The following is a 57,211-nucleotide window of genomic DNA, read 5'->3' on the forward strand; positions in this document are numbered from 1 at the left end:
TGTGCAACGGCCATTTGATCTGTCCGTGGCACAAAGCGGAATTTGCCATTTCCGACGGGCATCTCTGCGAACCGCCTGCGCTGGACGCCCTGACCCGCTACCCGCTGCAAGTGATCGAAGATCAGATTCACGTCGACGATCAGGCGCTGTCTGTCGAGCACGACAGCCGCCCTGATGACGGCCGCTGCTTTGTCATCATCGGCGCCGGTGCCGCCGGAACGGCCGCCGCGTGTGCGCTGCGGGAAAAAGGCTTCAATGGCCGCTTGTTGCTGGTGGACCGGGAGGTCGCGCCGGGTTACGACCGGACGGCGCTGAGCAAATTTGTACTCGCGGCCGACATGCGCCCCGACGAAACCCCGCCCCTTCGCGACGACGCGTTTTACGATGAAAACCACATCGAGCGCATCGAAGGCGAGGTCATGAAGCTGGACGTTGTCAACAAGCGCCTGACCCTGTCAGATGGCCGCCGCTTCGCCTACGACGCCGTACTGATCACCACCGGGGGCGAACCTCGCGCCCTGCCGCTGATTGGCGCGGACCTGCCGCAAGTCCTGACCCTGCGTTCCCGTGACGATGCGAAGAAAATCCTCGCCGCTGCCAAACCGGGCAAACAGGCACTGATCGTCGGCGACAGCTTCATCGGCCTGGAAGCCGCGTCTGCGCTGCGCAAACACGGGGTTAACGTCACCGTGCTCGCCCACCATGAAGTGCCGTTCGCCGATCAATTGGGCGAGCGAATCGGCAAGGCGTTGCGCGCCCTTCATGAACAAAATGGCGTGCTGTTCCGCACCCATGTGGACGTTAGCCGCTTCGAAGGCGATGGACATGGGGGGAAGAAACGTCTGGAAACCGCCTTGCTGAATAACGGTGAGCGGCTGCCGGTGGACCTCGCGCTGATTGGCATTGGCGTCTCCCCGTCCACACAATTTGTCGACGGCCTGCAACTGGAAAAAGACGGTTCGCTGAGCGTCGATTCAGGGATGAAAGCAGGCAAGGACGTGTGGGCGGCGGGCGACATCGCCACCTTCCCGATCAATGGCCAGCCCCTGCGGATCGAACACTGGCGGTTGGCGCAACAGCAGGCGCGGATCGCCGCAAGCAACATGCTGGGCGCTGAAAAACATTACAGCGACGTCCCGTATTTCTGGACCTTCCATTTCGGTAAGCGGCTGGATTATCTCGGCCACGCCAAGGAATGGGACGACATCGTTTACCTCGGCGAACCGGAGACCTTCGAGTTTCTGGCGCTGATCTGCAAGCAAGGGACCGTTGCTGCCGTGGTCGGTTGCAAGCGGGAACGGGAAGTGGCCCTGCTGGCCGAACGCATGAAACAGCCCTTGTTCAAGGACGAAGCGCTGATGCTGATCAAGCAAATGAGCGAAGGTGCGTGACAACGCACGACGATCGATTCGAAGGAGATATGACAATGACGAAAGCCTCAGACCGGGAAGACCTTAAACACGCCCCGGAAAATGCTGGCAAGGTCGGCGAGCAGCACAAACAGGCGAACCAGCAAGGCGAACAGCCGCGCCATCCGGAGCATCCGAAAGACAACGCTCAGGACACGGATCGCAATCGGAACAAACCCTAAGGCCAGTGCCACAGAAGCTGGGCACACCGCGCCGTGCGGAACTTGACGCGCCTGGAACTCTGGAAGCGAATTTATTCGCGATACGATCGTACAGCCGTTACACCTCTGTCGCCTGACCCATCTTTCGCGAATGAATTCGCCCCTACAGGAGGCCGGATTCGCCGCAAGATTAGGAGCCTGACGCGGAGCTAACTGTGGGAGTGAATTTATTCACGAAGCGATGTGAAAGGCGATGCTTCTCTGTCGCCTGACCCATCCTTCGCGAATGAATTCGCCCCTACAGATGTCCGCCGCGCTATCTGGCTGGCTTACCCGCGGCTCGCGGCCTGCTGCCGGTTGCAACGTCGACTATGGCGACGCTTTGACGGGGTCTCCGAAGCTTTTTCGACTTTCATCCACCACGCCTCGCCTCGGCTTGGGTAGTCGATGTAGAACGGCTGGCCCATTTCCGGTGTGGTGATCGAGATACTCCGATCCCAGGCCAGTGCCAGAATCCGGTCGAACGGTTCGTGCCAGGCATGCATCGCTAGGTCGAACGTCCCGTTGTGAATCGGCAACAGCCACTTGCCGCGAACGTCGATGTGCGCTTGCAGGGTTTCTTCCGGCTGCATGTGCACGTCCGGCCAGTCGACGTTGTAGGCGCCGGTTTCCATGAGCGTCAGGTCGAACGGGCCGTACTCCTCGCCGATCAACTTGAAGCCCGCGTGGTAGCCGGTGTCACCGCTGAAGAAAATCCGTTGCTCGCCATCAAGCATCACCCACGAACACCACAGCGTCTGGTTGCCGTCGCGCAAGCTGCGCCCGGAGAAATGCTGGGCGGGCGTGGCGACGAAGCGGATGCCGTGAATCTCCGTCGATTGCCACCAGTTCAGCTGCTGAACCTTCTCGGCCGGGACGCCCCATTCGATCAGCGTGTCGCCCACGCCCAGCGGCGCGATGAAGTGCTCAGCCTTGTCCTTGAGCGCTTGGATGCTCATGTGGTCGAGGTGATCGTAGTGGTTGTGCGACAGAATTACCGCCTTCAGTGGCGGCAGGTCTTCGAGGCTGATCGGTGGCTGGTGGAAGCGCTGAGGGCCCGCCCACTGAATCGGCGACGCACGCTCGGCGAACACCGGGTCAGTCAGGAAGTATTGGTTGCGAAGCTTGAGCAGCACCGTCGAATGGCCCAGGCGGTACACCGTGTTGTTCGGCGCGGCCAGCAATTGCTGACGGGACAGCGGCTGAACCGGAATCTCACCAACCGGGCGGGTGTGGCGAGGCTTGTTGACCATGGCGTTCCAGAAAATGCGCAGCGTCTTCAGGAATCCGGAGCGCTGCATCGGCTTCTGGTTGCGGTAGCGGCCCTCCTCGCGAGAAAGAACGGGCAACGGGGAAGCGTTATCGAGGTTTTTTTCGATCGAGGCCATGAGGTGCTGACTCCATGAAACGGGTGGAGGTTTCTGCAACGGCGGACGCGTTGCAGAATGTTGCATACGACGGAAAGAAGTAAGCGAGAAGTTGTAACAGGCTTTTACACTACACAGTGTAGTTTCAAGCTTGCACGAACCGCAAAGAGAAGTAAACTGCTCGGTGTAATTTTCTCGCTGGCGATCATTCCCAGCCTCACCTTCCAGAAGCGATGCCATGACTGCGCCCCAACGACTGACCGACCGAAAACGTGAATCCATCGTGCAGGCAGCCATTGCCGAATTTCGCGACAACGGTTTCGAGGTCACCAGCATGGACCGCATCGCGGCGCGGGCGGAAGTCTCCAAGCGCACCGTCTACAACCATTTCCCGAGCAAGGAAGAGCTGTTCTCGGAAATGCTCCACCGTTTGTGGGCACGGGCCACGGCACAGCCCGAGGCCATCTATCGGCCCGGCGTGGCGTTGCGCGATCAACTGCGCGACTTGCTCGACGCGAAAATGAAAACCCTCGCCGACAGCAACTTCCTCGACCTCGCGCGCGTCGCCATCAGTGCCACCATCCACTCCCCCGAACGCGCACAGGCGTGGGTCAACCGCCTCAACGAGCGCGAAGAGACGTTTACCGTCTGGGTGCGAGGCGCCCAGCAGGACGGCCGTTTGAAAGCCGTCGAGCCGGGGTTCGCTGCGTCGCAGATTCACGCGTTGCTCAAGGCGTTCGCGTTCTGGCCGCAGGTCACCCTTAACGAACCGATCCTGACGCCCGAAAAACAGGCGTCCGTGGTGGAGTCGGCGCTGGACCTCTTCCTCTGTTGGTACGAAATACCGTTGCAGGCCCCAACCGCTTAGCGGTTGGCCGCCACGCGCTCGACGATCTGGCGACGCGCTTCCAGCCCGGCGGCCGCACGCTGCTTGGCGAGGGCAAGGATGTGAGCGGGCGCGGTGTCCGGACGGCCTGAGTCGAACGGCTGCGCGGGCGCGTATTCGATTTGCAGCTGAACGGCCTGCGCGGTGTCTGCATCGAAGAGTTCGCTGATCAGGGTCAGGGCGAAATCGATCCCCGCCGTCACGCCGCCACCGGTCATCAGGTTGCCATCCCGAACGACACGTTCATGAACCGGAATCGCCCCGAATTTCTCCAGCAAACCGTGAGACGCCCAGTGCGTAGTCGCACGCTTGCCTTCCAGCAACCCTGCCGCGCCCAGCACCAATGCACCGGTGCAGACCGACGTCACGTATTGCGCGTTTTTTGCCTGGTGCTGGATGAACGCGAGGGACTCGGCATCTTCCAGCAACGCGTCGATGCCGACGCCGCCGGGCACGCAGATGACGTCAAGGTCCGGGCAGCTTTCATAGGTTTGGGTCGGAATCAGGCTGAGACCGGTGCTCGACAGCAAGGGATCGAGGTTTTTCCAGACCAGGTGCACCGTGACGCCCGGCAGGCTGGCGAACACGTCATAAGGACCGGTGAGGTCGAGTTGTTGAACCTTGGGAAAGACCAGCAGGCCGATGTGCAGCGTCATGAGGGTGGCTCCTGATTGAGTGAAGTGGACGAATTCACTGTAGCGAGATAGGCTCTGGCGGATACGCCATTAAGCCCACATTTTCCGCCAACCCTGCAGTCGAGTCCGGCCATGACCCATGCCCTCAGAGCCATCCATATCCTGGCCTTCCCCAACGTGCAGTTGCTTGATGTGACCGGTCCGTTGCAGGTCTTCGCGTCGGCCAACGAACACGCAGTGCAACAAGGCTTTGAAACCCCGTACGCCCCTGCCGTCATCGCCAGACAAGAAGGCAGCGTCGTGTCCTGGGCGGGCCTGGGTCTGCACACGCAACCCCTGCCCGAAACGCCCTCGGACACCTTGATCATTGCGGGTGGTCGCGGGGTTCACACCGCGTTGAAGGATCAGACGCTGGTGCAATGGGTCCGTGATCAGGCATCGAGCGCGCGGCGGGTGGCGTCGGTCTGCACCGGCGCGTTCCTTTTGGCGGAAGCAGGATTGCTCGACGGACATCGCGTGGTGACCCATTGGGACAGTTGCGACGAACTGGCCGTCGGTTACCCGGCCTTGCAGGTCGACCCCGAGCCGATCTTCATCAACGAAGACGCGCTGTGGACCTCGGCTGGCGTGACGGCGGGCATCGACCTGGCACTGGCGATGGTCGAAGCCGACCTCGGACGCCCGGTGGCACTGGCCGTGGCGCGTGACCTGGTGGTGTTCCTCAAACGGCCGGGTGGGCAATCGCAGTTCAGCACCGCGCTGTCGATGCAGCACGCCACCCGCAGTCAGGACAGCCGCTTTGGCGATTTGCACGCGTGGATGCTCGACAACCTCGCGAGCGACCTTTCCGTCGCTACCCTCGCCGCCCAGGTGGGCATGAGCGAACGCAGCTTCGTCCGCCATTACCGCGCCCACACCGGCAACACCCCGGCCCGCGCCATCGAACAACTGCGGGTCGAAGCGGCACGCCGGTTGTTGGGAGACAGTGCCTTGCCGATCAAGCGGATCGCCGACCGCTGCGGCTTCGGCACCGAAGAAACCCTGCGCCGCAGCTTCATGCGGGCCGTGTCGGTGACGCCGCAGGCGTATCGGGAGCGGTTCAGTGCGGGTTAAGGGCTGGCGATGACAACGGGGTTGCGCTTTTGATTCTGCCGAAGGCGTAGGAGCAAGCTTGCTCGCGATCGGCTGCGAAGCAGTCGTAAAGTCTGCCCCCGCGATCCTTCTGACACACCGCGATTACACGTTTTGCTGCCGCTTCGGTCGGACGCGACCCCGGGCCGATCGTAGGCAAGCCAACTCCCACGGCCTTAAGCCGATCGCGAATGAATTCGCTCCCACTGAACATCGACCATGTGCCCCAGTGATAAGAAATTAACTTTCATAAATTGATATTTATATCCGTTTTCGTGTAATTTAATTTTCATCACGAACTCAGAGATAAAAATAATGCCTGCCTGTGATCGTCGTTTTTCGACCCCTCCTGCACCCCGCTCCCCTTTCGCAACACCCACTGCCGAGACCGATTTCATCGCTAAGCCCCGTTCGGACTGACCTCCGCCGAGCTTCCGCCTGACTGACCCTTTTCTCTGCAAGGAACCGTTGCATGCCTCCCTCTACCGGCCTGTCCCTGTTGATCTACGCCGCCATCGCGATCATCGCCCTGATCGTGCTGATCGCCCGTTTTCGTCTCAATCCGTTCGTCGTCATCACCCTGGTGTCGGTGGGCCTGGCGCTGGTCGCCGGGATGCCCGCGACATCGGTGGTCGCCTCCTATGAGGGCGGGGTCGGCAAGACCTTGGGCCACATCGCATTAGTGGTGGCGCTGGGCACCATGCTTGGCAAGATGATGGCCGAGTCCGGCGGCGCCGAGCGGGTGGCGCGGACGCTGATCGACCGCTTTGGCGAGCGCAATGCCCATTGGGCCATGGTCTGCATCGCCTTTCTGGTGGGCCTGCCGCTGTTCTTCGAAGTCGGTTTCGTGCTGCTGGTGCCGATTGCCTTCACGGTGGCGCGCCGGGTCGGGGTATCGATTTTGATGGTCGGCCTGCCGATGGTCGCGGGCCTCTCGGTGGTTCATGCGCTGGTGCCGCCCCACCCCGCCGCGATGCTGGCCGTTCAGGCCTATCAGGCGTCGGTGGGCCAGACCCTGTTCTACGCGATTTTGATCGGCATCCCGACGGCGATCATTGCCGGGCCGGTGTACGCAAAATTCATCGCATCGCGCATTCATCTGCCGGACGTAAACCCGCTGGCCAAACAGTTCCTCGACCGCGAACCGCGCAAACAACTGCCCGGTTTCGCCGTCACCATGGCGACCATTCTGCTGCCGGTCCTGCTGATGCTACTGGGCGGCTGGGCCAACCTGCTGTCGACGCCGGGCAGCGCCTTCAACAGCTTTCTCTTGTTCGTCGGCAACTCGGTGATCGCCCTGCTGCTGGCGACCTTGCTCAGTTTCTGGACCTTGGGGATTGCTCAGGGCTTCAGCCGCGATTCGATCCTCAAGTTCACTCAGGAATGTCTGGCGCCGACGGCGAGCATTACACTGTTGGTCGGCGCCGGTGGCGGCCTGAACCGGATTCTGGTGGACAGCGGCGTGACCAACGAAATCGTCGGGCTGGCCCAGGATTTTCACCTCTCCCCACTGCTCATGGGCTGGCTGTTCGCCGCATTGATGCGCATCGCGACCGGCTCGGCCACCGTGGCCATGACCACCGCGTCGGGCATCGTCGCACCCGTGGCCATGGGCCTGGGCTATCCGCACCCGGAGTTGCTGGTGCTGGCGACGGGCGCGGGCTCGGTGATCTTTTCTCACGTCAACGACGGCGGGTTCTGGCTGATCAAGGAGTATTTCAACATGACCGTGGCACAGACCTTCAAGACCTGGACGGTCCTGGAAACGCTGATTTCGGTGATCGCGTTCCTCCTCACCCTCGGCTTGGCACAGGTGCTCTGAGTGGACATTCTTTACCAAATTCGCGCCCGGCAGGATTCGTTCAGCGCCGGTGAAGGCCGCATTGCCAGGCTGATTCTGAGCGATGTCGCCTTCTCCGCCAGCGCCAGCCTCGACGAACTGGCCACCCGCGCCGAAGTCAGCAGCGCCACGCTTTCACGCTTCGCCCGCTCGGTAGGCTGCAAGGATCTGCGCGATCTGCGCTTGCAACTGGCCCAGGCCAGCGGCGTCGGCAGCCGTTTTCTCAAGCCGGAACAGGCGCCCGAGCAGTCGGCGTTTTTCAGCCAGATCGTTGGCGACATCGAATCGACCCTGCGCCAGCACCTCGCCGGGTTCGACGATGCGCGGTTCAAGGCTGCCGTCGCCCTGCTCACCCCCGCGCGCATGATTCACAGCTTCGGCATGGGCGGTTGTTCGAGCCTGTGCAGCGAGGAATTGCAGACCCGGCTGGTCCGTCTCGGCTACCCCATCGCCGCCTGCCGCGACCCGGTGATGATGCGCCTGATCGCTGCCACCCTGGGTCCCGACCACAGCCTCATCGTCTGCTCCTTGAGTGGGCTGACCCCGGAGCTGCTGGACGCCGTGACCCTGGCCCGCAGCTACGGCGCGAAGATTCTGGCAATCACCCTCCCCGGCTCGCCACTGGCGGCGTTGGCAGACGTGCTGCTGCCGCTGCAAATCGCCGAAACCAATTTCATCTACAAACCCACGGCCGCGCGCTACGGCATGCTGCTGACCCTCGACGTGCTCGCTACGGAGCTGGCGCTGATCGCCCCTGACGACAATCAGGAACGCCTGCGCCGCATCAAGCTGGCCCTCGATGATTACCGCGGCGGCGACGACGGCCTGCCGCTTGGAGACTGACCCATGCTTTACGACCTGATCATTCGCGACGCGCTGGTGATCGACGGCAGCGACACGCCGGGCTACCGCGCCGATGTGGCGGTGCATGACGGGCGCATTCAGCGCATCGGAGATTTGAGCGGCGTCTCGGCCCGAGAAAACATCGACGCGGCCGGTAGGGTGCTGGCGCCAGGCTTCATCGATGTGCACACCCACGACGACACCGTGGTGATTCGCCAACCCGACATGCTGCCAAAAATCACCCAGGGCGTGACCACGGTGATCGTCGGCAACTGCGGGATCAGCGCCTCGCCGGTGACGCTGGCAGGAGATCCGCCTGACCCGATGAACCTGCTGGGACCGGCCAACGCGTTTGCCTACCCGCGCTTTCGCGATTACCGCGACGCCGTGGACAAGGCCCGTCCGGCGGTCAATGTCGCTGCGCTGATCGGTCATACCGCGCTGCGCAGCAATCATCTGGACGACCTGTTCCGCACCGCCCGCCCGGCCGAAATCCGTGCCATGCGCGAGCAATTGCATCAGAGCCTGGAAGACGGCGCGCTGGGGATGTCCACCGGCTTGGCCTACGCTTCTGCGTACTCGGCAGAAACCGATGAGGTCAAACAACTGGCCGAAGAACTGACGGCGTTTGGTGCGGTGTACACCACCCATCTGCGCAGCGAATTCGAGCCGGTGCTGGACGCCATGGACGAGGCGTTCGACATTGGCCGTCACGCCAAATCGCCGGTGGTGATTTCGCACCTGAAATGCGCGGGCGCGGGGAATTGGGGACGCAGTCCTCAGTTGTTGGCGTCGCTGGAAAACGCCGCGCTGACCCACCCGGTCGGCTGCGATTGCTACCCCTATGCAGCGAGTTCATCGACGCTGGACTTGAAGCAAGTGACCGACGCGTTTCCCATCACCATCACTTGGTCAACGCCACACCCGGATCAGAGCGGACGCGATTTGAAAGACATTGCCGCCGATTGGGGCTTGTCGCTGCTCGATGCCGCGCGTCAGCTGCAACCGGCGGGCGCGGTGTATTACGGGATGGACGAGAACGATGTGCAGAACATCCTGAAACATCCGCTATCGATGATCGGCTCCGATGGCCTGCCGGAAGACCCGTTCCCGCACCCGCGTCTCTGGGGCGCGTTTCCACGGGTGTTAGGGCATTTCAGTCGCGACCTTGGGCTGTTCCCGCTGCACCGGGCCATCCACAAGATGACCGGACTGACCGCCACCCGCTTCGGGTTGCATGAACGGGGTTTCGTGCGCGAAGGCCATTGGGCAGACCTGGTGCTGTTCAACCCCGACACCGTTCGCGACGTCGCGGATTTCAAAGCACCGAAACGCGCGGCAGAGGGCATCGACGGGGTTTGGGTGAACGGGCATTTGAGCTATGCCGATGGCAAACCGCTAGGCGAGCGACAAGGCCGGTTTTTGCCCCGGAGCGGGTCGCTGGTGGCAGGCTTTACCCAAACCTGAGACTCGCTGCGCCGGTCACGGCCTTTCGCGAATAAATTCGCTCCCACAGAAGAATGCGGTCAACCTGTGGGAGCGAATTCATTCGCGAAGGCGTTGGGTCATCCGGCGACTATTTTCGACCTATCCAAGAATGACACCTCGGCACTCACCAAACCCGATACTCACCTCGCCATCCCTGCGGCAGCGGGCCTTGAGGATCACTTCATCCCCTGCTTCCAGAAACTTCCGGGTCTCGCCGCTCGGCAATTCCACAGCGTGTTTGCCGCCTTCGGTCATCTCAAGCAGGCTGCCGAACTGCCCCGTCTTTGGCCCCGACAGCGTGCCCGTGCCGAACAGGTCACCCGGCTGCAACTGACAACCGTTGACGCTGTGGTGGGTGACCATCTGGGCGAAGGTCCAGTACATATTCAAGGTGTTGCTCACCGCAAGACGATGAGGCGGCAAACCCTGTGCCTTCATCTGCACGGTGAGCAGCAACACTTCCAGTTCCAGGTCCAACGCGCCCTGCTGCTGGTCCTGATCGTTGAACAGATAATCCAGTGGCTTCGGATCACCTTCGGGTCGCTTGGGCTGCGCGGTGCGGAACGGAGCCAGTGCCTCCGCCGTCACCACCCATGGGGAGATCGTGGTGCTGAAGCTCTTGGAGAGAAACGGCCCAAGTGGCTGGTATTCCCAGGCTTGCAAGTCCCGAGCGGACCAGTCGTTGAGCAAGCAGAAACCGGCAATGTGATCACCGGCGTCGGCAATGCCAATCGGCTCACCGGCCTCATTGCCTGGCCCCATCCACACGCCCAGCTCCAGTTCGTAGTCCAGACGTTTGCTCGGCCCGAAGGTCGGCACTTCTGCGCCCGGCGCAAGGGTCTGGCCGTTGGGGCGTTTGACCGGCGTGCCCGACACACGCAGCGTCGAAGCGCGACCATGGTAGGCAATCGGCACGTATTTGTAGTTCGGCAGCAGCGGGTTGTCCGGACGGAACAGCTTGCCGACGTTCATCGCGTGATGAATGCCGACATAGAAATCGGTGTAATCCCCGACCTGTGCAGGCACGTGCAACTGGCAGTCGCTCATCGGCACCAGCAACGCCTCACCCAGCGCCTGCAAGCGCTCACGGTGCGGGCTGTTTTCATCCAGCAGTTCCAGCAGTTCGCGACGTAGCACCTGACGCGGCGCAGCCCCCAGCGCAAAAAAGGCATTCAATTGACCGCGACTGGCGGCTTCGACGGCTTCCCGAGCCCCCTCACTGAACACGCCCGCATCAAGGGCGGTGCGCAAGTCCAGGATACGGTCGCCGATGGCCACGCCACCCCGCCGTTTGCCGTCCGCACGACTGAACACGCCAAACGGGAGGTTCTGCAATGGGAAATCAGGGTGATCGTTGGCAGAGGTCACCCAACTGCGCGAAGGATGGGAAGTGCTCATCGTTGGCCGTCCGTATCGAAAGGTTTGAAGGTTCTGGCGATGCCGCTCCAGCAGGCATCGTAGTCGCTTTGCAATTGCGGGCACTCCAGCGCGTGGCGGCTGGGGCGCAAAGGTTTTCCGGTCTCGAACATGAAGGCCATGGTCTGCTCGATCTTGTGCGGTTTGAGGTCCGCGGCCATGGCTTTTTCAGCGGTGGCGTTGTCCGGGCCGTGAGCGCTCATGCAGTTGTGCAGCGACACGCCGCCGGGCATGAAGCCTTCGGCTTTGGCGTCGTAGGCGCCGTCGATCAGGCCCATGAATTCGTTCATCAGGTTGCGATGGAACCACGGTGGCCGGAAGGTGTTCTCCGCCACCATCCAGCGTGGCGGGAAGATCACGAAATCGACGTTGGCCTGCCCGTGGGTCGGACTGGGCGAGGTCAGTACCGTGAAAATCGACGGGTCCGGGTGGTCGTAGCTGACAGTGCCAATGGTGTTGAACAGCCGCAGATCGTACTTGTACGGCACGTTGTTGCCATGCCACGCCACCACGTCGAACGGCGTGTGTTCGAGGGTGGCTTCCCACAGTTCGCCAAGGAACTTCTGCACCAGCACAGTGGGTTGCGCGCTGTTTTCGAAATGCGCGACAGGCGCCAGGAAATCCCGAGGGTTGGCCAGGCCATTGCTGCCAATCGGCCCCAGGTCCGGCAAGCGCAGCGGGCTGCCGTGGTTCTCGCAGAGGTAGCCCCTTGCCTGCCCGTCGAGCAAGTGCACGCTGAACTTAAGCCCGCGCGGGATGACGGCGATTTCCTGCGGCGTGATGTCCAGCAAGCCTAGCTCGGTGATCAGGCGCAAACGGCCCTGTTGCGGAACGATCAGCCACTCGCCGTCAGCATTGAAGAACGCCCGCTCCATGGACTGATTGGCGGTGTAGATGTAAACGCTGACGCCTTCGGCCTGGTCCGCCGCCGAGGTGCTGGCCAACACAACCAGGCCGTCGATGAAATCGGTCGGTGCGGTGGGCATGTCGAAGGCGTTCCAGCGCAGGCGGTTCGGGGTGATCGGGCCTTGCTGCCCGCCACCGGTGATCTGCCGTTCAAGACGCTCAAACCGGGGGTGCGCGGCGGACGGCGCAATGCGGTACAGCCAGGTTCGGCGAGCTTCGGCGCGGGAAACGGTGAAGGCCGTGCCCGAGAATTGCTCGGCGTAGAGCCCGAGGGGATGGCGCTGCGGGGAGTTCTGGCCCACCGGCAACCCGCCAGGCACCGCCTCGCTGCTGAATTGATTGCCGAATCCGGACTGGTAGCTCAACGCCTCGAATGCAGGTGGGGTGAACATCTCGACCTCATATTTTTGTTTTACGTAACCAGATTACGCATAACGTAATTTGAGTTTGCGGAACGGTCAAGCTATAAGACAGCACTTTCAGACCGGCGCCTTGACCCATGACAGACGATTCCGCATCCCCTGCAATCCCGCGCCAACAGAAGGTGCAGTCCGCCGAAGTGGGCGTCGGCATTCTCAAGGCACTCGCCGAACTGGCTCCCGCCACGTCGCTGTCGAAGCTCGCCGAACACGTCGCCATGCCCGCCAGCAAGGTCCATCGCTATTTACAGGCCCTGGTGGACAGTGGGTTCGCCGAGCAGGACCCGGTCACTAACCATTACCGCCTCGGACGCTCGGCGTTGCAGGTGGGGCTGGCGGCGCTAAGCCAGCTGGACGTGCTGAAAACCAGCGCCCCGGCGTTGATCGAATTGCGCGACGAGCTCAACGAGACCTGCTTTCTGGCGGTGTGGGGCAACAAGGGGCCGACCGTGGTGTACGTCGAGCAATCCTTGGGCGCGGTGACGCTGGTGACCCAGATTGGCTCGGTGCTGCCCCTGCTCAGTTCGTCCACGGGGTTGGTGTTCGATGCGTTTCTGTCGACTGCCGAAACCGCTGCCCTGCGTGAAGCCGAATCGGCCAGCCTTAACGCTAAGCAGCTCAAGGAAATCGACCGCCACCTCAAGGAAATCCGCAGCACCGGCGTGCACCAGATTCACGGGCTGTTGATGGAAGGGGTCAATGCGGTGTCGTCCCCCGTGTTCAGCATGGGCAACAAACTGGCGGGCGTGATCACGGTGGTGGGCTCGGCGTCGGTGTTCACGGATCAACGCCAGACGGCGGCTGCGGGGAAATTGCGGCAGACGGCGCAGATCATCAGCGAGCGGATGGGCGGGGAAATGCCGAAAGGCTAGGCCCCGGAATCCACGCCGGACACAGATCCTGTGGGAGGGAATTCATTCGCGAAACGGTGTTCCTGACGACACATTTTCCGGGTCCGCACGGGCCATTCGCGAATGAATTCGCTCCCACAGTTAAAACCTCGCCAGGCCGGAACCTTGCGGCGTTCCCGAACACCTGTGGGAGCGAATTTATTCGCGAAACGGTGTTCCTGACGACACATTTTCCGGGTCCGCACGGGCCATTCGCGAATGAATTCGCTCCCACAGTTAAACCCCGTCAGGCCTGGATTTTTCGGCGTTCCCTAAAATCTGTGGGAGCGAATTTATTCGCGAAACGGTATTCCTGACGACACATTTTCAGCGTCTGCATGGGCTATTCGCGAATGAATTCGCTCCCACAGGTTAAAACCGCGCCAGACCTTAATTTCGCGGCGCCCTCCCACAGTTGAACCCGCATCGACGGTTAATTTCAACCGCTGACTCTCAATCTGCGGTCAGCACTCCGCGCCGCAGCTGATCGCGCTCGATGGATTCGAACAGCGCCTTGAAGTTGCCCTCGCCGAAGCCGTCGTCACCCTTGCGCTGGATGAATTCGAAGAACACCGGCCCCATCAGGGTTTCCGAGAATATCTGCAACAGAAGACGCTGATTGCCACCTTCCGACGTGCCGTCGAGCAAGATCCCACGTGCCTTCAACTCATGTTCCGGCTCGCCATGACCCGGCAGGCGCCCTTCGAGCATTTCGTAATACGTCTCCGGTGGCGCGGTCATGAAGCGCATGCCCAAGGCTTTCAAGCGGTCCCAGGTGTCGATCAGGTCTTCGGTGAAGAAAGCGACGTGCTGAATCCCTTCGCCGTTGAACTGCATCAGGAACTCTTCGATCTGCCCCGCGCCCTTCGACGACTCCTCGTTAAGGGGAATGCGGATCATGCCGTCCGGCGCCGTCATGGCTTTCGAGGTCAGGCCGGTGTACTCGCCCTTGATATCGAAGTAACGAATTTCACGGAAGTTGAACAGCTTTTCGTAGAAGTTCGCCCAGTACGCCATTCGGCCGCGATAGACGTTGTGAGTCAGGTGATCGATAAATTGCAGCCCTGCCCCTTCAGGGTGACGCTCGACGCCTTCGATAAACACGAAGTCGATATCGTAGATGGACGTGCCCTCGCCAAAACGGTCGATCAGGTACAGCGGCGCACCGCCAATGCCTTTGATCGCCGGCAGGCGCAACTCCATCGGGCCGGTGCCGATTTCAATCGGTTGAGCGCCCAGTTCCAGCGCACGTTTGTAGGCCAGTTGCGAATCCTTCACCCGGAACGCCATGCCGCACACGGAAGGACCGTGCTCGGCAGCGAAGTAGGACGCTTCGCTATGAGGCTCGTTGTTGAGGATGATGTTGATCGCGCCCTGACGGTAAAGCGCCACGTTCTTGGAACGGTGGTTGGCGACTTTGGTGAAGCCCATCATCTGGAACACGGGTTCGAGGGTGTTGGGGGTTGGCGAGGCGAATTCAATGAATTCGAAGCCCATCAGGCCCATCGGGTTTTCGTAGAGATCAGTCACGGTCTTGCTCCTGCTAAAAAGTGAAATGCACAGCGGCGAGGATCACTGTTCAGCGGGTGGCGCGCAGGGAATGCCCCGAACGCTGCGGGCGAGGAAGTCGCCGAAGATCAATTGCAGACCGAAGATTTTCATGTAGGAAAGGTTACTCCGGCTTATCGGATTGCGCATCAGGATGCGCTTTTTGGAAGGCGGGGTGAGGCAGCGCCAGCGCTTCGACCCGGCAAATACGCGGGAACGCCGCCAGATCGACGTTGAACCGGCGCGCGGCATACAGCTGCGGCAGCAAATAGACATCAGCCAGACCGACGGCCCCGAAGCAAAACCCCTCGTCGCCGATGAGCGCCTCGACGGCCTTGAAACCTTCAGTGATCCAGTGGCCGATCCAGGCGTTCACATCGCCTTCGTCACGGCCCAGGCCACGCAGGCGATTGAGGACAGCGACATTGTGCAACGGGTGAATGTCGCAACCGATCAGCGCCGCGACCTCACGATGCCGGGCACGCTGGAACAAATCGTCAGGCAACAGTGACGGTTGCGGGTAGCGCTCTTGAAGGTATTCGATGATGGCGGGCGACTGAATGATCACCTCGCCCTCTTCCAGACGCAGCGCCGGCACGCGGCCCTGAGGATTGACCCCCAGATAATCAGCCTTGCGATGCTCGCCGCCGTCGCGGATCAGATTGACGGGAATGGCGTTGACCTCAAGCCCTTTCAACGCCAGCGCAATGCGCACGCGGTAGCTGGAGGTCGAGCGGTAGTAAGTGTAGAGATCCACGGGCAGGCCCTGCTTTTTTGTTATTTTCGTAAACGGTTTACGCTGTGCGTAAGTTGACGCACCCAGAGCGTGGTGTCAAGAAAGCCCACCCGTCAGATACGTCCTACGCGTTCTGCTGCATTCAGACTGCCGGGGCTAGAGTAAAACGTACACCTAGCAAGGATTGCTGCCGTGCCATCTGCCCTTCATTCCTACACCCCAACCCTGACCGCGCTGGAGCCACGCGGGCTCACAGTGCGCTCGGTTCGCTGGTATCGGGCCGAGAGCGAAGTCGAGGCCGAAGCACGGGTTTCGCAATCACGGCTCGATGCGTGGGGTCGGGTGGTCGAACAGCGGGATGCGCGGTTGTTTGCTTCTGCCGCTGCTCGGCCCAGAGTGTGTAAAAACGTCACGAGCGATGATGAGGCAAGGCAAAAACAGGCGAAAAAGCGGCCGGGGTCGCGATCGACTCTAGGTGTTCTAAATGAGCATTTTTCGCCTGTTTTTAACGCAGCATCATCGAGCGCAGTAGTTTTTACACAGTCTGGGCCGAACCTGGCGACGGTTCACAGCCTGTCTGGCAACACGTTGAAGTCCGATAGCGCGGATGCTGGCTGGCATGTCGCGTTGAACAACGAAGATGGCTCGACCGCTGAGCGTCGCGACAGCCGAGCCACTTACACGCGCTACGAGTACGACGTCCTGCGCAGAGTCATGGCAGTGTTTGAAGCGTCTGTGGGTGCAGGCGAACGGTGCGTTGAGCGCTTCATCTACGGCGACGACCAAGCCGATTCCTCCTACAACCTGCGTCGGCAGATGCTGCGCCATGACGATCCGGCAGGCACTCGTCATATGCATGCCTACGACCTGAACGGCTTGCCCCAGCAGGAACGGCAACACTTCCTCGGCAGTCTGGAGTCGCCAGACTGGCCAGACGACAACGATGCTCGCGACGCGCTGCTGGAATCCGGCGACGGCATGCTCAGCCAGTGGGAATATTCGCCTTGGGGTGAACAGCTGGGGATGACCGATGCGGCGGGGAATCAGCATGAGCAACGGTTTGACGTTGCGGGCCGCTTGATGGTCAGCACGTTGCAGCCCGCAGAGCAGGAAGCGGCCACCACGCTGGTCGAACAGGTCCGCTACAACGCCTTCGATCAAGTGCAGTCGCAAGTCGCCGGCAACGGCCTGACTACCGAAACCGCGTACGATCCCGCCGATGGTCGACTGTCCCGCTTGCTGTGCAAATCTGCGAATGACGCCCAAGCCCTGCAGGATATTTCCTATTTTTACGACCCCGTGGGCAACGTCGTTCGTCATGAAGATCACAGCATCGAAAGTCGATACCACGGCAATCGCCGGATCGATCCCGTGTCGACATTCCGCTACGACAGCCTCTACCAACTGATCGAAGCCAGCGGTCGCGAACGCCTCGGCGCAGGTCGAGGCCCCGAGCTGCCGGGCGTGATCGACTTTTCCGGCAACGATGAATCGCTGATCGGCACCTACACCCGCCGCTACCAATACGACGCCGGTGGCAACCTGCTGCTGATGCAGCATCAGGGACAAAACGGCCAGGAACACACCCTGCGGATGGCGGTTTCAAGCGCGTCCAACAAATCGATCCCCTGGCGAGAGGGCCTGAGCGACGAGCAGATCGAGAACACCTTCGACGCCAATGGCAACCTCGGCCAATTGCAGCCCGGCCAAACCATCCACTGGGACCTGCGCAATCAACTGGCCCAGGTCACCCTGATCGAACGCGAAAACGGCGAGTCAGACACCGAACGCTACATTTACGGCGGTGGCGGAAGGCGCCTGCGCAAATACGCTAACCGACAGGCCAGCGGCATCATGCATCACACTGAGACCCGCTATTTGCCAGGGTTGGAACTGCACGCAGACAGCGCCACCGGCCAGCGTCGCCACGTGGTGAACATCAATGCCGGGCGAGGAAAGATCAGGTGGATGCGCTGGCTCAGCACGCCGCCCGCAGGCTTGCGAGAAAACTCGTTGTATTACGGTTTCGATAATCAGCTGGGCTCAGTCACGCTGGAGACCGACGAGCACGGCCAAGTGACCAGCCGCGAGGCATATTACCCTTTTGGCGGTTCGGCTTTGATCGCCAGTCGCAATGAAGTGGAAGTGTCGTTCAAGACCCTTCGCTACAGCGGTAAAGAGCGCGATGCGACAGGGCTTTATGACTACGGCTATCGGTATCTTGCGCCGTGGCTGTGTCGCTGGCTGAATCCCGATCCGGCGGGGGCGGTCGATGGGCTGAATCTGTTCAGGTTTGTCGGGAATAATCCAGTGACCAAGGTGGATGGGGATGGGAGGATGTGGCAAGACCCAGAGGAACCAGAGCTCGACGCCCTGTTGAACTGGTCCGTAGATACACTTCAGGGGCCTGCTCCGGAGTCACTGAACGAGGTTCCCCCCTCCAGGCCTGCAAGTGCAATGTCAGTGGCAACCGTGGACACCGCCCTGTTCAACTCACCTCCGGGGTCACCCTTGTCTCCGGCAAACTCACTTTATTTCGAAAGCCTACCCCCTACGCCGGCTCCCCAAACAGCTGAGCCTCAACTGGAAGGTGTGGTGGCGTATTACCCTCTAGGTGGGGGTCATGTTTCCTTCATTGGCTGGGAGGTTTCGCCTTCCTCTACTGAGCTTAGCGAGGGTTTCCGGATTCCCGCCCCACCTCAGGCAATGCCTGGACCGTCCACCAGATCAATTAGCACGAACAACCGGCGTTTCGTATGCGAGACCTGCAACAGATCCTATGCCGCCATGAGAAGTCTGGAGGTCCATAAACGGTCGCATAGCACGAAACCTTACGCCTGCGATTTGTGCACCAAATCCTTCATCACCCGAAAGCTGCTGACAGTTCATCGTCGGGTCCATACTGGCGAACAGCCCTACATTTGCGATTCTTGCGCTAAGCCCTTTGCTGACCCTAGCGCCTTGGCAAGGCACAAGCGTATTCACTCCGGCGAAAAACCTTACACGTGCAACGAATGCCACAGGGCGTTTACCACTTCGGACCAGCTTCGACAGCATCAGTGGGTCCATACGGGTGAAAGACCCTATAGTTGCCCATTCTGCGATTCAGCTTTCACACAGAGAGCCTCGTTGACCACGCATAAAAGAAATCTGCACCCGGGTTCACGCGCCTGACGCCCTTCAAACCCACCCCTCCAACCGCAACGTCGCCCTCACCAAGCGCTGCTCCTCGTTCTCAATCTCCCGCAAGTTTTCGCAAATGCTCTGAATGTGCGCGACGGCGGCCTTGCGCGCCTGCTCGGGCAGCCTTCCCGTCACAGCGTTGTACAGCCGCGCATGGTGCCGGTCGATCTGGCGCTTCTGTTCATGTCGGTGATACAGATTGTTGACCGAGGCAAACACGGTGTTGAGCAGCAGATCCGTCAGCGAACGGAGGGTCTGCACCAGCACCGGGTTGTGCGACGCTTCGCAGATGGCCAGGTGAAACGCGTGATCGAGCCGTGCGTGTTCGGGCGCGGGCAGTTCGTGATCGTGAGCGGCAACAAGCGCGTCGTAGGCGCGGGTGATGAGGACAAAATCGGCGTCGGTCCCTCGCAGCGCCGCCAGCCGTGCAGACTCTCCTTCCAGCAGGCTGCGCACTTCGAAGAGGTCGTACAGGGTGCGAGGTTGCGAGGCGAACAGGTGCATCATCGGGGAAGCCGCGGTGACGCCCAGGCCGCCCATTTGCGCAACGAACGAGCCTTGGCCGTGGCGGGTGTCGATGATGCCCCGGGCACGCAAGAGTTTGAGCCCTTCGCGCAACGCGGTGCGGGACACCCCGAGTTTTTCAGTCAGGCGCCGTTCGGAGGGCAGCAATTGCCCAACCTTGAGCACGCCGTCGACGATCAGCCGCTCGATGCGTTCGCTGACCACGTCGGCGACTTGTTGCGGGCGTTCGGGTTTGAGGATGTCCATGAGTGGTGACGCCTTGCAAGAGGGTGAAAATCGCGCATCCCTTGTAGGAGCCGGCTTGCTGGCGAAAGCGGCCTGGCTGCACCGATGAAGGTGACTGATATAGCTCATTCGCCAGCAAGCCGGCTCCTACAGGTCTTTTTCGCTCACCAACGGTGGTATGACCAGTGCCGATTTAGAGCGGCCTTAAACCTAAGGCTATGAACATGTGATTGATTTATCTGGGTTTTATCAAATCGCATTGTGCAAACGCCAAAAAAAACTGGTTCGACCAGTGCGTTCAGACATGGACAGTAAATCCCGCGCAGCCAATGATGCAAGTCAGCCGTAGAACGTTCCTGCCGTGAACGGGCCTTAATCAATAAGAACAAAACAGGGTTGCGAACCCCATCATGAATATTCTGTACGACGAACGCGTCGATGGCGCGCTGCCTGCCATCGACAAGGCCCAACTGCTACAGGCCTTGCAGACCCGCCTCCCGGATCTGGACATCCTCCACCGCGAGGAAGAGCTGCGCCCCTACGAATGCGACGGCCTCTCCGCCTACCGCACCACGCCGATGCTGGTGGTGTTGCCGGAGCGGGTTGAGCAAGTGCAGACGCTGCTCAAGGTCTGCCACGAACGCGGCGTGCCGGTGGTGGCACGCGGGGCGGGCACCGGACTGTCCGGCGGCGCACTGCCGCTGGAAAAAGGCGTTCTGCTGGTGATGGCGCGTTTCAACAAGATCCTGCACATCGATCCCGCCGGACGTTTCGCCCGCGTACAACCCGGCGTGCGCAACCTGGCGATTTCCCAAGCCGCAGCGCCCTACGACCTTTATTACGCCCCCGACCCGTCCTCGCAAATTGCCTGCTCCATTGGCGGCAACGTCGCGGAAAACGCAGGCGGCGTGCATTGCCTCAAATACGGCCTGACCGTGCACAACCTCCTGAAAGTGGACATCCTCACTGTCGAGGGCGAGCGCATGGTGCTGGGCTCCGACGCGCTGGACACCCCCGGTTTCGACCTGTTGGCGCTGTTCACAGGTTCGGAAGGCATGCTCGGCATCATCACCGAGGTCACGGTCAAACTCCTGCCCAAGCCGCAAGTGGCGCGGGTGCTGCTGGCAGCCTTCGATTCGGTGGAAAAAGCCGGCCGTGCCGTGGGCGACATCATTGCCGAAGGCATCATTCCCGGCGGGCTGGAAATGATGGACAACCTGGCGATTCGCGCCGCTGAAGACTTCATTCACGCCGGTTACCCGGTGGACGCCGAAGCGATTCTGCTGTGCGAACTCGACGGCGTTGAGGCCGATGTGCACGCCGATTGCGATCGTGTGCGGGCCGTACTGGAAAAGGCCGGCGCCACGGAGGTGCGTCAGGCCAAAGATGAGGCCGAGCGCGTGCGCTTCTGGGCCGGTCGCAAGAACGCCTTCCCTGCCGTGGGTCGGTTGTCGCCGGATTACTACTGCATGGACGGCACCATCCCGCGTCGGGAACTGCCGGGCGTGTTGAAGGGCATTTCCGCGCTGTCCGAGGAATACGGCCTGCGCGTTGCCAACGTTTTCCACGCGGGTGACGGCAACATGCACCCGTTGATTCTGTTCGATGCCAACCAACCCGGCGAACTGGACCGCGCCGAAGCGCTGGGCGGCAAGATTCTGGAGCTGTGCGTGAAGGTCGGCGGCAGCATCACCGGCGAACACGGCGTGGGTCGCGAGAAGATCAATCAGATGTGCGCGCAGTTCAACAGCGACGAACTGACCCTGTTTCATTCGGTAAAAGCTGCGTTCGACCCCAGCGGCATGCTCAACCCCGGCAAGAACATTCCGACCCTGCATCGCTGTGCCGAATTCGGCTCGATGCACGTGCACATGGGCAAACTGCCCTTCCCTGAACTGGAGCGTTTCTGATGGGTGCCGAACGTCAATTGAACCTCAGCGCGTCGGACCGCGACGCCAGCGACGTGCTGCTGGAACAGGTCAATCAGGCCATTCAAGTGGGCCTGCCACTGCGCATTCAGGGCGCCAACAGCAAGGCGTTTCTCGGTCGCGAAGTGGCGGGTGAAGTGCTCGACACCCGCATTCATCGCGGCATTGTGGCGTACGACCCGACAGAGCTTGTGATCACCGCCCGCGCCGGCACGCCGCTCAGCGAGCTGAATGCCGTGCTTGAAGCGGCAGGCCAGATGCTGCCGTGTGAGCCACCGACTTACAGCGACGGCGGCGTGACTGACGCGTCGGTGGGCGGGATGATTGCGGCCGGGCTGTCGGGGCCGCGTCGGCCCTGGTCCGGTTCTGTGCGGGATTTCGTTCTCGGCACTCGCGTGATCACTGGCCTGGGCAAGCATCTGAAATTCGGCGGCGAAGTGATGAAAAACGTCGCGGGCTACGACCTGTCGCGCCTGATGGCGGGCAGTTTCGGCTGCCTAGGCGTGATCACCGAGGTCTCGCTGAAGGTCCTGCCCAAGCCTCGGCTGTGCACCAGCCTCGCGCTGGAAATGGACAGCGTTCACGCCCTCGCCCGCCTGGCAGAATGGGGTCAGCAACCGCTGCCGATCAGCGCGGCGTGCCATGACGGGCGCGTGCTGCGATTGCGTCTGGAAGGTGGTGAAGGCTCGGTGGCGGCCGCTCATGATCGCCTCGGTGGCGAGTCCATCGACCCTGCGTATTGGGGCGCGCTGAACGAACATCGGCTGGATTTCTTCACCGACGGCCGCCCGCTGTGGCGCCTGTCGTTGCCGACGAACACCGGGGTGCTGGACCTGCCGGGGGATCAACTGATCGACTGGGGCGGCGCGCAACGCTGGCTGAAAACCGACGCGCCGGGCAGCGATATTCGCGCCCTCGTCAATACCGTCGGCGGCCACGCCATTTGTTACAGCCACGGCCTGGATGACAGCCCGTTTCAGCCGTTGGCGGAGCCACTTTTGCGCTATCACCGCCAGCTCAAGGCGCAACTCGATCCGCACGGAATCTTCAATCCGGGCCGAATGTACGCGGAGATCTGACCATGCAGACCACCCTGAGCGAACACGCGAAAAGCCTGCCCCGCGCCGAAGAAGCGGAAAGCATTCTGCGCAGTTGCGTGCATTGCGGTTTCTGCAACGCCACGTGCCCGACCTATCAATTGCTGGGCGACGAGCTGGACGGCCCCCGTGGCCGGATCTACCTGATCAAACAGGTGCTGGAAGGCAAGGAAGTCACCGAAAAAACCCAGCTGCACCTCGACCGCTGCCTGTCCTGCCGCAACTGCGAAACCACCTGCCCGTCCGGGGTGAATTACCACAACCTTCTGGACATCGGCCGGGCCGTGGTCGATGCCGCCGTGCCGCGGCCGATGGGTCAGCGCGTGGTGCGCGAGAGCCTGCGTGCCGTGGTGCCCAACGCCGGGCTGTTCAAGTCCCTGACCCAGATGGGCAACGCGTTTCGGCCACTGCTGCCCGGCGCGTTGAAGGACAAGCTTCCGGGCCAGATTCGTCCGGCCAAGGCGCGCCCTACCGAGCAGCACGCCCGTCAGGTATTGATCCTCGAAGGCTGCGTGCAGCCAGGCCTGTCGCCCAACACCAATGCGGCGACGGCGCGGGTGCTGGATCGACTGGGCATCAGCGTCAAATCCATCGCTCAGGCCGGGTGCTGCGGCGCGGTGGATTATCACTTGAACGCGCAGGCGCAAGGCCTGGAACGCGCCCGTCGCAACATCGACGCGTGGTGGCCGAGCGTGCAGGCTGGGGCCGAAGCCATCGTACAGACGGCCAGCGGTTGCGGGGCGTTCGTCAAGGATTACGGGCACATGTTGCGGGACGACCCCGCCTATGCCGACAAGGCGGCGAAGATCAGCGCGCTGACCAAGGACCTGGTGGAAGTGATGCGCGCCGAGCCGCTGGAAAAACTCGGTGCCTGCACCAGTGTCAAGCTGGCGTTCCACTGCCCTTGCACCCTGCAACACGCGCAGAAACTGGGTGGCGCGGTGGAGTCGGTCCTGACGCGATTGGGCTTCAACCTGACCGCCGTGCCGGACAGTCACCTATGCTGTGGCTCGGCGGGCACCTATTCGATCACCCAGCCGGTGCTGTCGAAGCAACTGCGCGACAACAAAATGAACGCCCTGGAAAGCGGCAACCCGGAGGTCATCGCGACCGCCAACATCGGTTGCCAGACCCATTTAGCCAGTGCCGGGCGCACCCCGGTCAAACACTGGATCGAACTTATCGAAGACGCCTTGCATCCCAGTTGATCACGGGCCGTCTTGCACACTGACCACACCCCTAAGGAGCGCTGCATGAAAACCAAAGCCGTATTGACCCAGACCGAAGTCACCCAGATCCTCGCTGCTGCCCGTGCCGAGGCGCAGGCCAATGGATGGGCGGTGTCGATTGCCGTGACCGATGACGGCGGCCACCTGCTGGGCTTCGAACGCCTGGACGGCTGCGCGCCGATCGGCGGCTACATCGCCATCGAAAAAGCCCGCACCTCGGCGCTGGGCCGCCGCGAATCCAAGGGCTATGAAGAAATGGTCAACGGCGGGCGCACCGCGTTCGTGACGGCGCCTTTGCTGACGTCGCTGGAAGGTGGCGTGCCGGTGATTGTGAATGGCGAGACCATTGGTGCGGTGGGCGTGTCAGGGGTGAAAGCCGATCAGGACGCGCAAGTGGCCAAGGCTGGCGTGGCGGCCGTGAACGCAGGTTAAACCTCTCGAATTGACCCTTTCCAAATCCCTCGGGATTGATGGCTGAACGCAACCCCTGTGGGAGCGAATTCATTCGCGATTGGCCGGTACATCCGACACATCTCTATCGGGTGTACGTACGTCTCGCGAATGAATTCGCTCCCACAGAGACCGCATCAACCGTAAGCAGAATTTTTATGGAGACCCCGAGATGACCGAATTCGTCAACAGCCACAACCTCAAGGTGGCCGCCAATCTGAAACGCTTTGTCGACGAGGACGTGCTTCCCGGAACAGGGTTGAGCCCGGAGGTGTTCTGGGCCGATTTCGATTCGCTGGTCCACGACCTGGCGCCGATCAACCGCGAGCTGCTGGCCGAGCGTGATCGCTTGCAGACCCAGCTCGACAAGTGGCACAAATCCAACCCGGGCCCGGTCACTGACATGCCCGCGTACATCGCCTTTCTCGATTCCATTGGCTACCTGCAACCGGTGCCCGACACCGTCCAGGCGACCACCAGCAAGGTCGACATCGAGGTCAGCGAACAGGCCGGTCCACAACTGGTGGTGCCTGCGGCCAACGCCCGTTACGCCCTCAACGCCGCCAACGCCCGCTGGGGGTCGCTGTACGACGCGCTGTACGGCACCGATGCAATTTCCAGTGCCAATGGCGCCGAGATCAAGGCCGGTTACAACCCGTTGCGCGGCGCCAAAGTGATCGCGTTCGCCCGCGCGCTGCTCGACGAGGCCGCCCCGCTCGCCTCCGGTTCCCACGTCGACGCCAAAGCCTACGCCGTGGACAGCGGCGCGCTCATTGTGACCCTCACCGATGGCAGCCAGTCGCCGCTCGCACAGCCGGAGAAATACGTCGGTTATCAGGGCGATCTTGCACAGCCCACGGCGATTCTGCTGAAGAACCACGGCCTGCACATCGAAATCCAGCTCGACCCTACCAGCCCCATCGGCAGCTCCGACCCGGCAGGCATCAAAGACTTGCTGCTGGAAGCCGCGCTGTCGACCATCATCGATTGCGAAGACTCGGTGGCCGCCGTCGATGCCGACGACAAGCTGGTGATCTACCGCAACTGGCTGGGCCTCATGAAAGGCGACCTGACCGAAGAACTGGTCAAGGGTGGCAAGACCATCATCCGCCGCCTGAACCCTGACCGCGAATACGTGGGGGCGGACGGCGGTCGGCTGACCTTGCACGGTCGCTCGCTGCTGTTCATTCGCAACGTCGGCCACCTGATGACCAACCCGGCGATTCTGTACGACGGCAACAAGGAAATCCCCGAAGGCATTCTCGACGGCGTGATCACCAGCCTGATCGCCCTGCACGACCTCCACGACCGCACCAACTCGCGGACCGGCAGCGTATACATCGTCAAACCGAAGATGCACGGCCCGGCGGAAGTGGCGTTCGCCGATCAGTTGTTCGGGCGCATCGAAGACGTGCTGAAGGTCCCGCGCAACACCTTGAAAATGGGGATCATGGACGAGGAACGGCGCACCAGTATCAACCTCAAGGCCTGCATCAACGCGGCTTCGGCCAGGGTCGCGTTCATCAACACCGGTTTTCTGGACCGCACCGGCGATGAGATGCACACCTCGATGGAAGCCGGGCCGATGCTGCGCAAAGGCGACATGAAAGCGACGCCGTGGATCAAGGCCTACGAGCGCAACAACGTGCTGGTCGGGCTGGCCTGCGGTTTGCGCGGTCGGGCGCAGATCGGCAAGGGCATGTGGGCGATGCCGGACCTGATGGCCGACATGCTGGAACAGAAAATCGGTCACCCGAAAGCCGGTGCGACGACAGCGTGGGTGCCTTCGCCGACGGCGGCGACGCTTCATGCGCTGCATTATCACAAGGTCGATGTGAAGGCCGTGCAGCAGACGCTGGAGAACATCGATCTGGACAGCGAGAGCGAACAGATCCTGCTGGACTTGCTGAGCATCCCGGTCGCTGCCGATCCGAAATGGACACCCGAGCAGATTCAGCAGGAAGTCGAAAACAACGCTCAGGGCCTGCTGGGCTACGTGGTGCGTTGGGTCGAGCAAGGCGTGGGCTGTTCGAAGGTGCCGGACATTCACAACGTCGGCCTGATGGAAGACCGCGCAACACTGCGCATTTCCAGCCAGCACATTGCCAACTGGCTGCGCCACGGCGTGATCCATGAGCATGAGGCGATGGAAACGCTCAAGCGCATGGCCAAGGTCGTGGACAAACAGAACGCCGGGGACCGGGCCTACAAGCCGATGACCGAGAATTTCGAGAAGTCGGTGGCGTTCCAGGCGGCGTGCGCGCTGGTGTTCAAAGGCTGCGCGCAACCGAGCGGGTACACCGAACCGCTGCTGCACGAGTTCCGATTGGCGTTCAAGAAGGAAGAGTGATTCTCAACGGCTGAAATGCGGTTTTACTGTGGGAGCGAATCCATTCGCGAAAGGCTCGTACACTCGATGCACATGTGTCGTCAGTGGCGCCGTCTCGCGAATGCATTCGCTCCCACAGGTTGATCGTGCCCACGCTCTGCGTAGGAACGAGCACATTATCGTTCATGAGTTAAAACGCAGTCCCACTGTGGGAGCGAATTCATTCGCGAGAGGCCAGTACATTCGATGCACATGTGTCGTCTGCAACGCCGTCTCGCGAATGAATTCGCTCCCACAGGTTGATCGGTGACCGGTTGCGATCAGGTACTTTCCCGCACCACCAACTCAAATCCCAAGTCCACCTGTTCCTCCTGCACATTGCCGTCCAGCAACCCGAGCAGCAATTGCGCGGCGCGCTGGCCGACCTGTTCGCGGGGGGTGCGGATCGAGGTCAGGCGCGGGACCATGTGCGCTGAGCCCGGCAAATCGTTGAAGCCGATCAGCGACACTTGCTCAGGAATTTTGATTCCCCGACGCAGCGCTTCCAACGTCGCGCCCTGGGCCAGGTCGTCGTTACAGAAGAAAATCCCGTCAACGTCCGGATGCGCCTCCATCAACTGCGCGAACATCTCCCCGCCCAACCCGATCGATGACGGCATCGGCGTGGAAAACTGCAACGCCTCGTCATACAGCCCTTCCGCTTCCAGCGCCCCGCGAAACCCGGTGCCACGCTGGATCACTCGCGGGTCCAGTTGCGCCGACACATACGCCAGCCGCCGACGCCCACGACTCAACAGATGCCGCGCCGCTTCGGCCCCCGCCTGCTGCTGGGAAAAGCCCACGCAGGGCTCGCCGCGCTCGGGGTCGAGTTCCATCATGTGCACGCACGGCACGCCGCTGCTGGCCAAAAGCGTCTGCGCCGCCTGGCTGCGGTCAAAACCGGTCAGCAAAATGCCTCTTGGGCGATTCGCCAAATGGCTGCGCAGCAAATTTTCTTCTTCGACCGGCGAGTAGTGGTAGTTGCCGATCACCACTTCCAGACCGCGAGGGCGCAATACGGTCTGAATCGCTTCGAGGGTTTCGATGAACAGCTGGTTGGACAGCGACGGCACCAGCACCACCACCGACTGACTCTGCGAGGACGCCAGAGCCCGGGCGGCAGGGTTGGCGACATAGCCTAGACTCAGCGCAGCCGCCCGCACCTTCTCCACCAATTCCGGCGCGACCGTGGCCACGCCGCGCAGGGCGCGTGACGCCGTAATGGGCGAGACAGCGGCCAGTTTTGCGACTTCATTCAAGGTAGGACGACCGGTGGAGCGGGAACCAATGCGTGTCATGCGTTGCCAACTGATTGGAAGTGAAAGCGAAGGGGTTGCGATTGTGTCGGATGGGCTCTAAGGTAGCGCTATCTCACGGAGGCCCGCAACTTCTTCGACCCATGCGTCGAATGGAGCCAATGCATCTCATGGATAAGCGAGATACCCATAACAATGACTACACCCGGAAACAGTCTTGCCGGATTTGCACACCATCCGACAAAGACAGCGCTGTCTTCGGGAAGAGGTTTCTATGACGACTGCTCCACACGCTATCTCCGCCCTCGTGATCATGGGTGTTTCAGGCTGCGGCAAAAGTGCCGTGGGTGCTGAAATCGCCAAACACAGCGGCGGCCGCCTTATCGAAGGCGACGCCTTTCACCCCAAAGCGAATATCGAGAAGATGAGCGCTGGCCATCCCCTCAACGACGAAGACCGCGCTGGCTGGCTGACCCGTCTGGGCGAAGAAGTGGCCACCGCGCTGCGCAACGGCGAAAAGCCAATTCTCACCTGCTCTTCCCTCAAGCTGATTTACCGAGACCGCCTGCGCGCTGCAGTGCCGGGCCTGGGCTTCGTGTTTCTTGAGCTGACCAAAGAACTGGCCACCGAGCGTTGCGCCCACCGTCCGGGGCACTTCATGCCGGCCAGTCTGGTGGACAGCCAGTTCGCCACCCTCGAACCGCCGTACGGGGAAGACCGCACGCTGGTCGTGGATGCGACGAAATCCATCGAGACCATTGGCGTGGAAGCCGCCGACTGGTGGAAAGCCTCGCAAACCCCATCTGCCAACGCTCTCACCGGCTCCTGATTCAGGATCAGGTGTGAGCGACAAAGATAGCGCTGTCTTTTCAAGTACACACGGCAGTGAACAACAGCGTTGAGCAGTAGCTCCAAAAAAACAAAATACAACGGAGAGACACCCCATGTTCGGTATGACTCAAGAGACGTATCTACTCGTCGATGCGTTGGTGACCATCATTGGCCTCGTGCTATTGATCACCAAGTTTAAAGTCCACCCTTTTATTGCACTGACCATTGCAGCCGGTTTCCTCGGCCTGACCTCCGGGATGCCGGTCGACAAAGTCATGAAATCGTTCCAGGACGGTTTTGGCGGCGTGCTGGGCTTCGTCGGTATCATCCTCGGCCTGGGCACCATGCTCGGCAAGCTGATGGCCGACTCCGGCGGTGCCGATCAGATCGCCCAGACGCTGATCCGCCGCTTCGGCAAGGATCGCGTGCATTGGGCCATGATGTTTTCGGCCTTCCTGGTCGGCATTCCGCTGTTCTTCGAAATCGGCTTCGTGCTGTTGATCCCGTTGGTGTTCATCGTTGCCCGTCGCAGCGGCGTGTCCATCGTCAAGATCGGCATCCCGCTGCTGGCGGGTCTGTCCGCCGTTCACGGCCTGGTGCCCCCGCACCCGGGGCCGTTGCTGGCCATCGGCATCTTCAACGCTGACATCGGCAAGACCATTTTCTACGGCCTGATCGTGGCGTTCCCGACGGCAATCATTGCCGGCCCGATTTTCGGCAAGTGGATCGCCAACCGCATCCCCGGCAACCCGAACAAGGAGCTGATGGACCAGATCGCCAAGGAATCCACCAGCGAGAATCTGCCAAGCTTCGGCATTACGCTGGTGACCATTCTGCTGCCCGTGTTCCTGATGCTGCTGAAGACTTTCGCGGACGTGGCGCTGCCGAACGGCCACATCTTCCGCATCTGGATGGACTTCATCGGTCACCCGATCGCCGCCCTGCTCTTCGCCCTGCTGCTGGCGTTCTACACCTTCGGTTCGGCCCGTGGCTTCAGCCGCGAGCAGATCATCAAGCTGCTGGACCAGAGCCTTGCGCCGGTCGCTGCCATCGTGCTGATCGTCGGTGCGGGCGGTGGCTTCAAGCAAATGCTGGTGGACAGCGGCGTCGGCAACCTGATCGGTCACATGGCCGTTCAGGCGCAGATCTCGCCGATCCTGCTGGCGTGGCTGGTAGCCGCGGTGATTCGTGTGGCCACCGGTTCCGCGACCGTGGCGACCATCACCGGTGCCGGTATCGTTGCGCCGGTCGTGGCGCTGGTGCCAGGCGTCAACCGTGAGCTGCTGGTGCTGGCCACCGGCGCGGGCTCGCTGATCCTGTCCCACGTGAACGACGCCGGTTTCTGGCTGGTGAAGCAGTACTTCAATATGACCGTGGTCGAGACCCTGAAAACCTGGACCGTGATGGAAACCATCCTGTCGGTGGTCGGCATCATCCTGATCATGCTGTTGTCGCTGGTGGTCTGATCCGCTGACCGCCGCACACGCTTCGCAACACCCCATGCCCACCCTCGCGGTGGGCATGTCATTTCTGAATCCCTCCCGATGCTTGAACGCCCTCCATAGGCCGTTTTACACGTGCTATTCCCCCAAATGGTGGGCATAACACTATTTCTTTCCGCGCGTTCTCACTTTGCCGTCACACAATTCGGAAGTCTCCTACACTGCTCTAGGAGATCGCGCACAGGCAATTCAGCGAAAAATTTCATCGCCGCCCGGCACGAGTTCTTTGCAATAAATGCGAAAGGAGTGTGCAATAGGCGCCGCTCCGGATTTGGCTATGGAAGTCATAGCCAATCTGTAGGGGACTTACTGCACCAAAGCAGGCAAAAATTCGTGTGCCAGTTGGCCTCAGGGAAACCCCGCCAATGACAAGAAGATGAACCTGGGGAATTAAAAACGTACCAACGGCGTCATACTGATGAACGCATTTGGATGCACTCGGCAATAACCACCACCCAAAGGCTAACGCCAGCCTCCTGGTAGAGGCGCTTCAAGAGGCCATCAAGGAAAAGATTATGTTGATACTCACCCGCAAAGTCGGCGAAAGCATAAACATTGGTGACGAAATCACTGTCACCATTCTGGGCGTTCAGGGCCTTCAGGTCAGACTCGGCATCAACGCGCCGAAGAACGTTTCAGTACACCGTGAAGAAATCTACAAACGTATCCAAGCCGAGATCGCGCCAAACCAAGAGCCACAACAGTAAGCCCACCCGGTTCATCTTCTTAGTACGTCGTCTGCCACTACCCGGTGACAGACAAAAAAGAAACGGCGCAGGCCCCGGCGCCGTTTTTTTTCGCGTAAGTTTTGGATCCATGAGACGTTCATGCTCAAGACGCGAAGCGCAGACAAAAACGGCGAGCACCCCGGAGAGTGCCCGCCGTATCGATCACCGGAACCCAAGCCAATCAGTGAAGTGACGTGACCTGCTGGACGATCTTGTCTTTGGCCAGCAAACGTTTTTCCTTGAGTTTCTTTAGCTGGTCGTCCGAGACATCCCCCGCAGACCCCGCCTCTGCCTTGAGGATATCGGCATCCAGCGTCTCGTAGTCATCCACCAACTGATTGAGCTTGGCATCTTTGCTCCGATGCTTGCCCAGTTCGTCCCGGGTGATGTTCAAATCGGCGTACAAATCGTGCTTGACGGGCATGGTGCGCTGCTCCTCTGACTGCGGATGTTGAAGTATTGAGGGTAGCTCACGGCAAAGGTTCGACGTTTTTTGCCGAGCTGCCGGACCACCAACAGACCCTCCAACGTGTCGCATTTCGACATGCACAATCCTGTACAAGCCGCTAGGGTATGAACCGAAACCTTCCATAACAACATCAAGGATCGACCCATGACGCTGCTTTTCGCCCGCTCCTTTCTCACCAGCACCCTCGCCCTGAGCCTCGCTTTTCTGGCCGTTCCCGCTGCCCTCGCAGAACCCCATAAACAGGTGCAAGCCGATGCCGAGCAGTACAAGGACGAAGCGCTGAAACTGCTGGAACGTCTCGTCAATATCGACACGGGTTCCGGCTATGAGCCCGGTCTGACACAAGTGCGGGAAATCACCGTCGAGGAACTGAAAAAACTCGGCGCCACCATCGAGACCATTCCCAATACCGCTCCCGACAAAAGCAGCCATGTAGTCGCCACACTCAAACGCACCGGCAAGGCGAAAATCCTGCTGATGGCGCACATGGACACTGTGTTCAAGGAAGGCTCGGCCGCAGCCCGCCCTTTCCACATCAAAGACGGCCGCGCGTACGGACCGGGGGTGATGGACGACAAGGGCGGGATCGTTGCCGGGCTTTATGCGCTGAAGATTCTGAAAAACCTGGAGTTCAAGGACTACGCACAGATCACCTTCCTGCTCGATGCCAGCGAGGAGACCGGTTCCAAGGGCGCGACCGAGCTGATCCAGAAAGTCGCGAAGCAGCACGATGTGACATTGAACCTCGAACCGGGTCGTCCTGCCGATGGTTTGGTGGTGTGGCGCAAAGGCAGCGCGACGGCCGTGGTCGAAGTGAAAGGCAAGGCCTCCCATGCCGGGGTCGCGCCGGAATTGGGCCGTAATGCGGCGATGGAGGCTGCGCACCAGATCCTGCAATTGGGTCAGTTGGGCGACGCCGAGAAGAAAACCACCATCAACTTCACCGTGCTCAATGCCGGGGATCGGGTGAACGTGATCCCCGATCAGGCAACGGCCAAGGCGGACGTACGCGCAGCGGTGCCGGAAGAATTCGACCGCATCGAAAAAGACTTGGCGCGGGTCTCGGCGAACAAGCTGATTCCGGAAACCGAAGTGACCACCCACCTGGACCGTGGCCTGCCACCGATGCCGCAGACGGCGGAGTCGGACAGACTGGTGGCGATGGCGCAAGGCATCTACGGCGAAATCGGCCGCAAATTGACCATCGAAGGCAGCGGCGGCGCGGCGGATGCCAGCCTGTCGGCGGGGGTGGGCGTGCCGACGCTGGACGGCTTTGGCATTGTCGGTGGCAATATCCACACGCCGGAGGAATACGCCGAAGTGGACAGCGTCTCGCCACGGATTTACCTGCTGACGCGGATGATCATGGAATTGGCGAAGACGAAGTGACTGATCGCCACGCTTGATACGCATGACCAAGGTGAGAGCGAACCGTTCGTGAACAGGCGCAGATGATGGATATGCGTCGGATGTGCCGCCGCCTCGCGAATGAATTCGCTCCCACAGTAGAGACCGTGCGTGCCTCAACGCGCGCGGTGAGGCACGGACACGCTCAGGCGGTCCACAAAGTGCCAGTCAACCCTGTTCACGCACTCGACGGGCTTCGTAGGACTTGAGGTTCAGGTAGACGACATCAAGGGGCGACAGGTCGTCCTGCGTAGTGCTACCCCGCCGGGCAACCATATCGCCAATCAGGTGCTCGACTTCGATGGTCGCGCCCCGCTCCACATCTCGCAGCATCGATGCGGTCATCTTGGAGCCTTGAGCGGTCAGCATGGTCTGGAAACGCTGCCGGACCTCCTCCCGAATGCCGTGACTGGCTTGCGTGGCGACGGCTGCGCATTCTGCAAGGAGCTCAAGAATAAACGACGCCCCTCCGCTGGCGATCACGTCCCCGATGCTTGCGCGCAGCGATCCCGTCACGCCGGCGAGCGTGGCAATGAAACACCACTTTTCCCACATTTCCTGAACGATCTGCTCACTCAGCGTGGCGACGAATCCTGCATCGGAGAGGGCTTCTTCCACCTTGAGAATTCTCGGCGTCCGCGCACCCTCCAACTCGCCGAAGGTGATCTGATGAAGCTCGTTCAAGTGCAGAATCTTGCCCGACGCGTCGCGGTCCACCGAGATGAACGCCAGACCGCCCAGCACGTTGTCCGGGCTGAAGCGCTTGCTCAGTCGATCCAGATGAGACATGCCGTTGAGCATCGGCAGAATCAGCGTGTCAGGCCCCACCGCAGCCGCGAAAGACTCCATGGCCGCATCGAGGTCGTAGGCCTTGCAACTGAGTAGGATCAGGTCGAAGGTCGTGTTCAACATGGACGTCATGACATGGGGGGGCGACGGGTAATCGATATCACCCGCCGGACTGCGAACAATCAGACCGTTCTGGTCCAGCTCTTCTGCTCGTCCCTGTCGTACCAGAAAGGTCACGTCACGCCCGGCTTCCAGCAAACGACCACCGAAGTAGCCCCCAATCGCACCTGCACCCACGATCAAAATACGCATGTTCTGTCGATTCCTCGTCGAGACGGTCAGAGTGTTCCGACACTCCAGAATAGATGCCCGGAACAGATGATGGCGCCGACTCTACCCAAAAGTTTCATGATGACCAACATATTGCAGGCAAAAAAAATCCCGGCCCGCGCAGGCGGTCCGGGATGTCGATGCAGCAAGGCCGGGTCAGGATTGAGCGTTGGCCAAGACCGGCCAGAGGAACGGATGGCGCTGATCTTCGCGGCTGACAACCTGTTTGCGGCTGAGGCTGACCGGTTGCAGCACAGGCTGCTGCAAGCGCTGAATGACAGCGTCGATGACGGCTCCGCTGGCATCGTGGTGGAACTGCCAGACGCCATAAATGCGCCCGTCAAATGAGGCTTCGCTGCCCAGTCGAGGGTCTACGCCCAGCCCTGCACCCAAGCCGAACAAGTGAAGACCGAAGAGCCGCTGTCCATGGCTGTCGAGCGGACACCCCGACGGGTCGGAATCCACGCCGCCTTTGACGGCCATCAGGTTGATGGCACCACCGCCTGCGTAATTCAGCGCAGGCAGCAAGGGCTGATAACCGGTGCACTGGACCACCACGTCGGACTCCAGCAACGCCTGGCGCGCACCTTCGTATTGGCCTTGCGGACCGTTCTGGGTTTGCAGCAGTTGCACCCGCACGCCCGTCTTGCCGATGTGCCCGTTGGCCAGCGCCTCGCGTCCGACGTCCAGCGCTCGATAGCGCAAGCCGCCCGAACGATTGACGCGACCGGACACCGGACACACGTCTCTCAGCGGGTCGAAGGCATAACCGGCATCGGTTGCCGCCTGCGCGGTCTCGTAGAACAGCCGGATGGGAGAACGGTGCACCAGCGTCACTTCGGTCAGGCCTGCAAACTCCAGCGCGTCCGCCAGATTTTCCAGCACTGAAAACGCGCTGTGCGAACCGCCGACTACGCTTATTCGGCCCTTGCCCGCCAAGGTGGGCGCAAAATAATCCCGCAGTTGCACGCCATTCATGCGCAGCAGCAGATCAGCGCTCAGCACCCGCGATGACGGTGGAACGGCGAGGCCTTGATCCGCCAGGCTGTCGAGCAAATGCTGGGGGTCTTGACGCCCACCGAGGTTCAGCACGACAGCGCGGCAGCGAATACGCCGGGAACGCCCCTCGGACTCGACCCACACCTGATACTCGTCGTCGTGGCTCACCACTTCGGTGATCGTCGTACTGGTCCACAGCTTGACGCCGTAATGTTCGACGATGAAATTCAGCACCAGGGTCGAGGCTTCCGCGAGCAGTTCGGCGACATCTGCCAACTGCGGGGCGCTCTGCGCCTGTCGGCGGATACGCCAGTAGGCAGGTGAATGCTCAAGCGGCTCGAATACGTCACGCAGCGCAGGGTCGCGAAGACAGTCCAGGAACACGTCACCCACGGAGTTCGCGGTAATCCGGTAATCCCCAAGGCGACCCGTACCCGGTGTGGGGCTCGCATCGACAATGATCAGGCCTTCCTTGGCCAGCTCCGGCATTGCGCCGCTTTTCAATGCATTGAAAAGCAACCCCATGCCTGCAGGCCCGGCACCCCCTACAACACAACCGCAAACGGTTTCCAGATGATCTCCATACATAATCTTGACTCCGAACTTAGTCGATGCTTTGAGTGCAGCCCGAAGACTGAACCCTGAAGAACAGGCACAACCCGCTGCCCGCGCTGACGTGACTTCCATTTATGTCAAACTGGATACTGACAACTAATAAGTTGATAACAAACTCGGGGTGCGACTACTGTCACAAGTGGCCGTGTGCGCCAACGCTTGAAACAAACGTATCTCACACGGCCCGGGCAGTACTCCGTGGCACATTTAGGCGTTTACAGACACTTACTCAAATGTCGGATACCACTGATCGGCACGCCATAAATGGCATGTTTATCAGTGAGTTGAAAAAACGAGCGATGGATTTTCAGAGACGCTACCGCCCTGTCGCCGGGCGTCCTTGGTGCAGCATCTGAGGTGCCGAGTTCAATAGGTAGTTGGCTATCTAGAGGCCCGTTACTATCAAAACTGTAAAGCGATAGTTTCAAAAAACCCGAGAAGTGTCAAATTTTCGAGAAAATGACAGCATCGACGTTTACACTTTTCAACAGACTGATTTATATGAGTTTTATATTTTGACGACAGAATACTGTCAGCCTGCAGCAAACCCATCGATTTTTAAAATAGAAAAACAGTATGTTCGTCCTCAATGCGAGAGGGTGTGCATTAAAAGTTGGACGCTTACTTCCCACTAAACAGTCGACTTTCTGCCGCCAGTAACAAGTAATGATGCGGCCGATGCAAAAGACACGCATTAAATGATCAGCAGCCAATACCAGGCAATTAAATGACGCCGGTTTTACTGAGGTGCGACATCGCGCTCAATCCTGACGCCAAATTTGACAGCCGATGAATGGCGCCCCTTCCAGTCAAAAAAACAGAACTATTTCAAGCAGATCCTGCTCCATTGTCAGGCTTATGCTCACTTTTGAATGGATATAGAGGTCGCCGCCATGAATGCTGAGAAAAACCTTCGGTCCAGCATTGCCGAAATCGATTACTCACGGGACACCTTGTTCGGCCCGATCCCCATGCAGGCGACGTGCAGAGTCCGGTTGGCGACGATCGAACACGACGGCCACACCTTGCGCGAGCTGACCATCATTGGCGACGTTCCGGACTACCTGTCCAAATCAGCGATCATTCGGGTCGCGATGGACGGCCGGATAGAGGCAGGTCCTGTACGTGACCATTACGCGACGCAAGACAGCGGTGAGGCGCAGTTCAGGCTGCTGTTCGAGAATGAGCATCGGCGACGCGCGCACTGAGGGCGTCAGCCTGAGAACGGAGGCAAGGGTCTTTTAGGCGTTCAATGTCGAGGGCGTTGGGTCGAGGCACGCATGTCGGTCTCAGCGTGTAACTCGTCAGTGTGCTGCATCAAAGCGCGGGTCAGCGCCCCACCCTCTTGAGACGTATCGTTTTCCACCGGCGAATATCCGCCGGCTCCTGCGCCCGAGCCGGGCTCGTCTTGCCGGCCATAGCGCAAGCCATCAAGCTTGGGCGCCGCGTCGAGAATCGGGTCGGGCGGCAACAGGCGCTGACGCTCAAGCTCCGTCATCGGAGGTTGAAACGAGGCATTTCTGGCTTCCAGACGTTGCAGCATGATCAGAATCGCCGCCACGCACACCAGCACAATGCCCAGCAATGCACCAACGCCTATCATCACCTTGCGTCGGCGAAGCATCTTTGTGAAGGATTCACCCTCTGCAAACGCTGGGGTGGTTCCGGGGCGAAACTCAGCCATGCATTCCCCTTGGCCTCAATTCAGATCGTGATCAGCATACCGCCGCCGATGGCGACCTAAGATAAAAGGTAAATCAACGCTTTGCCACTGGCTTTTGCACTGCCACTCCTTTGCGGACCTGGCAGGGCGTGCCACCTAAGGTCATTGCTGAGGGAAAGTCGATGATTCAACACGATAAACGCTCATATTTTCTCTTCATTCGAATGCGCAAGCGTGAATATAACGTTCATCTGCACAGGTGTTGAAATATCCCTTTGATAACGCCAAAGGTATATATAGAAAGTAGTAAAGATTGGAGAAGCTTTACGTCGAACGCCGCGCAACCCCTGAACAGCAAAACGCCCAAGACAATGAACTCGTCATGGGCGTCCTATCAATAAAAACCGGAGATTGTTCAACTGGCCAAGGCCTGCCTTTGCAGGTGTTGCGTATTGATCAAGTCGGCCCGCAATTCAGAAATCAGCTCGCAAAGCGCACGACTCGTGTCCAGCTTGTCCAGCTTGATACCGCTGGCCAGCAGCTCAACCCGCTCTGTGAGGGGATCAATGACTTCAACGGTCATGGTGTCGTCCAGGACGGTGCAATTGCAACGCTTGGGCAGAAACGCACTTTCTATGATGCTACGCAATTCAAGATTCGAGAGGGTGCATGCAATCATTGGCGATATCCTCCAGAGGCGCTCCCTGTTACCACATAAACAGTGGTCCGCCTAACTAACGGTCGAAAGTCTGCCGAGGCTTACTTCCTCCAATTCGTCATTTAAACCCCAGCGTTTTTGGCGAATAACCCAGTTATACGCCTCGCCCAAAAGTGAAGCAACCGGCCAAAAAAGTGCACCCTATTGGGGAGCCGCATAGGGCAGAAAAAGAAAAAACGTTTCACCGGTGCGAACAAGCGGAATACTGACAAGGTTTACATCGAACACGCGCGGCGTGCGATCGAAGTAAGTGCTGTAATGGTGGTTTTTTTTGACCGGCCATTCGTCGGTCGCTCGAAAGCGTACCGACGAATGACGCAGATCGCGATCATGCGTGAGGCAGGCGCAGGTGAATCAGCGCCACGCGATTGCCGCGCTTGTCCAGCCGCTCCTCGATGGCGAATGGCTTGAAACCGAGCTTGGGGTAAAACAGCAGGCCAGGCACGTTATGGTTGAAACATGACGCGGTCAGCTCTTTGGCTTCGTGCTTGCCGAACGCCAGCTCCATCATGCAGCCGATCATGTAGCGGCCCACGCCCTTCGAGCGAGCGTGAGGCGCGATGATGACGTTGCCCATGGAGCAGCGGCCACGAAAATCGTATTTGGAGAAATTGGCAAACCCGACCACCTCGCCGTTGAGCTCGATGACGGTGTTGTCCGAACGCTGCTCGATGGCGTCGCTCAGTTGGGCAGGGGTCAGCGGAAACACCGCCTTGGGAAACATGTAGAAGAGCTCGTCGACACTCTGGGGCATGTCACAGATTGCCGGGATGTCTTTTTCTTCCAGGGGGCGATGTATGAACATGACGGTTAACCTCTTGAAGAAACAGGAGCTGAGCGGAAACTATAGGCCAAACACTGGCATCAAGACATCACCGAAAGGTCGTAAGCGCACATATAGATGTCATTCCGATGATGCCGACCCGCGTAAGCCTGACTCCATAGGACACTTTTTTCGGAAAAATGTGCCCGAGTGTTTCGATGAATTGCCCGAACACGCGAACAACCCGCTGCAACCCCCTGATCCGACTGAACTTATTGCAACCGGGCAGAACGCCCGCGCTGTACCGCCCCTTCATGCAATTTGCATGAACGTCAGATATTTAAACATTTTCAACCCATTGATAAATAACGATTTATCCGCGCAAGACCGACTGGCACAACCGCTGCAATGGTCACCAGCGAAGTACCACATTATTCGCATGGAGCAGCACAACATGAACGTCACGCCTGATTCTTATCCTGCCGCCGTAGAAGAACCCTCCTCCGTCTCAGGTGTGTCCTGGGGCGCCATCTTTGCCGGTGCCGCTGGCGCCGCTGCGTTATCACTGATTCTCGTCTTGCTGGGCTCGGGCCTGGGCTTCTCGGCCATGTCGCCGTGGGCCAACGAAGGCGCCAGCGCCAAGACCCTCGGTATTTCCACCGTGGTCTGGCTGGCCTTCACTCAGATCGTCGCCTCGGGCCTCGGCGGCTACATCGCGGGCCGTTTGCGCGTGAAGTGGTCGAACATGCACGGCGACGAAGTGTATTTCCGCGACACCGCTCACGGCTTCCTGTCCTGGGCCATTGCAACCTTGGTGGCGGCGGTGTTGATCGTCGGTTCCGTCAGCGGTCTGGTGGGCAGCGGTGTCAAGGCTGGTGCCAGCGCGGTAGCCGGTGTGGCCGGTACTGCAGCGGTTGCAGCGGGTAACACCAGCAGTGACCAGTACGGCTACTTTGTCGACAGCCTGTTCCGTGATGACCGCCCTGCCGCCGTCAGCGACGACGCAGCCCGCGGCGTCGTGGTGCGCATCTTCACCAAGACCCTGGCCAACGACGGCCAACTGGCCCCCGAAGACCGTACCTACCTCGCTCAACTGGTCGCTCAGCGCACCAACCTGAGCCAGGCCGATGCCCAGGCCCGTGTTGACCAAGTGTACGGTCAGGCCAAACAGGCCGTTGCCGATGCCAAGCTGAAAACCCAACAGGCTGCTGAAACCGCTGCGAAACTCGCGGCTGCCAGCGCCCTGTGGACCTTCGTCGCGCTGCTGTGCGGTGCCTTCGTCGCGAGCTTTGCCGCGATCTGGGGTGGCCGTCGTCGTGACGCCGTGACCTACGTTGAAACCCGTGCCTATACCAACACTGCCAACATTCGCTGATCAAGGAGATCCATCATGCGCTCATTACTTCTGTGGTTCCTGGGTGTGCCTATTCCAGTGATCATTCTGATCGCGCTGTTCATGCACTGACACTGATGCACTGACAGAGTCGTAGACGATCCGCGCGGCGCCCTTCGCAACACAGGGCCTGCGCGGATTTTTTTCGTCTGACGAAAAGCGATCCCTCTCAGTTGCCGGACATCTGCGCCTTCATGTAATCCACCAGCGTTCGCTGCACATTGGTCAACAAGCGGTTGCCGCTCACCAGCGCCAGCTCGCTTGGAGGCACTGGCGCAAACCCCTCTTCCACGCTCAGCAGCCGATGATCATCGAGCATGGCCGATGAGGGCAGCAGACTGATGCCCAGCCCCGCCGAGACCGCCGCCTGAATCCCCACCAGACTCTGACTGGCGAACGCCACTCGCCAACGCCGCCCGGACGACTCCAGCGCGTGCACGATGCGGTTGCGGTAGATGCAGCCCTGCGGATAGACCACCAACGGGACCGGGTCATCGATGACCTGCACGCCACGCCCCGTCACCCAATTTACCTGTTCCGGCCAACTGGCCAGTGCGGGCTCCTGTTTCGGTGAGCGATCACGCTTGATCAGCGCCAGGTCGATGTCCCTGCTCTCCAGCCGGGCGTGCAGATCGACGCTCAGGCCGTTGACGGTGTCGAGGCGAATCCGCGGAAAAGCCTGCGCGAAGCCGGACAGCAACGTCATCAGCCGTTGCACGTCAAAGTCCTCCGGGACCCCAAGCTTGACCACCCCGGAGTCGTCACCGCCGCACAGCACGCTGTGGGCTTCGAGCGCCAGCGACACCAGACGCCGCGCATAGCCAATCAGGCGCTCGCCGTCTTCGGTGAGTTCGATGTGCTTACTGGCGCGCTGGCGCAGCAGCAATGGCCGCCCCAGATGCTCTTCGAGTTTGCGAATCTGCTGGCTGACCGTGGACTGCGTGCGATTGACCCGCTCCCCCGCTTTGGTGAAGCCTCCGGAATCGACCACTGAAACAAAGGTGCGCAGCAATTCGAGGTCGAACATGGCAGCCTCTAACATTTGATTAGCGAATTAACTTCGCAATTTAATTTAATTTTACGATGAGCACCATGGCTTTTAAGGTGGAGTTACACACTCGTTCACGGAGCCGACCATGACCCTTTCCGCTCACTCTCGCCCACGCTGGATCACCTTCGATTGCTACGGCACGCTGATTCAATGGGACGAAGGCTTGCTGAGCTATGTCCGCGAACTGCTGGAACGCAAAGGCAGCGCAACGCTGGACACCGACGGGTTTATCACGATTTATGACCGTCACGAACACCGTCTGGAGCAGACCCCGCCGCACCAATCGTTCGCCGACATTTCGCGGCAGTCGATGGCGCTCACGCTGGATGAGCTGGGCCTGCCGTGTGAGCCCGAAGACGCCGAGGGGCTGATCCGTCGCATCGGCCAGATGCCGCCGTTCCCGGAAGTGCAGGCCACGCTGAAATGGCTGAAGGATCAGGGCTTTCAGCTGTGCATCGTCTCCAACACCGACGACGACATCATCGCGGGCAATGTTGCGCAACTGGGCGGCCACATCGATCGGGTCATCACCGCGCAACAGGCGCAGGCCTACAAACCGAATCATCAGCTGTTCCTGCACGCGCATCAGCACTTGGGCGTCGGCATCGACGAGGTGTTGCACATCTGCGCCAGCCCGCACCTGGACCTCGAAGCCGCCAAGGGCATGGGCATCCTTTGCGTGTGGATCGACCGCGGGACGAAACGCAAACCGTTGACGGACTACACTCCAGACGCGACGCTGCCGGACCTGTCCCGTGTGCCGGACTATCTGCGCGGCAAGGGCTGGGCCAACGAATAAGGAGACGAGGCATGGCGCACGACTTGCGTATCAGTCAGTTCAATGAACGGCACTACCACGAACTAGAGCACGACCTCAATGCCCCTGCCGTCAAGGCAGCCCGCGTCGATCTGGCCGCAAGCCTGCGCATGGCGGCGCGTCTGGGATTGAGCGAGGGCATTTGCAATCACTTCTCGGCGTTGGTGCCGGGGCATCCGGAGCTGTTTCTGGTCAACGCGTATGGCCTGTCATTCGAGGAGATCACGGCGTCGAATCTGTTGATCTGCGACTTCGACGGCAACGTGGTCATGGGCGACGGCAAACCAGAAGCGACGGCGTTCTACATCCACGCCCGCCTGCACCTGCACAAGCCCCGCGCGGTGGCGGCCTTTCACACGCACATGCCCAACGCGACGGCGCTGGCAATGCTTGAAGGCGAGCCGCTGGCGTGGGCCGGGCAGACGGCGCTGAAGTTCTACGGGCGAGTGGCGGTGGACGAGGATTACAACGGCCTGGCGCTGGACAACCGGGAAGGCGACCGGATCGCAGCGTCGATGGGCCAGGCCGACATCGTGTTTCTGAAGAATCACGGGGTGATGGTCACCGCGCCGAGCATCGCTCAAGCGTGGGATGACCTGTACTACCTGGAACGCGCGGCGGAGGTGCAGCTCAAGGCGATGAGCAGCGGACGATCGCTCAAGCAGATCGAGCCCGAGGTGTTGCTGCGCACGGCCCGGCAAATGAGCGAGGAAGACCCCGACAGTGCGCGGGCGCATCTGGAGAGCGTGAAACGCTTATTAGCGCGACATGAGCCAGATTTCGCAGATTGAGCGACGAAAAAGGCCCCCGAAGATTCGAGGAATCGACGAGGGCCAAGGCACTGCGCTCACAGTTCGGTTACAGGTTCAGCATGTCGTTACGGCATCCCCAGCCAGTTCGGCAACGCCAGCGAGATGAACGGCACGTACGTCACCAGAATCAGGAACAACAACAGGATAGACAACCACGGCAAGGCTGCGCGGATCGTTTGTCCCAGGGTCAGGCCCGTCACCGCCGAGGTCACGAACAGGTTCAGACCCACCGGTGGATGCACCAGACCGATCTCCATGTTCACCACCATCACAATGCCGAGGTGAATCGGATCGATCCCAAGCTTCGTGGCGATCGGGAAGAAGATCGGCGCCAGGATCAGCACGATCGCCGAAGGCTCCATGAAGCTCCCGGCCACCAGCAACACCACGTTGACCATGATCAGGAAACCAATCGGCGTCAGCCCCTCAGAGATCACCCAGTTGGTGATTTGCTGCGGGATCTGCTCGGTGGTCAGCACGTGGGCGAACAGCATCGCGTTGGCGATGATGAACATCAGCATGATCGACAACCGACCCGACTCCAGCAGCACTTTCGGGCAGTCACTTACGCGCATGTCCTTGTAGACGAACAGCGCGATGAAGGCTGAGTACACCGCCGCCACGGCCGCTGCTTCGGTCGGGGTGAACATGCCGCTGTAGATCCCGCCGAGGATGATCACCAGCAACAACAGCCCCCAGAACGCCCGCCGTGCCGTGGCCAGCCACTGACGGAACGACACGCGCGGTTGCGCAGGCAGTTTCTTGACCCGGGCGACGATGTAAATCACCACCATCAGGATCACGCCCAGCAGAATCCCCGGCACGACACCGGCGATGAACAGTTTGCCCACCGAGGTTTCGGTCGCGGCCGAGTACACCACCATCACGATGGACGGCGGAATCAGAATCCCCAGCGTACCGGCGTTACAGATGATCCCGGCGCCAAACTCCTTCGGATAGCCCGAGCGCACCATCCCCGCCACGGCAATCGACCCCACCGCCGCCACCGTCGCGGGCGAAGAGCCCGACAGCGCCGCGAACAGCATGCACGCCAGCACCGCCGCAATCGCCAGACCGCCGCGAATGTGGCCGACGCAGGCGTTGGCGAAGTCGATCAGACGTTGCGCCACACCGCCGGTGGTCATGAACGCGCCGGACAGCAGGAAGAACGGAATCGCAAGAAAGGTGTAGCTGTCGGACGTCTCGAACAGCTTGATCGCCAACGAGCTCAACGAGTCCGGGCTGAACAGCAGGATCGAGGTCGCACCGGCGAGTCCCAGGGAGATCGCGATCGGCACGCCCAGGAACATGAACACGAACAGCAACAGGAACAAACAGATAACCGTCATCAGTGTTGCTCCTCATTGGGGTTGGCCAGTTTGCTGGCTTCTGCCGCTTCATCGGCCAGGCCCAGGCCGGTCTGACGATGGGTCCAGATGCGGTAGAGGATTTCCAGATACCGGGCGATCACCAGCGCGAAACCGATGGGCACGATGACCGTGATGTAGGCGACCTTGACGCCGTAGCGGTCGAGGTCTTCGGCCCCGATGCCCGCCACGAACAGCGCCGACACCCATTTGTAGCTGGCGATGAGGAACAGGCCGGCATAGGCCAGGCAGCAGGCGCACGCGAGCATCGCAAGAAGGCGCTGCACCGGTTTGCTGGTTTTTTTCACCAGCGCGTCAACGCCCAGGTGACCCGCCGTACGCACGCCGTAGGACACGCCGAAAAAGATCAGCCAGCCGAACAGGGCTTTCGTCAGCGCCACGCTCCAGGTCATTTCCTGGGCGTACCCCATGGTGTGGTCGCCGAGGAAAGAGAAGAAATCGCTGGTGACGGTCCATTTGTCACTCAGCGTGTAAAACAAGGTGTAGATGTTGTTGAGCGCCACGTAGACGAACGTCACGAGCGTCATGGCAGCCAGCAGAAAGGCGATCATGCCCTCCTCCAGATGCTCCCAGAGTCGCGTCAGCGATTGCATAAGAAATCTCCGCACATAGAGAGAGCGGCCACCCCCCTCTCCCAGAAGAAGCGGGTGGCCACGCAGGCCCGGGGCCTGTATCGATCAAACCGTCATGCGGGTGATCAAGGCGCCTTGTTGGAGTCGTCAGCGGCCTTGATCAGGTCAGGCCCGATTTCTTCGGCGAACTTGTCCCAGACCGGCTTCATGACTTCGCGCCATTTGGCCCGTTGCTCGGGGGTGAGGGTCACGATCTCGCTGGTCTTGGAGTCGATGATCTTCTGCTTGGCGGTCTGGTTCAGGGCTTCAGCCTGTTTATTCACCTCGACGGTGACCTGGTCCATGATCTTCTGCAGTTCGTCGCGGACGTCAGGCTGCAGACCGTTCCAGAATTTCGAGTTGGTGATGACCATGTAGTCGATCAGGCCGTGGTTGGACTCGGTGAAGAACGGCTGCACCTCGTTGACCTTCTGGCTTTCATAGTTCGACCAGGTGTTCTCGGTGCCGTTGACGGTGCCGGTCTGCAAGCCCTGATAGACCTCGGCGAAGCTCATCTTGCGCGGGTTTGCTTTAAGCGCGACGAACTGCGCTTCCAGCACGCTCGACGCCTGGACGCGGAATTTCAGGCCACGGGCGTCTTTCGGCTCAACCATCTTCTTGTTCGCCGACAGCTGCTTCAGGCCGTTGTGCCAATAGGCCAGGCCGTGAATGCCTTTGTCGTCCATGGAGGTCAGCAGCGCCTTGCCCTGCGGGCCTTGCTGGAAACGGTCGACGGCGGCCAGGTCGTTGAACAGGAACGGCAGGTCGTAGATTTGGGTTTTCTTGGTGTATTGCTCGAACTTGGCCAGGGACGGCGCCAGCATCTGCACGTCACCGAGCAACAGCGCTTCCATTTCCTTGCCGTCGCCGAACAGCGAGGAGTTCGGGTAGACCTCGACCTTGACCTTGTCTTTCAAGGCGGGATCGGCCGCTACCATTTTCTGAAACATCAAGGCGCCCTGGCCTTTCGGGGTGTTTTCCGCCACCACGTGAGCGAACTTGATGACGACGGGGTCAGCGTGGGCCATACCGGCCACGGACACTGCAGCGGCGCAGAACAGCGCCTTGGTCAGCTTCAACATCGATATCACCTTTTTATTTTTGTAGGAGCTTTATAGTTTTTGGAGCAGTCGGTGGATCATGAGCGTTGTGCCATCTAACAGTGCCCAACCCTGCGTGTTTCGAGAATCAGCTTTTATGTAAGCCAGCGTTCGGTGGAGCTGAACGCCGCCACGTTTCCATGAATCATTCCCCACGGGCGAGCCAGACGCCTTGTAGCAGGAAAGTTAGCAGGCTAATGAAGAAGTGCCACTATTGAGCGCATCGCCACAATGGATGCTGATCAAACAGGAGACTGGAGTGCGCGGTCCAAAGGCGCAGGTGGCCTCTGTAGGAGCGAATTCATTCGCGAGACGTCGTTACAGTCGATGAACGGTTGTCGCCTGGAATGCAGCCTCGCGAATGAATTGGCTCCTACAGAGGGGTTGCGTGTCAGCCAGCGGCCAACGCCAACAACCGCTGTGCCCGTTGCAGCACCGGCGCATCGACCATCTGCCCGTCCAGCTGAAACGCCCCTGCCCCACCCGCCGCTGTGCTGGCTTCCACCACGCGCCCGGCCCAGGCCAGGTCATCGGCACTGGGCGCGAGGGCGGCGTGGATCACTGGCACTTGTTTGGGGTGAATGCACAGGGCGCCGCCATAGCCCATGTCATAGGCGTGACGAATCACACGGTGCAGACCGTCGGGGTCGCCGATGGCCGGGTGAACGCCGTCCAGCGGAGGCAGCAGATCAGCACCTCGGGAATGCAATTGCACCGACATGCGCGCCTGATCGAGAAACAGCTGGGCGGCCTGGGTGCCGGTGTTGAGGTTCAGGTCCAGCGCCAGGTCCAGGCCACCGAACGACAGACGCTCGACTCCCGGCGCACGGGCGATTTCCGCGAGGGCCAACAGCCCCTTGGCGCTTTCGATGATGGGTAACACCGATTTGCCCGTGGCGTGAACGGCGGCCACATGGGCGGCGCTTTCCACTTTGGGCAATAGCACCCCGGCAACGCCTGAGTGCTGTTTGCAGAACGCCAGGTCCGCCGCGTGTTCGGCATGATCCGGCGCATTGACCCGCACCCAGACCGCCGCTTCAGGGTGGTCGCGCAAAAACGCGCCGAGGTTGTCCCGGGCCTCACGCTTGAGCGGCTCTTCCACGGCGTCTTCGAAATCGACGATCACCGCATCGGCCCCGGCGGCCAGTGCTTTGGCGAATCGCTCGGGTCGGCTGCCGGGCACAAACAGCGCGGAGCGGATGATGGATGGGGGCATGGTCTATATCCTTGTGAAATGTGTTCTGTGGGAGCGAATTCATTCGCGAGACGTCGTTGAGACCGATGGAAATGCGTCAGATGTACCGGCCAATCGCGAATGAATTCGCTCCCACAGTGAAACCGGGTCCGCCATAAAATCGCGGCCAGACGGCGACCTAAACCACCCCGGCCTTCGTCATCCGCGCCTGATCGTCGGCGCTGAAACCCAGTTCGCCCAGAATGCTCGCCGTGTGCTGCCCCAGCCCCGGCACGCCGTCCATGCGCGGGGTGAAGGCGGCGTTGCGACCCGGTGGCAGCAACGAGGGCAACGGGCCGGACGGGCTGTCCACTTCGCGCCAGCTGTCGCGGGCCTTGAGTTGCGGGTGATCCCACACGCCTTGCATGTCGTTGACTCGGGCGTTGGCGATCTGCGCGTCTTCAAGCCGCGCGACCACTTCATCCACACTCAGCGAGGCAAAGCCTTCGACGATGATCTGCCGCAGCACCTCGCGGTTTTCCGAACGCTTGAAGTTGGCCGAGAAACGCTCGTCGGTCGCCAGCGCCTTGTCCAGCAGCACCTTCTCGCAAAACAGCGCCCACTCCCGCTCGTTTTGCAGCCCGAGCATGATCGTGCCACCGCCCCCGGTCGGGAACGGGCCATAGGGGTAGATCGTCGAGTGCGATGCTCCGGCCCGAGGCGGTTGCGGCGCGCCGTTGTAGGCGTAGTACATCGGGTAGCCCATCCACTCCACCAGGCTTTCCAGCATGCTGACGTCGATGCGGCTGCCTTCGCCGGTCTTGTCCCGCAGCATCAGTGCCGAGAGGATGCCGGTGTAGGCGTACATACCAGCGGCGATGTCGGCGATGGAGCAACCGGCCTTGGCCATGTCGTTTTCACCGGGGCCGCCGGTCACCGACAGAAAGCCACCTTCGCTCTGGATCAGCAGGTCGTAGGCCTTCTTCTTCTCATAAGGGCCGCCTTCGCCGTAGCCGGAAATGTCGCAAACGATCAGGCGCGGGAAGCGTTCGTGCAGGGCCTCGAACGACAGGCCCATGCGTGCAGCAGCGCCGGGTGCGAGGTTCTGCACCAGCACGTCGGCCTGGCCCAGCAGCGATTCCAGAATGTCGCCCGCCTCGCCCTGTTTCAGGTCCAGGGTCAGGCTTTCCTTGGAGCGGTTGGTCCAGACGAAGTGCGAGGCCAGGCCGTCGACACGCTGGTCATAGCCACGGGCGAAATCGCCGACGCCAGGGCGCTCGACCTTGATCACGCGGGCACCGAGGTCCGCCAGTTGGCGCGTGCAGAACGGCGCCGCGATGGCGTGTTCCAGGCTGACGACGGTGATGCCGTCCAGAGGACGGGGGTTGTTTTGAGTCATGTTTTTCCACCTCTCACGCATCCCTGTAGGAGTGAGCTTGCTCGCGATTGCGATCTACCTGTGCCGAATACTCAAACTGACACACCGCTATCGCGAGCAAGCTCACTCCTACAAGTTCGGCGCATGCCTTAAATCAGGTCGCTCAACGACTGCGCATCGCGCAGCTGCCAGACCCGTTCGATCAACGCCTTGCCCTGCTCCACCGAGCGGGCGCCGGAGAACGCCAGCAAACGCTGCACCTTGTCTTCCAGCTCCGGCCGCGACAGGGTGTTGCCCGGGTCGCCCTTCGGGTCGTCGATGGCGGCAGTCAGGTTGCGGCCGTCGGTGGTGGTGACGATCACGCGCCCCAGCCAGCGTGCCGGGTAAGCGCCGTCGACTTCAGGGTCCAGCTCCATCGTCACCTTCTCGCGGAAGGCCGCGACGTCGGCATCCACCAGCGCCAGATCGCGGAATTCGATCAACTGCGCGCTGCCATGCACGGCAATCAGACCCAACACCGCGCCCATGGAAAACTTCGCCTGATGCACGGTCTGCGGCACATCGACCCGGCCCAGCACGTCAATCGCGCCTTGGTGAACGCGGGTCACGACCTTGGCGATCTGGTCATGGCGCAGGCCTTCGCGCTGCATCAGGTGCAACAGCGCATCGGCGGCAGGATGGGTGTGGCGGCACGAGGCGTGGAATTTGAACGAAGTCTCGACCAGCGCCCAACGGGAGCCCAGACGATCCGACAACTTCGACGGATCGCTGTCCGTGGACATCCCCGCCGCCAGGCCCTGATCGCCTTCCAGAATATTGCGTGCGCCGGTCAGGCCGTCTTGGGTCAGGTACGCCGACAGCACGCCGTCAGCCGCTGCCTTGGCGGTGTGCAGCTGTTTCGAATCCGCCGCGTCACGCAGGAATTCCCACAGGCCCGCCGCTTGCGTGCCTGCGGTGCCGAGCAGATTGATGAACTGCTCCTGATTGAAGTTCAGCAGCTTGCCCACCGCCACGGCGGCGGCGAGGGTGCCGACAGTGGCCGTGGTGTGGAAGATGCGGTAGTGCGAACGACCCATGAATTCGCCGATGCGAATCCCGGCCTCGTAACCGGCCACCGACGCCAGCAGCAGGTCCTGGCCGGATTTGTCCAGGTCCTGCGCCACCGCCAACACGGCGGAAAACACCACGGTCGCCGGGTGCAATACCGAGCTGTTGTGCAGGTCATCCTGCTCGACCAGGTGCGAGGCCGCGCCATTGACCAGCGCCGCAAAATACGCCGACGTACCGCGACCGTTCACCAGAATTTTCGCCTTGCCGCTCGCCGGGCCGACCCGTTCGGCGTAACGCTCGAAAACGGGAATCGGACGGGCGCCTTTGCTGGCCAGCGCCGAACCGATCCAGTCGAGGAACAGGTCTTCGGTGCGATCCAGCACGTGGCCAGGGATCTGCTCGTATTTCAGCTCGGCGAGGAAGCCCGCTAATACCTGAGTGTGGCTTGCCTGGGTATGACTCATCTCGATGTCCTCAGAAGCTGCGTGGCAGTTCGAGCAAATGCTCGGCAACGTAGGAAAGAATCAGGTTGGTGGAGATCGGCGCGACCTGGTACAGACGGGTCTCGCGGAATTTGCGTTCGACGTCGTATTCGTTGGCGAAACCGAAGCCGCCGTGGGTTTGCAGGCAGGCGTTGGCCGCTTCCCACGACGCCTTGGCCGCGAGGTACTTGGCCATGTTCGCCGCGGCGCCCGCGTTCTTGCCGCTGTCGTATTCTTCGCAGGCGCGCCAGCGCATCAGGTCGGCGGCTTCGATTTCGATGTGGGCTTCGGCAATCGGGAATTGCACGCCCTGGTTCTGTCCGATCGGGCGGCCAAACACCACGCGGTCGCGGGCGTAGGCGGCGGACTTTTCGGTGAACCAGCGACCGTCGCCAATGCATTCGGCGGCAATCAGCGTGCGCTCGGCATTCAGGCCGTCGAGGATGTATTTGAAGCCCTTGCCCTCTTCGCCGATCAGGCTGTCAGCGGGCAGTTCGAGGTTGTCGAAGAACAGCTCGTTGGTTTCGTGATTGACCATGTTGGCAATCGGCTGAACGGTCAGGCCGTTGCCGATGGCTTCGCGCAGGTCAACGAGGAAGATCGACATGCCTTCGGATTTTTTCTTCACCTCGGCCAACGGTGTGGTGCGGGCCAGCAGGATCATCAGGTCGGAATGCTGAATGCGCGAGATCCAGACCTTCTGGCCATTGATCACGTATTTGTCGCCCTGCTTCACGGCAGTGGTCTTGATCTTGGTGGTGTCGGTGCCGGTGGTCGGCTCGGTCACGCCCATCGATTGCAGGCGCAGTTCGCCGCTGGCGAGTTTTGGCAGGTAGTAGCTTTTCTGCGCTTCACTGCCGTGACGCAACAGGGTGAACATGTTGTACATCTGGCCATGCACGGTGCCGGAGTTGCCGCCGCAGGCGTTCACTTCTTCGAGAATCACCGAGGCTTCCGCCAGACCCAAGCCCGAACCGCCGTATTCAGTCGGGATCATCGCCGACAGCCAGCCCGCGTCGGTCAGCGCCTTGACGAAGGCTTCCGGGAAACCCTTCTCTTCGTCGATCTTGCGCCAGTACTCGGCCGGGAACTCGGCGCACAGGGCGCGCACGCCTTCGCGGATGGCATTAAGGTCTTCGTTATCGTATGGACTCATGGTCTGTGCTCACATCTGGCGGCGGCGCGACGGCCCGCTCTATAAAGGAAGAGATTCAATCGAAGGCGGCTCAGTCAAAAACCACTTCGGCGCTCTGGGCCACGCCTGCTTCATTACCGGCCCACAGCTGCGCCTTGCCCGGCTCGCTGATGCGGCCACCCACGCGGAACGGCGTCGGCACGTTCAGCGGGCGCACACCGCGATAGGCGAAATGGCGCACGCGCGCCTCGGGGTTGGCACGAATGAACGCGCGCAGGTTGAAGGTGGCGATCATCGGACCGTGCACCACCAGCCCCGGATAGCCCTCGGTTTCGGTGACGTACGGGTAGTCGTAATGGATGCGGTGGCCGTTGAAGGTCACGGCGGAATAGCGGAACAAGAGGGTCGGCGTCGGCTCGATGGTCTCGCTCCAGTGGCCCTGCTCCGGCGCTTCACCGCTGTTGAGCTTCGGCGGATTGGGCTCGCGGTAAACGATGTCTTGCTCTTCGCGCACGCACAGTTCGCCGTTTTGCGAATAGTCATGACGCAGGGTGACGAACAGCAGCGAGCCGGTGCGGCCATGCTTTTCTTCGATGTGCAGGATGGTCGACAGACGATGGGCATCGGCGCCGACGGTCAGCGGCCGGATGAACTCGACCCGGCCACCGGCCCACATGCGGTTGCGATTGTCAGCGGGAGGCAGAAACCCGCCGCGAGCGGGATGGCCGTCTGCGCCGAGTTGCGTTTCGAACACCGGGTCCTGAAAGAAACACCATTGCCACAGCGGTGGCAACGCGTCGCCATCGGCAGGCACCGGCTCACCGAACGTGGCGGCGATGCGCTTGATCAGGTTGTGGCTCAGGTGATCCCGAGCCTCTTCGGTCCGACCGATCCAGGCGCTGAAATCCACCGGCGACTCTGAAGCACTCATGTGAAAGAACCCTCTGCAAATTGTTGTTATGAGCGGATCATGAGAGCCTATCGGCATTCTGTGAATTTGCATTTGCGTATACCGGCGTTCATATATGCTGAACGCCTTCACCTGTCCGGACATCCCCATGCACTTCGACCTGGCTGACCTGCGCCTCTTCATCCACATTGGCGAATCCCCAAGCCTCACCCAAGGCGCCCGCCGCGCCTTCCTCTCCCCAGCCGCTGCCAGCGCCCGGATCAAGGCACTGGAAAGCCAGCTCGACACGCGCCTGCTGTACCGCGACAGCCGCGGCGTCGAACTGACCCCCGCCGGTCAGCGCCTGCTCAAGCACGCGCGGCTGATCATGAGCCAGGTCGATTACCTGAAAAGCGAATTCACCACCTACGGCACCGATTCCGCCGGGCACATCCGCATCTTCGCCAACACCACGGCGGTGACCGAATTCCTCCCCGAAGTGCTGGCAGGCTTTCTCGCCCAGCGTCCCGGCGTGACGGTGGACCTGCAAGAGCGTTTGTCGCGGGACATCGTGCGCGGCGTGCTGGACGGCAGCTCGGACATGGGCATCATTGCCGGGCCTGTGGAAGCAGCCGGATTGCAGGTGATCCACTTCAGCACCGACCGCCTCGTCCTGACCGTTCCGGAAGGTCACGAACTGGCGACGCAGAAAACAGTCACGTTGAAGCAAACCCTGGCGTTTCAGCACATAGGCCTACACGAAGGCAGCACGTTGTTGAGTTTTCTGCGTGATCACGTGGAGCGATTGGGGTTGAACCTGTCACTGCGGATTCAGGTGTCGAGCTTTGAAGCGATCTGCCGGATGGTTGAAGCGGGGGTCGGGATCGGCGTCATTCCCGAGTCCGCCGCGTTGCGACATAGCCGGACGATGAAGCTGGTCACTGTTCAACTCGACGAGCCGTGGGCCGTGCGTGAGCGCAGCATTCTGGTGAGGGAACTGGACGCCCTGCCAGGGGTGGTCAGGGCGTTGATTGCGGTGTTGATGCCCTCCGCCCACGAGGCAACCAAAACCAACAAATAGCTCGCTCAGAGAGAGGAGTCATGACGTTCGTGACGTCAGTTCTCACGTAAACGGGTATTTGTTATAGCGCGGCAATCTGGATATTGTCGATGTAATAATCATTACCGTATCCGGATTGCTGATGACTTTTAATAGCAAATTCCAGGACACTACTGTTTGCCACGACTGTTCCGCCTAACGCCTGCCAGGTCGCCAAAGGCTCGTATACACCTGCTATTTGTACGCCAGCGACCTCCAGCGCCAGCCTTGCCGTTTGCGTTATAGGATTGACGATTTGCCTACACCTTATTTCAAAGCGATAAGAAGCACCCGGTTTGAGCCCCGACAGTGATTTTCTAAGAACAACACCTGACTGGCCATCACCCTGAGTGGGATTGAAAAGATATTTGCCCTCAGCTCCAGTCTCGAGTCTCAAGTCGCGCCCCGCTGGCCCGGCTACCCAGCCGTTCCAACTGCCATTCTCAAAATCCGTAAAGTCTACAAACGGTGGTTCTACCACCGTTATACGCCAGCTATTTGAGGTAATCGTCCCGATCTTGGCAGTGAAACTGTGCTGCCCAATCGATAATCTGGGGACCGGAAATTGCCAACGCCCTGCGACCACCGGAGCGTTACCAATAAATGCATTGCCATCGTAGATTTCTACAATCTGCTCAGTTGAACTGATCCCGCTCAAAAGAAGTGGTGCTTCCACTCCGTCGCTCATAATAAAGTCCTTTTAAAAGGCCAAGTCGGATAGTCGATTGCCTGTTGGAATGGATGTAACTATAGGCGACCCCATAGAAGGTATGACTCTTTGTTCGACGGCCCATGAGAACCAGCCCCGCTAAAAAATCAGCCAATACAAAACCTTAACTTTTTTATATTTCTAATAACACTAATTACAACTGCAAAATAATCTAAAGAGTCTCTACCTGCTCATCGTTATCCACCGGAACCTGAAGTCCTTATCTGAAAACAGGCTCAGGAAGGCACTCGTCCCAACATCTTCAGCCACTTCCCCGGCGGATACCCGAACGTCTTCACGAAATGTCGGGTCATGTGGCTCTGGTCGGCAAACCCCGCCATCACCGATGCATCGGTCAATGCCACGCCGCACGAAATCGAATGGCGCACGAGGTCGAGGCGTCGCAGGGTCAAATAGCGGTGGGGGCTGGTGCCGAAGAGTGCGCGAAAATCCCGGGACAGGCGCCAGCGGTCGGTGTCGCTGGCCTGTTCCAGCGCCTCCAGGCTGACGCCCTGTTCAAGGCTGGCCATCAGCAGTTCGCGGGCGCGTTCGGCGGCGGCGTAGTCGGTGGATTGCCGCCCTCTTCTCACGCCTGCCGCGTCTTGCAACGCGACGGTCAAATCAAACACTGCGTCGTCCAGTTCCAGCGGTTCGAACGGGTTGTGCAGGTCTTTCAACAATGCCTGGCTCGCCCTGAACAACCGAAGGTCACGGGACACGCCGCCCTTGATGAAGGGCAATGGCTTGCCGCCCAGCACCTGCTGGATCATCGCCGGTTCCAGGTAAAACATCCGGTAGCGAAAGCCGTCTTCGGTGCCCGCGTGGCCATCGTGGGGTTCGTCAGGGTGCAGGACGATGGTCTGGCCCGGCAGGTTGTTCACCTTGTCCTTGCCGTACTGAAAACTCTGCACCCCCGACAGGGTGTGGCCGATGGCGTAGGTGTCGTGGCGGTGCATCTCGAAACCGTGGCCGTGGAAATATGCCTCGATGCGCTCCAGGTTCGGCAATGGCTGGGCGCGCACGACCCAATCCCGCTCGGAATGCGCGAGGTGGGCTTCTCCGTTTGAATACTTGTCCATGGCGCGGCTCGTGATCGACAACTGACACAGGCGAACACAGATACCACTTGGCGCGTTGCTTGGGAATGGCAGGCAGCCTAACTGTCGATGAAGGGCGAGATATGCGACTATTCCCGACTTTTCCTACACCAGTCTTTCTCAAAAAGAGACGCGCATCGGTAACGCAGCCTCGCCAATGATCTGCAAAAGCGCCCCTCTCATTGCCTTCAAACGGACGTGCCTTTCATGAATTTCCTGCGCCGCGTACTCCTCGATCGTCAACTCAAACAGGGGCTGGCCCAGAACAAATGCCGTCTGGACAGTGGCATCCGTGGGCTGCGGCGAGACATGGAGCTGACGCTGGAGCATGGCGTGAAGCTGCATCAGGTAAAAATCAACGCGGAGCGCCTGAGCATCGGCGCCTACACCGACATCGTCAGCGGTACCGAGTTGCAGAACGTCGCGAGTATTGGCCGCTATTGCTCCATCGCCCGCGACGTGACCATCGGCCAGAATCGCAAATCCCACCCGCTGGAATGGCTCAGCACCCACAGCGCGCTGGGCGGGTTGCGTCAGCAGCAGGCAGGATTGGCGCAGCATGAGGCGGTCAAGCAGACCGTGATCGGCCACGACGTGTGGATCGGCATGGACGTGTTGATTCTGGAAGGCATCACCATCGGCACCGGCGCGGTGATCGGCGCGCAATCCTTGATCACCAAGGACGTGCCGCCCTACGCCATTGTCGTCGGCTCCCCGGCCAAAGTGCAGCGTTATCGTTTCGAGCCGCACATCATCGAAGGGTTGCTGGCGAGCCAGTGGTGGAACCTGACGCCGCACCAATTGGCCGAACTGCCCATCGAAGACCCCGAAAAACTGCTGGAAGCATTGAAGGGTTTTGTCGTGCCGGACAGCCATCCCGGCAAGGTCGTGGTGCGCAACAAACCTTTTTCGGTGAGCCACCAGGCTGCGCAGTGATTCAGCCACGCTTGAGATCGATCTGTGGGAGCGAATTTATTCGCGAGACATCGGAACTGACGATACATCTCCGTCGCCTGAAACACCTATTCGCGAATGAATTCGCTCCCACAGTTTGAATGCGCGTCACGCCTCGGACTCCGCGGCGCTACGGAATCCCTGTGGGAGCGAATTTATTCGCGAGACATTGGCACTGACGATACATCTCCGTCGCCTGAAACACCTATTCGCGAATAAATTCGCTCCCACAGTTTGAATGCGCGTCACGCCTCGGACTCCGCGGCGCTACGGAATCCCTGTGGGAGCGAATTCATTCGCGAGACATCGGCGCTGACGATACATCTCCGTCGCCTGAAACACCTATTCGCGAATGAATTCGCTCCCACAGATGCCCCGTGGCGCTGCGAAAGCTGAGGCGTGGCATGGGTTCCCTTCTACAGGTTTAAACCGCATACACCCCTTCACCCTCACCCCGCCTGTTTAGCTGGCGCTGCGGAGTCGTTGGACGCATGCACCGGTGGCGCTTGTTCGTTGAGCAGCGTCTGAATCGCCTGACCATAAGCCTGACGCCCGAGGTTCATGCTGTTGTTGTGATTGCCGCCCGGCACCATCAACAGGTTCTTCGGTTCTTGCGCGGCCTGGAACAGCTGCTCACTGAAACGCGGCGAGACGAACTGATCCGCCGCGCCATGGACGATCAGCAGCGGCATGTGAATGTCAGCAATCTTGTCGATGGAATCGAATTTCTGCGACACCAGCCAGCGCACCGGCAATGACGTGCGGGTGCTGGCGACAGACGCCGCGACGTCCGCGAGGTTGGTGAAGGTGGACTCGATGATCAGCCCTCGCGCCTGAATCGGCTCGTCGCCCTTCTGCGCATCGCGCCCCAGCTCCGAGGCCAGGTCCACGGCCACCGCGCCACCCAAGGAATGCCCGTAGATCAAGCGTTTGCGGGCGTCGGGTTGCAGCTGTTTCAAACGCGACCACGCGATGCGCGCGTCTTCATACACCGACGCTTCGGACGGCAGTTGCCCTTTGCTTTCGCCAAAGCCGCGATAGTCGATGGCCAACACGGAAAAGCCCAGCGCGTGCAGTTGCTCGATGCGGAAAAATTGCCCGGTGAGATTCCAGCGCGAGCCGTGTAGATAAAGGATCGCGGGCGCGTCTTTCTTCTCGGCCAGCCACCACCACGCGTGAATGTTCTGCGACACGCCGAACGACGGCGCCTTGAGTTCCAGCTCCTGCATATCGGCGGGAATGCCGTGGTACCAGCTGGCGGTGCCGGGTTCGATCATGAACAC

General features: G+C 60.5%; 50 protein-coding genes (2 of these 50 cut by a window edge). 24 read left to right on the top strand and 26 right to left on the bottom strand.

The window, feature by feature from the left end:
- A protein-coding gene (locus tag ACIQAL_RS07380) for an FAD-dependent oxidoreductase (protein ID WP_401144076.1) crosses the window boundary here: on the top strand, positions 1 to 1,391 show its 3' portion. The gene continues 163 nt to the left of window position 1, outside the view; only the last 1,391 of its 1,554 coding nucleotides appear in the window; the start codon falls outside the window, past its left edge; the stop codon is at positions 1,389 to 1,391.
- 35 nt (positions 1,392 to 1,426) lie between these two features.
- Positions 1,427 to 1,591, top strand: a complete 165-nt coding sequence (locus tag ACIQAL_RS07385; protein WP_341963878.1) for a hypothetical protein — start codon at positions 1,427 to 1,429, stop codon at positions 1,589 to 1,591.
- A 308-nt stretch (positions 1,592 to 1,899) separates the two neighbouring features.
- On the opposite strand, the gene ACIQAL_RS07390 is transcribed toward ACIQAL_RS07385, so the two are convergent.
- Positions 1,900 to 2,997: an MBL fold metallo-hydrolase gene (locus ACIQAL_RS07390; RefSeq protein ID WP_401144078.1), complete on the bottom strand. Its 1,098-nt coding sequence runs from the start codon at positions 2,995 to 2,997 to the stop codon at positions 1,900 to 1,902.
- A 217-nt stretch (positions 2,998 to 3,214) separates the two neighbouring features.
- Here ACIQAL_RS07390 and ACIQAL_RS07395 point away from each other — a divergent pair, with 217 nt between their 5' ends.
- Complete coding sequence (locus ACIQAL_RS07395) at positions 3,215 to 3,844, top strand: TetR/AcrR family transcriptional regulator (RefSeq protein WP_401144080.1); 630 nt, start codon at positions 3,215 to 3,217, stop codon at positions 3,842 to 3,844.
- Here ACIQAL_RS07395 and ACIQAL_RS07400 read toward each other — a convergent pair.
- Positions 3,841 to 4,518, bottom strand: coding sequence for a DJ-1/PfpI family protein (locus ACIQAL_RS07400; RefSeq protein ID WP_401144082.1), 678 nt, complete (start codon positions 4,516 to 4,518; stop codon positions 3,841 to 3,843). The two genes, ACIQAL_RS07395 and ACIQAL_RS07400, sit on opposite strands and share 4 nt — an antisense overlap.
- A 111-nt stretch (positions 4,519 to 4,629) precedes the next feature.
- On the opposite strand from ACIQAL_RS07400, the gene ACIQAL_RS07405 reads away from it, so the two are divergent.
- From ACIQAL_RS07405 to ACIQAL_RS07420, 4 genes are all read left to right on the top strand, one after another.
- Positions 4,630 to 5,610 carry a GlxA family transcriptional regulator gene (locus ACIQAL_RS07405; protein ID WP_401144084.1) on the top strand — a complete coding sequence of 327 codons (981 nt, stop codon included), beginning with the start codon at positions 4,630 to 4,632 and terminating at the stop codon, positions 5,608 to 5,610.
- Between the two features lie 490 nt (positions 5,611 to 6,100).
- Entirely contained in the window at positions 6,101 to 7,450 is a 1,350-nt protein-coding gene (locus ACIQAL_RS07410; RefSeq protein ID WP_401144086.1) for a gluconate:H+ symporter, read from the top strand.
- Entirely contained in the window at positions 7,451 to 8,311 is an 861-nt protein-coding gene (locus tag ACIQAL_RS07415; RefSeq protein ID WP_401144088.1) for a MurR/RpiR family transcriptional regulator, read from the top strand.
- 3 nt (positions 8,312 to 8,314) lie between these two features.
- A complete protein-coding gene (locus ACIQAL_RS07420) occupies positions 8,315 to 9,778 on the top strand; it encodes an amidohydrolase family protein (protein WP_401144090.1) in 1,464 nt (487 codons plus the stop codon).
- A gap of 120 nt (positions 9,779 to 9,898) precedes the next feature.
- On the opposite strand, the gene fahA is transcribed toward ACIQAL_RS07420, so the two are convergent.
- Positions 9,899 to 11,197: a fumarylacetoacetase gene (fahA, locus tag ACIQAL_RS07425; protein ID WP_401144092.1), complete on the bottom strand. Its 1,299-nt coding sequence runs from the start codon at positions 11,195 to 11,197 to the stop codon at positions 9,899 to 9,901.
- Positions 11,194 to 12,513 (bottom strand): homogentisate 1,2-dioxygenase, encoded by a 1,320-nt coding sequence (gene hmgA, locus ACIQAL_RS07430; protein WP_401144094.1) that lies wholly within the window; start codon positions 12,511 to 12,513, stop codon positions 11,194 to 11,196. Before hmgA ends, fahA begins: the two co-directional genes overlap by 4 nt.
- A 107-nt stretch (positions 12,514 to 12,620) precedes the next feature.
- Here hmgA and ACIQAL_RS07435 point away from each other — a divergent pair, with 107 nt between their 5' ends.
- Complete coding sequence (locus ACIQAL_RS07435; RefSeq protein ID WP_401144095.1) at positions 12,621 to 13,412, top strand: IclR family transcriptional regulator; 792 nt, start codon at positions 12,621 to 12,623, stop codon at positions 13,410 to 13,412.
- A gap of 471 nt (positions 13,413 to 13,883) precedes the next feature.
- Here ACIQAL_RS07435 and hppD read toward each other — a convergent pair whose 3' ends face one another.
- Complete coding sequence (gene hppD, locus ACIQAL_RS07440; RefSeq protein ID WP_401144097.1) at positions 13,884 to 14,960, bottom strand: 4-hydroxyphenylpyruvate dioxygenase; 1,077 nt, start codon at positions 14,958 to 14,960, stop codon at positions 13,884 to 13,886.
- A 142-nt stretch (positions 14,961 to 15,102) separates the two neighbouring features.
- Entirely contained in the window at positions 15,103 to 15,735 is a 633-nt protein-coding gene (gene maiA, locus ACIQAL_RS07445; protein ID WP_401144099.1) for a maleylacetoacetate isomerase, read from the bottom strand.
- 171 nt (positions 15,736 to 15,906) lie between these two features.
- Between maiA and ACIQAL_RS07450 the strand changes: the two genes are divergently transcribed.
- The gene (locus ACIQAL_RS07450) at positions 15,907 to 18,888 is read left to right on the top strand and encodes an RHS repeat-associated core domain-containing protein (RefSeq protein WP_401144101.1); all 2,982 of its coding nucleotides are present in this window, start codon (positions 15,907 to 15,909) and stop codon (positions 18,886 to 18,888) included.
- A gap of 6 nt (positions 18,889 to 18,894) precedes the next feature.
- Here ACIQAL_RS07450 and glcC read toward each other — a convergent pair whose 3' ends face one another.
- Positions 18,895 to 19,668, bottom strand: a complete 774-nt coding sequence (gene glcC / locus ACIQAL_RS07455) for a transcriptional regulator GlcC (RefSeq protein ID WP_401144103.1) — start codon at positions 19,666 to 19,668, stop codon at positions 18,895 to 18,897.
- Positions 19,669 to 20,057: 389 nt separating this feature from the next.
- Between glcC and glcD the strand changes: the two genes are divergently transcribed.
- The 5 genes from glcD (at position 20,058) to ACIQAL_RS07480 (ending at position 26,701) form a co-directional block, all read left to right on the top strand.
- Complete coding sequence (glcD, locus tag ACIQAL_RS07460) at positions 20,058 to 21,557, top strand: glycolate oxidase subunit GlcD (RefSeq protein ID WP_401144105.1); 1,500 nt, start codon at positions 20,058 to 20,060, stop codon at positions 21,555 to 21,557.
- A complete protein-coding gene (glcE, locus tag ACIQAL_RS07465) occupies positions 21,557 to 22,654 on the top strand; it encodes a glycolate oxidase subunit GlcE (protein WP_401144107.1) in 1,098 nt (365 codons plus the stop codon). Before glcD ends, glcE begins: the two co-directional genes overlap by 1 nt.
- 2 nt (positions 22,655 to 22,656) lie before the next feature.
- Positions 22,657 to 23,880 (top strand): glycolate oxidase subunit GlcF, encoded by a 1,224-nt coding sequence (gene glcF, locus ACIQAL_RS07470; RefSeq protein WP_401144108.1) that lies wholly within the window; start codon positions 22,657 to 22,659, stop codon positions 23,878 to 23,880.
- 45 nt (positions 23,881 to 23,925) lie between these two features.
- A complete protein-coding gene (locus ACIQAL_RS07475; protein WP_401144110.1) occupies positions 23,926 to 24,333 on the top strand; it encodes a heme-binding protein in 408 nt (135 codons plus the stop codon).
- A gap of 190 nt (positions 24,334 to 24,523) precedes the next feature.
- The gene (locus tag ACIQAL_RS07480; RefSeq protein ID WP_401144112.1) at positions 24,524 to 26,701 is read left to right on the top strand and encodes a malate synthase G; all 2,178 of its coding nucleotides are present in this window, start codon (positions 24,524 to 24,526) and stop codon (positions 26,699 to 26,701) included.
- A gap of 299 nt (positions 26,702 to 27,000) precedes the next feature.
- On the opposite strand, the gene ACIQAL_RS07485 is transcribed toward ACIQAL_RS07480, so the two are convergent.
- Positions 27,001 to 28,017, bottom strand: a complete 1,017-nt coding sequence (locus tag ACIQAL_RS07485) for a LacI family DNA-binding transcriptional regulator (RefSeq protein WP_401144114.1) — start codon at positions 28,015 to 28,017, stop codon at positions 27,001 to 27,003.
- 271 nt (positions 28,018 to 28,288) lie between these two features.
- Between ACIQAL_RS07485 and ACIQAL_RS07490 the strand changes: the two genes are divergently transcribed.
- The 3 genes from ACIQAL_RS07490 (at position 28,289) to csrA (ending at position 31,015) form a co-directional block, all read left to right on the top strand.
- Positions 28,289 to 28,804, top strand: a complete 516-nt coding sequence (locus ACIQAL_RS07490) for a gluconokinase (protein WP_401144540.1) — start codon at positions 28,289 to 28,291, stop codon at positions 28,802 to 28,804.
- Positions 28,805 to 28,919: 115 nt separating this feature from the next.
- A complete protein-coding gene (locus tag ACIQAL_RS07495; protein WP_166595103.1) occupies positions 28,920 to 30,272 on the top strand; it encodes a GntP family permease in 1,353 nt (450 codons plus the stop codon).
- Between the two features lie 551 nt (positions 30,273 to 30,823).
- Complete coding sequence (gene csrA / locus ACIQAL_RS07500; protein ID WP_166595181.1) at positions 30,824 to 31,015, top strand: carbon storage regulator CsrA; 192 nt, start codon at positions 30,824 to 30,826, stop codon at positions 31,013 to 31,015.
- Between the two features lie 202 nt (positions 31,016 to 31,217).
- Here the strand turns inward: csrA and ACIQAL_RS07505 are convergent, their stop codons facing one another.
- Entirely contained in the window at positions 31,218 to 31,460 is a 243-nt protein-coding gene (locus ACIQAL_RS07505; protein ID WP_401144116.1) for a DUF465 domain-containing protein, read from the bottom strand.
- A 189-nt stretch (positions 31,461 to 31,649) separates the two neighbouring features.
- Between ACIQAL_RS07505 and ACIQAL_RS07510 the strand changes: the two genes are divergently transcribed.
- A complete protein-coding gene (locus tag ACIQAL_RS07510) occupies positions 31,650 to 32,894 on the top strand; it encodes a M20/M25/M40 family metallo-hydrolase (RefSeq protein WP_401144117.1) in 1,245 nt (414 codons plus the stop codon).
- A 186-nt stretch (positions 32,895 to 33,080) separates the two neighbouring features.
- Here the strand turns inward: ACIQAL_RS07510 and panE are convergent, their stop codons facing one another.
- Positions 33,081 to 34,013 carry a 2-dehydropantoate 2-reductase gene (gene panE / locus ACIQAL_RS07515; protein WP_401144119.1) on the bottom strand — a complete coding sequence of 311 codons (933 nt, stop codon included), beginning with the start codon at positions 34,011 to 34,013 and terminating at the stop codon, positions 33,081 to 33,083.
- Between the two features lie 174 nt (positions 34,014 to 34,187).
- Entirely contained in the window at positions 34,188 to 35,618 is a 1,431-nt protein-coding gene (locus ACIQAL_RS07520; RefSeq protein ID WP_401144121.1) for a pyridine nucleotide-disulfide oxidoreductase, read from the bottom strand.
- A 920-nt stretch (positions 35,619 to 36,538) separates the two neighbouring features.
- Here ACIQAL_RS07520 and ACIQAL_RS07525 point away from each other — a divergent pair.
- A complete protein-coding gene (locus tag ACIQAL_RS07525) occupies positions 36,539 to 36,853 on the top strand; it encodes a hypothetical protein (RefSeq protein ID WP_401144123.1) in 315 nt (104 codons plus the stop codon).
- 41 nt (positions 36,854 to 36,894) lie between these two features.
- On the opposite strand, the gene ACIQAL_RS07530 is transcribed toward ACIQAL_RS07525, so the two are convergent.
- The 3 genes from ACIQAL_RS07530 to ACIQAL_RS07540 all read right to left on the bottom strand — a co-directional run bounded on the left by ACIQAL_RS07530 (position 36,895) and on the right by ACIQAL_RS07540 (position 38,831).
- Positions 36,895 to 37,329, bottom strand: coding sequence for a hypothetical protein (locus ACIQAL_RS07530; protein WP_401144124.1), 435 nt, complete (start codon positions 37,327 to 37,329; stop codon positions 36,895 to 36,897).
- Between the two features lie 394 nt (positions 37,330 to 37,723).
- Positions 37,724 to 37,987, bottom strand: coding sequence for a DUF1652 domain-containing protein (locus ACIQAL_RS07535; protein ID WP_401144126.1), 264 nt, complete (start codon positions 37,985 to 37,987; stop codon positions 37,724 to 37,726).
- Between the two features lie 367 nt (positions 37,988 to 38,354).
- Positions 38,355 to 38,831 (bottom strand): GNAT family N-acetyltransferase, encoded by a 477-nt coding sequence (locus tag ACIQAL_RS07540; protein WP_166595095.1) that lies wholly within the window; start codon positions 38,829 to 38,831, stop codon positions 38,355 to 38,357.
- A 412-nt stretch (positions 38,832 to 39,243) separates the two neighbouring features.
- Between ACIQAL_RS07540 and ACIQAL_RS07545 the strand changes: the two genes are divergently transcribed.
- Positions 39,244 to 40,164, top strand: a complete 921-nt coding sequence (locus ACIQAL_RS07545) for a hypothetical protein (protein WP_401144128.1) — start codon at positions 39,244 to 39,246, stop codon at positions 40,162 to 40,164.
- 187 nt (positions 40,165 to 40,351) lie between these two features.
- On the opposite strand, the gene ACIQAL_RS07550 is transcribed toward ACIQAL_RS07545, so the two are convergent.
- The gene (locus ACIQAL_RS07550; protein ID WP_401144129.1) at positions 40,352 to 41,209 is read right to left on the bottom strand and encodes a LysR substrate-binding domain-containing protein; all 858 of its coding nucleotides are present in this window, start codon (positions 41,207 to 41,209) and stop codon (positions 40,352 to 40,354) included.
- A gap of 109 nt (positions 41,210 to 41,318) precedes the next feature.
- Between ACIQAL_RS07550 and ACIQAL_RS07555 the strand changes: the two genes are divergently transcribed.
- Entirely contained in the window at positions 41,319 to 42,032 is a 714-nt protein-coding gene (locus ACIQAL_RS07555) for a haloacid dehalogenase type II (RefSeq protein ID WP_401144131.1), read from the top strand.
- Between the two features lie 11 nt (positions 42,033 to 42,043).
- Complete coding sequence (locus ACIQAL_RS07560; RefSeq protein ID WP_401144133.1) at positions 42,044 to 42,841, top strand: aldolase; 798 nt, start codon at positions 42,044 to 42,046, stop codon at positions 42,839 to 42,841.
- Between the two features lie 86 nt (positions 42,842 to 42,927).
- Here the strand turns inward: ACIQAL_RS07560 and dctM are convergent, their stop codons facing one another.
- From dctM to ACIQAL_RS07600, 8 genes are all read right to left on the bottom strand, one after another.
- Entirely contained in the window at positions 42,928 to 44,211 is a 1,284-nt protein-coding gene (dctM, locus tag ACIQAL_RS07565) for a C4-dicarboxylate TRAP transporter large permease protein DctM (protein ID WP_401144134.1), read from the bottom strand.
- Complete coding sequence (locus ACIQAL_RS07570; protein ID WP_166595088.1) at positions 44,211 to 44,843, bottom strand: TRAP transporter small permease; 633 nt, start codon at positions 44,841 to 44,843, stop codon at positions 44,211 to 44,213. Before ACIQAL_RS07570 ends, dctM begins: the two co-directional genes overlap by 1 nt.
- A 104-nt stretch (positions 44,844 to 44,947) precedes the next feature.
- Complete coding sequence (locus ACIQAL_RS07575; protein ID WP_166595087.1) at positions 44,948 to 45,943, bottom strand: TRAP transporter substrate-binding protein; 996 nt, start codon at positions 45,941 to 45,943, stop codon at positions 44,948 to 44,950.
- A 409-nt stretch (positions 45,944 to 46,352) separates the two neighbouring features.
- Positions 46,353 to 47,177 carry an HpcH/HpaI aldolase/citrate lyase family protein gene (locus ACIQAL_RS07580; RefSeq protein WP_401144137.1) on the bottom strand — a complete coding sequence of 275 codons (825 nt, stop codon included), beginning with the start codon at positions 47,175 to 47,177 and terminating at the stop codon, positions 46,353 to 46,355.
- Between the two features lie 157 nt (positions 47,178 to 47,334).
- On the bottom strand, positions 47,335 to 48,534 hold the full coding sequence (locus ACIQAL_RS07585; protein ID WP_401144139.1) for a CaiB/BaiF CoA transferase family protein: 1,200 nt from the start codon (positions 48,532 to 48,534) through the stop codon (positions 47,335 to 47,337).
- A gap of 128 nt (positions 48,535 to 48,662) precedes the next feature.
- Positions 48,663 to 50,027: an MmgE/PrpD family protein gene (locus ACIQAL_RS07590; protein WP_401144141.1), complete on the bottom strand. Its 1,365-nt coding sequence runs from the start codon at positions 50,025 to 50,027 to the stop codon at positions 48,663 to 48,665.
- Positions 50,028 to 50,037: 10 nt separating this feature from the next.
- A complete protein-coding gene (locus tag ACIQAL_RS07595) occupies positions 50,038 to 51,201 on the bottom strand; it encodes an acyl-CoA dehydrogenase family protein (RefSeq protein ID WP_401144143.1) in 1,164 nt (387 codons plus the stop codon).
- A gap of 70 nt (positions 51,202 to 51,271) precedes the next feature.
- Positions 51,272 to 52,111, bottom strand: coding sequence for a MaoC family dehydratase N-terminal domain-containing protein (locus tag ACIQAL_RS07600; RefSeq protein WP_401144145.1), 840 nt, complete (start codon positions 52,109 to 52,111; stop codon positions 51,272 to 51,274).
- A gap of 127 nt (positions 52,112 to 52,238) precedes the next feature.
- On the opposite strand from ACIQAL_RS07600, the gene ACIQAL_RS07605 reads away from it, so the two are divergent.
- Positions 52,239 to 53,150, top strand: a complete 912-nt coding sequence (locus ACIQAL_RS07605) for a LysR family transcriptional regulator (RefSeq protein WP_401144542.1) — start codon at positions 52,239 to 52,241, stop codon at positions 53,148 to 53,150.
- A 61-nt stretch (positions 53,151 to 53,211) separates the two neighbouring features.
- Here the strand turns inward: ACIQAL_RS07605 and ACIQAL_RS07610 are convergent, their stop codons facing one another.
- A complete protein-coding gene (locus ACIQAL_RS07610) occupies positions 53,212 to 53,856 on the bottom strand; it encodes a hypothetical protein (protein ID WP_401144146.1) in 645 nt (214 codons plus the stop codon).
- Positions 53,857 to 54,113: 257 nt separating this feature from the next.
- A complete protein-coding gene (locus ACIQAL_RS07615; protein WP_401144148.1) occupies positions 54,114 to 54,956 on the bottom strand; it encodes an AraC family transcriptional regulator in 843 nt (280 codons plus the stop codon).
- A 225-nt stretch (positions 54,957 to 55,181) separates the two neighbouring features.
- On the opposite strand from ACIQAL_RS07615, the gene ACIQAL_RS07620 reads away from it, so the two are divergent.
- Positions 55,182 to 55,910, top strand: coding sequence for a CatB-related O-acetyltransferase (locus tag ACIQAL_RS07620; protein WP_401144150.1), 729 nt, complete (start codon positions 55,182 to 55,184; stop codon positions 55,908 to 55,910).
- 467 nt (positions 55,911 to 56,377) lie between these two features.
- Here the strand turns inward: ACIQAL_RS07620 and ACIQAL_RS07625 are convergent, their stop codons facing one another.
- On the bottom strand, positions 56,378 to 57,211 hold the 3' portion of the coding sequence (locus ACIQAL_RS07625; RefSeq protein WP_401144152.1) for an alpha/beta hydrolase. Its footprint extends 120 nt past the window's final position; only the last 834 of its 954 coding nucleotides appear in the window; its start codon lies off the right edge, out of view — the gene reads right to left on this strand; its stop codon occupies positions 56,378 to 56,380.

This window comes from Pseudomonas sp. NPDC088368 (genome assembly GCF_044753445.1).
GTDB lineage: Bacteria > Pseudomonadota > Gammaproteobacteria > Pseudomonadales > Pseudomonadaceae > Aquipseudomonas > Aquipseudomonas bambusae.

Excerpts from the sequence above, each read along its gene's own strand:
- ACIQAL_RS07520 (WP_401144121.1), bottom strand. The coding sequence starts at position 35,618 with ATGTATGGAGATCATCTGGAAACCGTTTGCGGTTGTGTTGTAGGGGGT.
- ACIQAL_RS07420 (WP_401144090.1), top strand. The coding sequence starts at position 8,315 with ATGCTTTACGACCTGATCATTCGCGACGCGCTGGTGATCGACGGCAGC.
- ACIQAL_RS07390 (WP_401144078.1), bottom strand. The coding sequence starts at position 2,997 with ATGGCCTCGATCGAAAAAAACCTCGATAACGCTTCCCCGTTGCCCGTT.
- ACIQAL_RS07600 (WP_401144145.1), bottom strand. The coding sequence starts at position 52,111 with ATGAGTGCTTCAGAGTCGCCGGTGGATTTCAGCGCCTGGATCGGTCGG.
- ACIQAL_RS07560 (WP_401144133.1), top strand. The coding sequence starts at position 42,044 with ATGGCGCACGACTTGCGTATCAGTCAGTTCAATGAACGGCACTACCAC.
- ACIQAL_RS07405 (WP_401144084.1), top strand. The coding sequence starts at position 4,630 with ATGACCCATGCCCTCAGAGCCATCCATATCCTGGCCTTCCCCAACGTG.
- ACIQAL_RS07535 (WP_401144126.1), bottom strand. The coding sequence starts at position 37,987 with ATGATTGCATGCACCCTCTCGAATCTTGAATTGCGTAGCATCATAGAA.
- ACIQAL_RS07525 (WP_401144123.1), top strand. The coding sequence starts at position 36,539 with ATGAATGCTGAGAAAAACCTTCGGTCCAGCATTGCCGAAATCGATTAC.
- glcD (WP_401144105.1), top strand. The coding sequence starts at position 20,058 with ATGAATATTCTGTACGACGAACGCGTCGATGGCGCGCTGCCTGCCATC.
- ACIQAL_RS07495 (WP_166595103.1), top strand. The coding sequence starts at position 28,920 with ATGTTCGGTATGACTCAAGAGACGTATCTACTCGTCGATGCGTTGGTG.
- ACIQAL_RS07505 (WP_401144116.1), bottom strand. The coding sequence starts at position 31,460 with ATGCCCGTCAAGCACGATTTGTACGCCGATTTGAACATCACCCGGGAC.
- ACIQAL_RS07485 (WP_401144114.1), bottom strand. The coding sequence starts at position 28,017 with ATGACACGCATTGGTTCCCGCTCCACCGGTCGTCCTACCTTGAATGAA.
- ACIQAL_RS07435 (WP_401144095.1), top strand. The coding sequence starts at position 12,621 with ATGACAGACGATTCCGCATCCCCTGCAATCCCGCGCCAACAGAAGGTG.
- panE (WP_401144119.1), bottom strand. The coding sequence starts at position 34,013 with ATGCGTATTTTGATCGTGGGTGCAGGTGCGATTGGGGGCTACTTCGGT.
- ACIQAL_RS07400 (WP_401144082.1), bottom strand. The coding sequence starts at position 4,518 with ATGACGCTGCACATCGGCCTGCTGGTCTTTCCCAAGGTTCAACAACTC.
- ACIQAL_RS07570 (WP_166595088.1), bottom strand. The coding sequence starts at position 44,843 with ATGCAATCGCTGACGCGACTCTGGGAGCATCTGGAGGAGGGCATGATC.
- glcF (WP_401144108.1), top strand. The coding sequence starts at position 22,657 with ATGCAGACCACCCTGAGCGAACACGCGAAAAGCCTGCCCCGCGCCGAA.
- ACIQAL_RS07510 (WP_401144117.1), top strand. The coding sequence starts at position 31,650 with ATGACGCTGCTTTTCGCCCGCTCCTTTCTCACCAGCACCCTCGCCCTG.
- ACIQAL_RS07620 (WP_401144150.1), top strand. The coding sequence starts at position 55,182 with ATGAATTTCCTGCGCCGCGTACTCCTCGATCGTCAACTCAAACAGGGG.
- ACIQAL_RS07575 (WP_166595087.1), bottom strand. The coding sequence starts at position 45,943 with ATGTTGAAGCTGACCAAGGCGCTGTTCTGCGCCGCTGCAGTGTCCGTG.
- ACIQAL_RS07605 (WP_401144542.1), top strand. The coding sequence starts at position 52,239 with ATGCACTTCGACCTGGCTGACCTGCGCCTCTTCATCCACATTGGCGAA.
- ACIQAL_RS07585 (WP_401144139.1), bottom strand. The coding sequence starts at position 48,534 with ATGACTCAAAACAACCCCCGTCCTCTGGACGGCATCACCGTCGTCAGC.
- ACIQAL_RS07540 (WP_166595095.1), bottom strand. The coding sequence starts at position 38,831 with ATGTTCATACATCGCCCCCTGGAAGAAAAAGACATCCCGGCAATCTGT.
- ACIQAL_RS07610 (WP_401144146.1), bottom strand. The coding sequence starts at position 53,856 with ATGAGCGACGGAGTGGAAGCACCACTTCTTTTGAGCGGGATCAGTTCA.
- fahA (WP_401144092.1), bottom strand. The coding sequence starts at position 11,197 with ATGAGCACTTCCCATCCTTCGCGCAGTTGGGTGACCTCTGCCAACGAT.
- ACIQAL_RS07580 (WP_401144137.1), bottom strand. The coding sequence starts at position 47,177 with ATGCCCCCATCCATCATCCGCTCCGCGCTGTTTGTGCCCGGCAGCCGA.
- ACIQAL_RS07550 (WP_401144129.1), bottom strand. The coding sequence starts at position 41,209 with ATGTTCGACCTCGAATTGCTGCGCACCTTTGTTTCAGTGGTCGATTCC.
- ACIQAL_RS07595 (WP_401144143.1), bottom strand. The coding sequence starts at position 51,201 with ATGAGTCCATACGATAACGAAGACCTTAATGCCATCCGCGAAGGCGTG.
- ACIQAL_RS07490 (WP_401144540.1), top strand. The coding sequence starts at position 28,289 with ATGGGTGTTTCAGGCTGCGGCAAAAGTGCCGTGGGTGCTGAAATCGCC.
- csrA (WP_166595181.1), top strand. The coding sequence starts at position 30,824 with ATGTTGATACTCACCCGCAAAGTCGGCGAAAGCATAAACATTGGTGAC.
- ACIQAL_RS07530 (WP_401144124.1), bottom strand. The coding sequence starts at position 37,329 with ATGGCTGAGTTTCGCCCCGGAACCACCCCAGCGTTTGCAGAGGGTGAA.
- glcE (WP_401144107.1), top strand. The coding sequence starts at position 21,557 with ATGGGTGCCGAACGTCAATTGAACCTCAGCGCGTCGGACCGCGACGCC.
- hmgA (WP_401144094.1), bottom strand. The coding sequence starts at position 12,513 with ATGTTCACCCCACCTGCATTCGAGGCGTTGAGCTACCAGTCCGGATTC.
- ACIQAL_RS07555 (WP_401144131.1), top strand. The coding sequence starts at position 41,319 with ATGACCCTTTCCGCTCACTCTCGCCCACGCTGGATCACCTTCGATTGC.
- ACIQAL_RS07590 (WP_401144141.1), bottom strand. The coding sequence starts at position 50,027 with ATGAGTCATACCCAGGCAAGCCACACTCAGGTATTAGCGGGCTTCCTC.
- ACIQAL_RS07475 (WP_401144110.1), top strand. The coding sequence starts at position 23,926 with ATGAAAACCAAAGCCGTATTGACCCAGACCGAAGTCACCCAGATCCTC.
- ACIQAL_RS07395 (WP_401144080.1), top strand. The coding sequence starts at position 3,215 with ATGACTGCGCCCCAACGACTGACCGACCGAAAACGTGAATCCATCGTG.
- ACIQAL_RS07480 (WP_401144112.1), top strand. The coding sequence starts at position 24,524 with ATGACCGAATTCGTCAACAGCCACAACCTCAAGGTGGCCGCCAATCTG.
- ACIQAL_RS07545 (WP_401144128.1), top strand. The coding sequence starts at position 39,244 with ATGAACGTCACGCCTGATTCTTATCCTGCCGCCGTAGAAGAACCCTCC.
- glcC (WP_401144103.1), bottom strand. The coding sequence starts at position 19,668 with ATGGACATCCTCAAACCCGAACGCCCGCAACAAGTCGCCGACGTGGTC.
- ACIQAL_RS07410 (WP_401144086.1), top strand. The coding sequence starts at position 6,101 with ATGCCTCCCTCTACCGGCCTGTCCCTGTTGATCTACGCCGCCATCGCG.
- dctM (WP_401144134.1), bottom strand. The coding sequence starts at position 44,211 with ATGACGGTTATCTGTTTGTTCCTGTTGCTGTTCGTGTTCATGTTCCTG.
- ACIQAL_RS07385 (WP_341963878.1), top strand. The coding sequence starts at position 1,427 with ATGACGAAAGCCTCAGACCGGGAAGACCTTAAACACGCCCCGGAAAAT.
- ACIQAL_RS07615 (WP_401144148.1), bottom strand. The coding sequence starts at position 54,956 with ATGGACAAGTATTCAAACGGAGAAGCCCACCTCGCGCATTCCGAGCGG.